The sequence below is a fragment of the Vibrio sp. Vb0937 genome, assembly GCF_033338855.1.
In genome coordinates this window covers 57,672-115,342 of record NZ_JAWOTK010000005.1, presented here as the reverse complement: position 1 = coordinate 115,342, position 57,671 = coordinate 57,672, and the positions used below count along the sequence as shown (strand labels likewise).

51 protein-coding genes (2 of these 51 cut by a window edge) are annotated in these 57,671 nt (G+C 44.5%); 31 read left to right on the top strand and 20 right to left on the bottom strand.

Features of this window, described 5'->3' with window-relative positions; translation table 11 throughout:
* Nucleotides 1–1,463: the 3' portion of a bifunctional molybdopterin-guanine dinucleotide biosynthesis adaptor protein MobB/molybdopterin molybdotransferase MoeA gene (locus tag R7P67_RS10240; RefSeq protein WP_262653755.1), read on the top strand. The gene continues 316 nt to the left of window position 1, outside the view; the window shows 1,463 of its 1,779 coding nt (coding positions 317–1,779); the start codon falls outside the window, past its left edge; its stop codon occupies nucleotides 1,461–1,463.
* Between the two features lie 74 nt (nucleotides 1,464–1,537).
* Complete coding sequence (locus tag R7P67_RS10235) at nucleotides 1,538–1,804, top strand: DUF2960 domain-containing protein (RefSeq protein ID WP_005377584.1); 267 nt, start codon at nucleotides 1,538–1,540, stop codon at nucleotides 1,802–1,804.
* A 206-nt stretch (nucleotides 1,805–2,010) separates the two neighbouring features.
* On the opposite strand, the gene nagK is transcribed toward R7P67_RS10235, so the two are convergent.
* Nucleotides 2,011–2,919: an N-acetylglucosamine kinase gene (gene nagK, locus R7P67_RS10230; protein ID WP_005377586.1), complete on the bottom strand. Its 909-nt coding sequence runs from the start codon at nucleotides 2,917–2,919 to the stop codon at nucleotides 2,011–2,013.
* A gap of 175 nt (nucleotides 2,920–3,094) precedes the next feature.
* Complete coding sequence (locus R7P67_RS10225) at nucleotides 3,095–3,844, bottom strand: tRNA-uridine aminocarboxypropyltransferase (RefSeq protein ID WP_021033873.1); 750 nt, start codon at nucleotides 3,842–3,844, stop codon at nucleotides 3,095–3,097.
* Between the two features lie 140 nt (nucleotides 3,845–3,984).
* Here R7P67_RS10225 and R7P67_RS10220 point away from each other — a divergent pair, with 140 nt between their 5' ends.
* Nucleotides 3,985–4,800 carry a sterol desaturase family protein gene (locus tag R7P67_RS10220; protein WP_318085946.1) on the top strand — a complete coding sequence of 272 codons (816 nt, stop codon included), beginning with the start codon at nucleotides 3,985–3,987 and terminating at the stop codon, nucleotides 4,798–4,800.
* 103 nt (nucleotides 4,801–4,903) lie between these two features.
* On the opposite strand, the gene R7P67_RS10215 is transcribed toward R7P67_RS10220, so the two are convergent.
* The 4 genes from R7P67_RS10215 to R7P67_RS10200 form a co-directional block, all read right to left on the bottom strand.
* The gene (locus tag R7P67_RS10215; RefSeq protein WP_054579285.1) at nucleotides 4,904–5,122 is read right to left on the bottom strand and encodes a hypothetical protein; all 219 of its coding nucleotides are present in this window, start codon (nucleotides 5,120–5,122) and stop codon (nucleotides 4,904–4,906) included.
* 48 nt (nucleotides 5,123–5,170) lie between these two features.
* A complete protein-coding gene (locus R7P67_RS10210; protein WP_318085945.1) occupies nucleotides 5,171–5,551 on the bottom strand; it encodes a hypothetical protein in 381 nt (126 codons plus the stop codon).
* A 211-nt stretch (nucleotides 5,552–5,762) separates the two neighbouring features.
* Entirely contained in the window at nucleotides 5,763–6,176 is a 414-nt protein-coding gene (locus R7P67_RS10205; protein WP_005389540.1) for an NUDIX hydrolase, read from the bottom strand.
* A 280-nt stretch (nucleotides 6,177–6,456) separates the two neighbouring features.
* Nucleotides 6,457–8,475 carry a methyl-accepting chemotaxis protein gene (locus tag R7P67_RS10200; protein WP_262653752.1) on the bottom strand — a complete coding sequence of 673 codons (2,019 nt, stop codon included), beginning with the start codon at nucleotides 8,473–8,475 and terminating at the stop codon, nucleotides 6,457–6,459.
* A 134-nt stretch (nucleotides 8,476–8,609) separates the two neighbouring features.
* Here R7P67_RS10200 and R7P67_RS10195 point away from each other — a divergent pair, with 134 nt between their 5' ends.
* On the top strand, nucleotides 8,610–9,104 hold the full coding sequence (locus R7P67_RS10195) for an NlpC/P60 family protein (protein ID WP_262653750.1): 495 nt from the start codon (nucleotides 8,610–8,612) through the stop codon (nucleotides 9,102–9,104).
* A 45-nt stretch (nucleotides 9,105–9,149) separates the two neighbouring features.
* On the opposite strand, the gene R7P67_RS10190 is transcribed toward R7P67_RS10195, so the two are convergent.
* From R7P67_RS10190 to R7P67_RS10180, 3 genes are all read right to left on the bottom strand, one after another.
* The gene (locus R7P67_RS10190; RefSeq protein WP_005377620.1) at nucleotides 9,150–9,494 is read right to left on the bottom strand and encodes a DUF3802 family protein; all 345 of its coding nucleotides are present in this window, start codon (nucleotides 9,492–9,494) and stop codon (nucleotides 9,150–9,152) included.
* A gap of 190 nt (nucleotides 9,495–9,684) precedes the next feature.
* Nucleotides 9,685–10,647, bottom strand: coding sequence for a GGDEF domain-containing protein (locus R7P67_RS10185; RefSeq protein WP_005377621.1), 963 nt, complete (start codon nucleotides 10,645–10,647; stop codon nucleotides 9,685–9,687).
* Entirely contained in the window at nucleotides 10,647–11,621 is a 975-nt protein-coding gene (locus R7P67_RS10180) for a response regulator (RefSeq protein ID WP_262653747.1), read from the bottom strand. Before R7P67_RS10180 ends, R7P67_RS10185 begins: the two co-directional genes overlap by 1 nt.
* Before the next feature lie 224 nt (nucleotides 11,622–11,845).
* Here R7P67_RS10180 and R7P67_RS10175 point away from each other — a divergent pair, with 224 nt between their 5' ends.
* Both R7P67_RS10175 and R7P67_RS10170 read left to right on the top strand, forming a co-directional pair.
* Nucleotides 11,846–12,712, top strand: coding sequence for a fructosamine kinase family protein (locus R7P67_RS10175; RefSeq protein WP_005377623.1), 867 nt, complete (start codon nucleotides 11,846–11,848; stop codon nucleotides 12,710–12,712).
* Between the two features lie 253 nt (nucleotides 12,713–12,965).
* Nucleotides 12,966–13,160, top strand: a complete 195-nt coding sequence (locus R7P67_RS10170) for a CPXCG motif-containing cysteine-rich protein (RefSeq protein ID WP_017634925.1) — start codon at nucleotides 12,966–12,968, stop codon at nucleotides 13,158–13,160.
* 75 nt (nucleotides 13,161–13,235) lie between these two features.
* Here R7P67_RS10170 and R7P67_RS10165 read toward each other — a convergent pair whose 3' ends face one another.
* Nucleotides 13,236–13,847, bottom strand: coding sequence for a riboflavin synthase (locus tag R7P67_RS10165; protein ID WP_005377625.1), 612 nt, complete (start codon nucleotides 13,845–13,847; stop codon nucleotides 13,236–13,238).
* Nucleotides 13,848–14,239: 392 nt separating this feature from the next.
* Between R7P67_RS10165 and R7P67_RS10160 the strand changes: the two genes are divergently transcribed.
* Together R7P67_RS10160 and R7P67_RS10155 are read left to right on the top strand one after the other, a co-directional pair.
* A complete protein-coding gene (locus R7P67_RS10160) occupies nucleotides 14,240–15,610 on the top strand; it encodes an MATE family efflux transporter (protein WP_005377626.1) in 1,371 nt (456 codons plus the stop codon).
* 134 nt (nucleotides 15,611–15,744) lie between these two features.
* Nucleotides 15,745–16,743, top strand: a complete 999-nt coding sequence (locus R7P67_RS10155; RefSeq protein WP_213891673.1) for a DUF3080 domain-containing protein — start codon at nucleotides 15,745–15,747, stop codon at nucleotides 16,741–16,743.
* 15 nt (nucleotides 16,744–16,758) lie between these two features.
* On the opposite strand, the gene R7P67_RS10150 is transcribed toward R7P67_RS10155, so the two are convergent.
* Nucleotides 16,759–17,604 carry a DNA ligase gene (locus tag R7P67_RS10150; protein WP_017634928.1) on the bottom strand — a complete coding sequence of 282 codons (846 nt, stop codon included), beginning with the start codon at nucleotides 17,602–17,604 and terminating at the stop codon, nucleotides 16,759–16,761.
* 420 nt (nucleotides 17,605–18,024) lie between these two features.
* On the opposite strand from R7P67_RS10150, the gene R7P67_RS10145 reads away from it, so the two are divergent.
* From R7P67_RS10145 to R7P67_RS10070, 16 genes are all read left to right on the top strand, one after another.
* Nucleotides 18,025–18,345: an STAS domain-containing protein gene (locus R7P67_RS10145; RefSeq protein ID WP_017634929.1), complete on the top strand. Its 321-nt coding sequence runs from the start codon at nucleotides 18,025–18,027 to the stop codon at nucleotides 18,343–18,345.
* 26 nt (nucleotides 18,346–18,371) lie between these two features.
* The gene (locus R7P67_RS10140; protein WP_005377631.1) at nucleotides 18,372–19,238 is read left to right on the top strand and encodes an OmpA family protein; all 867 of its coding nucleotides are present in this window, start codon (nucleotides 18,372–18,374) and stop codon (nucleotides 19,236–19,238) included.
* The gene (locus tag R7P67_RS10135) at nucleotides 19,235–21,337 is read left to right on the top strand and encodes an SLBB domain-containing protein (protein WP_064353904.1); all 2,103 of its coding nucleotides are present in this window, start codon (nucleotides 19,235–19,237) and stop codon (nucleotides 21,335–21,337) included. Before R7P67_RS10140 ends, R7P67_RS10135 begins: the two co-directional genes overlap by 4 nt.
* Entirely contained in the window at nucleotides 21,337–22,023 is a 687-nt protein-coding gene (locus tag R7P67_RS10130) for an AAA family ATPase (RefSeq protein WP_262653745.1), read from the top strand. The genes R7P67_RS10135 and R7P67_RS10130 overlap by 1 nt, the downstream gene beginning before the upstream one ends.
* 11 nt (nucleotides 22,024–22,034) lie before the next feature.
* Nucleotides 22,035–22,415: an Hpt domain-containing protein gene (locus R7P67_RS10125; RefSeq protein ID WP_005377636.1), complete on the top strand. Its 381-nt coding sequence runs from the start codon at nucleotides 22,035–22,037 to the stop codon at nucleotides 22,413–22,415.
* 308 nt (nucleotides 22,416–22,723) lie between these two features.
* Nucleotides 22,724–24,250 carry a sigma-54-dependent transcriptional regulator gene (locus tag R7P67_RS10120; RefSeq protein WP_262653743.1) on the top strand — a complete coding sequence of 509 codons (1,527 nt, stop codon included), beginning with the start codon at nucleotides 22,724–22,726 and terminating at the stop codon, nucleotides 24,248–24,250.
* A complete protein-coding gene (locus R7P67_RS10115) occupies nucleotides 24,225–25,295 on the top strand; it encodes a glycosyltransferase family 4 protein (protein WP_213891671.1) in 1,071 nt (356 codons plus the stop codon). Before R7P67_RS10120 ends, R7P67_RS10115 begins: the two co-directional genes overlap by 26 nt.
* A gap of 144 nt (nucleotides 25,296–25,439) precedes the next feature.
* The gene (locus R7P67_RS10110; protein ID WP_262653740.1) at nucleotides 25,440–26,624 is read left to right on the top strand and encodes a glycosyltransferase; all 1,185 of its coding nucleotides are present in this window, start codon (nucleotides 25,440–25,442) and stop codon (nucleotides 26,622–26,624) included.
* Between the two features lie 11 nt (nucleotides 26,625–26,635).
* Nucleotides 26,636–27,808, top strand: coding sequence for a glycosyltransferase (locus R7P67_RS10105; RefSeq protein WP_213960874.1), 1,173 nt, complete (start codon nucleotides 26,636–26,638; stop codon nucleotides 27,806–27,808).
* Nucleotides 27,801–29,231, top strand: coding sequence for a lipopolysaccharide biosynthesis protein (locus R7P67_RS10100; RefSeq protein ID WP_258641739.1), 1,431 nt, complete (start codon nucleotides 27,801–27,803; stop codon nucleotides 29,229–29,231). Before R7P67_RS10105 ends, R7P67_RS10100 begins: the two co-directional genes overlap by 8 nt.
* Complete coding sequence (locus R7P67_RS10095) at nucleotides 29,228–30,592, top strand: O-antigen ligase family protein (protein WP_162497020.1); 1,365 nt, start codon at nucleotides 29,228–29,230, stop codon at nucleotides 30,590–30,592. Before R7P67_RS10100 ends, R7P67_RS10095 begins: the two co-directional genes overlap by 4 nt.
* Before the next feature lie 115 nt (nucleotides 30,593–30,707).
* Entirely contained in the window at nucleotides 30,708–31,832 is a 1,125-nt protein-coding gene (locus tag R7P67_RS10090; protein ID WP_262653737.1) for a glycosyltransferase, read from the top strand.
* The gene (locus tag R7P67_RS10085) at nucleotides 31,829–33,262 is read left to right on the top strand and encodes a GumC family protein (RefSeq protein ID WP_005377649.1); all 1,434 of its coding nucleotides are present in this window, start codon (nucleotides 31,829–31,831) and stop codon (nucleotides 33,260–33,262) included. Before R7P67_RS10090 ends, R7P67_RS10085 begins: the two co-directional genes overlap by 4 nt.
* 222 nt (nucleotides 33,263–33,484) lie before the next feature.
* Nucleotides 33,485–34,603 carry a glycosyltransferase gene (locus tag R7P67_RS10080; protein WP_262653736.1) on the top strand — a complete coding sequence of 373 codons (1,119 nt, stop codon included), beginning with the start codon at nucleotides 33,485–33,487 and terminating at the stop codon, nucleotides 34,601–34,603.
* Complete coding sequence (locus R7P67_RS10075; protein ID WP_205390867.1) at nucleotides 34,596–35,786, top strand: glycosyltransferase family 2 protein; 1,191 nt, start codon at nucleotides 34,596–34,598, stop codon at nucleotides 35,784–35,786. The genes R7P67_RS10080 and R7P67_RS10075 overlap by 8 nt, the downstream gene beginning before the upstream one ends.
* 10 nt (nucleotides 35,787–35,796) lie before the next feature.
* Nucleotides 35,797–36,435 carry a sugar transferase gene (locus tag R7P67_RS10070; protein ID WP_005377654.1) on the top strand — a complete coding sequence of 213 codons (639 nt, stop codon included), beginning with the start codon at nucleotides 35,797–35,799 and terminating at the stop codon, nucleotides 36,433–36,435.
* Between the two features lie 19 nt (nucleotides 36,436–36,454).
* On the opposite strand, the gene R7P67_RS10065 is transcribed toward R7P67_RS10070, so the two are convergent.
* The 5 genes from R7P67_RS10065 to hrpA form a co-directional block, all read right to left on the bottom strand.
* On the bottom strand, nucleotides 36,455–36,844 hold the full coding sequence (locus tag R7P67_RS10065; protein WP_005377656.1) for an ATP-binding protein: 390 nt from the start codon (nucleotides 36,842–36,844) through the stop codon (nucleotides 36,455–36,457).
* 126 nt (nucleotides 36,845–36,970) lie between these two features.
* Nucleotides 36,971–38,551 (bottom strand): BCCT family transporter, encoded by a 1,581-nt coding sequence (locus R7P67_RS10060; protein ID WP_005377659.1) that lies wholly within the window; start codon nucleotides 38,549–38,551, stop codon nucleotides 36,971–36,973.
* A gap of 362 nt (nucleotides 38,552–38,913) precedes the next feature.
* The gene (locus tag R7P67_RS10055; protein ID WP_005377661.1) at nucleotides 38,914–39,429 is read right to left on the bottom strand and encodes an outer membrane beta-barrel protein; all 516 of its coding nucleotides are present in this window, start codon (nucleotides 39,427–39,429) and stop codon (nucleotides 38,914–38,916) included.
* Between the two features lie 199 nt (nucleotides 39,430–39,628).
* Nucleotides 39,629–40,108: an outer membrane beta-barrel protein gene (locus tag R7P67_RS10050; RefSeq protein ID WP_021033871.1), complete on the bottom strand. Its 480-nt coding sequence runs from the start codon at nucleotides 40,106–40,108 to the stop codon at nucleotides 39,629–39,631.
* A gap of 182 nt (nucleotides 40,109–40,290) precedes the next feature.
* The gene (gene hrpA / locus R7P67_RS10045; protein ID WP_182016382.1) at nucleotides 40,291–44,277 is read right to left on the bottom strand and encodes an ATP-dependent RNA helicase HrpA; all 3,987 of its coding nucleotides are present in this window, start codon (nucleotides 44,275–44,277) and stop codon (nucleotides 40,291–40,293) included.
* A gap of 185 nt (nucleotides 44,278–44,462) precedes the next feature.
* On the opposite strand from hrpA, the gene R7P67_RS10040 reads away from it, so the two are divergent.
* A complete protein-coding gene (locus tag R7P67_RS10040) occupies nucleotides 44,463–45,047 on the top strand; it encodes an FMN-dependent NADH-azoreductase (protein WP_025766683.1) in 585 nt (194 codons plus the stop codon).
* A gap of 94 nt (nucleotides 45,048–45,141) precedes the next feature.
* Here R7P67_RS10040 and R7P67_RS10035 read toward each other — a convergent pair whose 3' ends face one another.
* Complete coding sequence (locus R7P67_RS10035) at nucleotides 45,142–45,516, bottom strand: hypothetical protein (protein ID WP_213973217.1); 375 nt, start codon at nucleotides 45,514–45,516, stop codon at nucleotides 45,142–45,144.
* Nucleotides 45,517–45,593: 77 nt separating this feature from the next.
* Entirely contained in the window at nucleotides 45,594–46,898 is a 1,305-nt protein-coding gene (locus R7P67_RS10030; protein ID WP_262653732.1) for a MipA/OmpV family protein, read from the bottom strand.
* A 235-nt stretch (nucleotides 46,899–47,133) separates the two neighbouring features.
* Here R7P67_RS10030 and R7P67_RS10025 point away from each other — a divergent pair, with 235 nt between their 5' ends.
* From R7P67_RS10025 to R7P67_RS10015, 3 genes are all read left to right on the top strand, one after another.
* A complete protein-coding gene (locus R7P67_RS10025) occupies nucleotides 47,134–47,481 on the top strand; it encodes a hypothetical protein (RefSeq protein ID WP_213886725.1) in 348 nt (115 codons plus the stop codon).
* Between the two features lie 9 nt (nucleotides 47,482–47,490).
* Nucleotides 47,491–49,431: an alkaline phosphatase D family protein gene (locus R7P67_RS10020; protein ID WP_262653728.1), complete on the top strand. Its 1,941-nt coding sequence runs from the start codon at nucleotides 47,491–47,493 to the stop codon at nucleotides 49,429–49,431.
* A gap of 189 nt (nucleotides 49,432–49,620) precedes the next feature.
* Nucleotides 49,621–50,061 carry a TerB family tellurite resistance protein gene (locus R7P67_RS10015; protein WP_017820644.1) on the top strand — a complete coding sequence of 147 codons (441 nt, stop codon included), beginning with the start codon at nucleotides 49,621–49,623 and terminating at the stop codon, nucleotides 50,059–50,061.
* Nucleotides 50,062–50,303: 242 nt separating this feature from the next.
* On the opposite strand, the gene R7P67_RS10010 is transcribed toward R7P67_RS10015, so the two are convergent.
* Together R7P67_RS10010 and R7P67_RS10005 are read right to left on the bottom strand one after the other, a co-directional pair.
* Nucleotides 50,304–50,834 (bottom strand): 3'-5' exonuclease, encoded by a 531-nt coding sequence (locus tag R7P67_RS10010; protein WP_005377684.1) that lies wholly within the window; start codon nucleotides 50,832–50,834, stop codon nucleotides 50,304–50,306.
* 83 nt (nucleotides 50,835–50,917) lie between these two features.
* Nucleotides 50,918–52,459 (bottom strand): sensor domain-containing diguanylate cyclase, encoded by a 1,542-nt coding sequence (locus R7P67_RS10005; RefSeq protein ID WP_005377686.1) that lies wholly within the window; start codon nucleotides 52,457–52,459, stop codon nucleotides 50,918–50,920.
* 291 nt (nucleotides 52,460–52,750) lie between these two features.
* On the opposite strand from R7P67_RS10005, the gene R7P67_RS10000 reads away from it, so the two are divergent.
* The 3 genes in view from R7P67_RS10000 to R7P67_RS09990 are tightly spaced (at most 55 nt apart) and all read left to right on the top strand, a layout consistent with a single transcriptional unit that may run on beyond the window.
* Complete coding sequence (locus R7P67_RS10000; RefSeq protein ID WP_017634945.1) at nucleotides 52,751–53,383, top strand: DUF2760 domain-containing protein; 633 nt, start codon at nucleotides 52,751–52,753, stop codon at nucleotides 53,381–53,383.
* Nucleotides 53,383–55,347, top strand: coding sequence for an Hsp70 family protein (locus R7P67_RS09995; RefSeq protein WP_262653725.1), 1,965 nt, complete (start codon nucleotides 53,383–53,385; stop codon nucleotides 55,345–55,347). Before R7P67_RS10000 ends, R7P67_RS09995 begins: the two co-directional genes overlap by 1 nt.
* 55 nt (nucleotides 55,348–55,402) lie before the next feature.
* Nucleotides 55,403–57,671: the 5' portion of an Hsp70 family protein gene (locus R7P67_RS09990; protein WP_262653724.1), read on the top strand. Its footprint extends 542 nt past the window's final position; 2,269 of the gene's 2,811 nt are visible here — the first part of the coding sequence; its start codon is at nucleotides 55,403–55,405; its stop codon lies off the right edge, out of view.

The window sequence follows — 57,671 nt, the reverse complement described above, 5'->3', positions numbered from 1 at the left end:
TCGAAGGCTGCAAAAACATCGCGTTTCCTAAAATTGAATTGCACCGTGAAGAAGTCGGCAAGCCTTGGCTTTATCCAAACGATGAAAACATCATCGCTATCGCTTCAGACGGCGGCGAGTTGGACTCTGAACTGCCACAAATGAACATCAATGATCTTGAAGCGATTGCTCAGTTCGTTATTCAGTATGTTCAAGACGCGAAAGCGCCAAAAAACAAAGAGAAAGAAGCCGCATGTTGCGACACACTTTCTCCTGCTTTCCTTTCTGTGGTTCAAGGCCAAGAGAAAATCCTTTCTTTGGTGAACACGGTTTCGGAAATAGAAGCATGCAAGATTGAAAACGCCTATGGCCGCGTTCTTGCGGAACATATCGTTTCACCAGTAAATGTGCCGCAATACACCAACTCCGCGATGGACGGTTATGCCATCCGCAGTGATGATGTTGACCGTGATAGCTACCAAGTGATTGCTGAAGTGATGGCGGGCCATGCTTACGATCAGCCTCTGGAAGTTGGTCAAGCAGTTAAGATCATGACTGGCGCACCAACACCACGTAACGGCGATACAGTGGTCATGCGTGAGCAAGCCATTCAAGAAGGTGACAAGGTCACTTTTAACGGTGCGAATATCAAAGCAGGCCAAAACGTTCGTCAAGCAGGTGAAGATCTCGCTATCGGTAGTGACGTCTTTACCGCAGGTACTCGCCTCGCCTCTCCAGAGATGGGCATGATCGCTTCGCTTGGCTTTGGTGAAGCGAATGTATTCCGCAAATTGAAAGTTGCCGTGTTCTCCACCGGTGACGAAGTACAACCACCGGGAACAGAGCAAAAAGCGAATTCTATCTACGATTCAAACCGTTTTACCATCATGGGCATGCTTGAAAAGCTCGGCTGCGAGATCTTGGACTTCGGTATTCTGGAAGACAACGAACAGTTAATGATTGAAGCGTTGGAAAACGCATCGGCGCAAGCAGACGTGGTTATGACTTCTGGTGGCGTATCCGTTGGTGATGCGGATTACATCAAACTTGCCTTGGATAAACTTGGTCAAATCGATTTTTGGCGAATCAACATGCGTCCGGGACGTCCATTAGCGTTTGGTCAAATCAACAACAAGCCGTTCTTTGGTCTGCCGGGCAACCCCGTTGCCGTGATGGTTTCATTCATCAACTTTGTTGAGCCTGCACTGCGTAAGATGCAAGGCGAACAAGGCTGGAAGCCTCTGAAAGTGAATGCCATCGCGACTGAAAACCTTCGCTCTCGACAAGGTCGTACCGAGTTTAGCCGTGGCGTCTATGAACTGGATGCAACTGGCCGTTTAACCGTTCGTACAACAGGCAAGCAAGGCTCTGGTATTTTGCGCTCAATGAGTGAGGCAAACTGTTTGATCGAAATCTCCCCAGCTATTGATACAGTAAAAGCGGGAGAAAGCGTGACAATTATCCCACTTCAAGGCAGAATCTAGCTCAAACTAGAAATTCAAAGGTCAGCGAGTCTGGCCTTTTTGTTTAATACAGAAACCTTTTCAGAGAGACAGCTATGGCTCGCACCATTCTTTACACTTACAAAGACCAAGACAAAGAACTGACATTCTCATACCAGCAACATCGCAACATTCAAGAAGCAGTTGCCGAGGCAGAAGGTATCGATATCACTGAGTTCCTAAAGATGGAGCAACAAATCGAAGCAGTGTCTGACACTAAAGCGGTGCGAAACTACCGCGACAACTACTTCAGAAAATTAGGCTTTAGCAAAATTACCCTAGCTCAAAAAGAAAACCTAGGCGTAGGCAAAAAGAACAAATAAGCTTAGCTACAAACAGAGAACTCGCGATTCGTCGCGAGTTTTTTTATACATGCTACTTTTGTTCATGATCTATACCCGAGCATACCGAAATTACTTAGGTATATGAGTTACTTCGATATATAAGTAAAAGCCCCGTTTAACCTTGAAAGTCTAAACGGGGCTTGAGATTTCTTCTTGCTACTTTATATCGAGTAAGGTTTAAGTCATTACTTGATGTTTAAGAACGCAGCGCCGCGTACACCACCTGAATCACCGTGTTTGGCTTTGATGATCTTAGGACACTTAGCCACAGACAATAAGTGTTTAGGGATGCGTTTTGGCATTTCTTCGTAAATCAATTCGAAGTTAGATAAGCCGCCACCAAGTACAACGGTGTGTGGGTCTGTTGCAGTAAACAGGTTTGCAAAGCAGATTGCTAGCAGCTCCATAAAGCGCTCGACGTGCTCTACTGCTTTCTCTTCACCCTCTGCGTGCGCTTTAATAATGTCGATCGCTTTCTTCTCTTCGCCGTAGTAATGCGCGTAAAGAAGCTCGAAACCACGACCAGATAGGTAACTATCTAAACAGCCTTTGTTGCCACAGCCACAGCCAAGTAATGGTGCGTTTTCGCCCAGGTGGAACCATGCGTCGATAGGAAGACGTGTGTGACCCACCTCACCCGCTACGTGGTTGCGGCCAGAGAATACTTTACCTTCGTAGATAAAGCCACCGCCAAAACCAGTACCAAGGATCAAACCTAGTACAGATGGTTCATCTTGAAGATCTTCGTCCCACGCTTCAGAAAGCGCGAAACAGTTTGCATCGTTTTCAATTTTTACGCTGCGACCGATTTTAGCTTCCAGATCAGCACGAAGTGGTTTGCCTTTTGCCGCAGGAACGTTAACTGTTAGTACCGTTGCATCATCGGCGTCTTCCATACCTGGTAGGCCAAGACCAATCGTACCTTCGCAGCCAAACTCTGTATCGTATTTATTCACCAATTCCGCAATGGTATCAACCAGCAGCTCGTAGTTGTCTGTTGGTGTAGGTACACGTTCCGTCGCTACACGCTCAAGCTTCTCGTTAAATGCACCAAATTCAATTTTAGTGCCACCGACATCAAAGCCGTAATACATGTATTTCTCTCCTAAAAAATGCTTCAAACGACTCTCAAAAATGGCTAGAGTCAAAAGTATAAACTGATGGCATTATCCATATCTGTACGCCTGCAAACCGTGACCGAATGCAGATTTATCCCCTCACCGAAGCCAGTTGAACAACATACCATCAACAAAAGCTCATTCCTTAGAGTCAGCTCTCGGTTTTCATCCACTCTTTGAAACGTTTCAAGTGTGGCTGGTTAGGGTCGTTTTTGACTCGAGTCTTGCTCAGCATGTAAGTTTCTCTGAAGGCTTCAAACCACAATTGAAGGCATTCCGCAGCTTTCGGCTCACCAGCTTGTTTTAAAACTAATGTCGCGACTTCGGCGGTTGAAAGATGCTGCTCATTCTCGGAGCGGCGCATGATGTATTCAGACAGAGATTCCGGCTCAATGGAAAGCACAGGCAAAGATTTAAGAAAATCAGAACGACGGAATATCTTTCGCGCCTCACGCCAGCTACCATCAATAAAGATCAGCAACCATTTTTTGTTCTCGACATCTTCTTTTACCAATCGCCCTGGCTCTAGATCTTCAATTAAACGAGAGGGATCATCCACATAGTCTGCAGGAAATACAATCACCGGTTGGTAACTGTCATCCTGTAGTAGCGCTAGCATCTCTTCAGACGGTTCTGTTCGGTTCCATTGATACACGTAAGTCTCTTGAATCGTATCAGCGATTAGACGACCGGTATTACTTGGCTTAAACACTTCGTTTTCAGAAACAATCAACATACATGCAATATTGGCCTTGATGTTTGGCTGAAGGTCGCACAAACAGTGTTGCTCAGAAACCTGGCAATATTGGCAACGAACCACTTTACATCCACGCGCGTTGAAAGGCTTGGTTGAGATAGATTGTCGGTACTGATATAAACGGTGGAAAGCGTGAATTCTCATGGTAAGTAATGCCAAGTAAAAAGTAGAGCGCGATTCTACTGATATTATGGTTTCGCCTCAAGATAAGCCCATCAGCAGTGTGTTGAAATAATTTCACTCTTATCTCGGTCATAGATAAAGAAATAAATAAGGGAATGACAGTGACAGAAACGACATTTCAAGAACCCTCATGGCTCAGATTAGGCTTTTTCCTTGGCGTATTATTGCTTTGTGCCATTTGGGAAAACAAATTGCCTAGAAAAACACTGACCGCTTCGCGCAGGTTTCGCTGGGTCAATAACTTGTCATTGGTCGCTTTTAACAGCCTAGTTATTGCTTTAATCATGCCTATCGCCGCCTTTCAAGCTGCGGTCATAGCTCAGGAGCAACAATGGGGGCTGCTGAATATTCTGTCCCTCCCCGATTGGTTAAACACTTTTCTAACCGTCATTTTGCTTGATTTCGTCATTTACGCTCAGCATGTTGTCTTTCATCATGTAAAACCGCTGTGGAAGATTCACCGAATGCATCACGCCGATCTCGACATAGACGTCACTACAGGCGCACGCTTTCATCCCTTCGAAATAATCATTTCAATGGGAGTAAAAATTGCAGCCGTGTTTATCTTAGGTGTTTCACCTATCGGAATTGTGGTATTTGAAATTGTGCTTAATGCGAGCGCGATGTTTAATCACAGTAATGCAAAACTGGCTTTATCTATGGACCAAAAACTGCGAAACGTCATCGTTACACCAGACATGCATCGCGTGCACCATTCAGTGATAGTAAAAGAGACCCACTCAAACTTTGGTTTTTTCCTTTCAGTTTGGGACCGCTTTTTTGGGACATACCGAGCTCAGCCTAAGTTGGGTCATGAAGATGTTGTTATTGGTGTGCCGGAAATTAGAGACGAAGAAGAGCAAAGATTAGATAAGCTTTTAACGCAGCCCTTTCGCTACAATAAAGAGAAGAAGTAATGGTTGAAAAAATATTGTTGGATGAAGTATGTCAACAAAACGAATAGACCAAGCCTAAACCCCTGTTAAACACTACTTCATCCTCATGATGTGTAAGAACAGATTAGTTTTCTGCTAGCTGACGCTTTTTGTTTAACTGAGTAATACCAACAAATAAACCAACAACACCAAGCACTGCACATGCCAAAGCATTGGTGTTCATTACTTGCTGTGCCTCCATTGAGCTGTATAGAAAAGCAAGGCTGAAGAAAGTGGTGGCAAAGCTCAAACCTGTCAGTACGCTGAAACCAGCAAAACTGGCCAAGTCTTTAAAATCGTTCATAACGAGTCCCTGTTTACAATCCTTAATCGAGTGTTGTGAAAATAATAATTAACGAAATATTTGGCGTGATTGACTATGTTTTCGCGCATTCCATAACCAGATAGATACCCCAAATGAGAACCCTAAAAACAGTGTCTTCATTTGTAGGGCGACGTTGTTATCTAATATTTCTAATGTATAGTGAGCGTGGGAACTAAAGATAACATTGGTTATAAGAGTCAATAACATAACAACTAGGCCAGAGCGGCGATGCTTGACCAATAGATACGCTGCTAATAAGTCCAATAGTCCCAAAGCGCTCCAATACATATTCAACCAGCGTGGCGCAAAATCGTAAGGTAAAAAGCCACCAACAATGTTGTCATAAAGATGAACCACTCCGCCAACTGTCATAAAAAGGCATAAGAGAAACACGACGAATTTATCCATTACCGTTTCCTTATCTGAATGAATGAGCAAAGCATATAGAAGTCACTTAAACATTTGTAATCTCATCGCCATTTTTGAGATCGACAGTGCCATTATCAACACGATGAGAACAGTAACGGCTGCTCTACCTTCTTTATTTGCTTCTAGTAGAAGCATAGTGTTTGCTGTGGCGTTTCGCCCAAATCCGCCAATGCAATGACAGAATCCTCCTTTAAATCACGCCTTGGTTTATCAACTCTCGTACCTTTTCCAGCCCGCGCTGAAACACAGTATGTGCATTCGCGGGAAGGCCGCTCTCGACATCGTGCCAGAAGAACGCAAAATCATGTCCGCCATCGTCTTGCGTATGAAACAGCCATGAATTAGCGAGGCCAGCACACTCACACAAAACAAAATGCCATACTTGATTTTGAAAGCCACTGTCCCATGAGCATAAATATCGTGCGGAACGAACATGTGTGATACCAGACTCCTCAGCGAGCTCCCGCTTGGCTGCTATGATGTAACTTTCATCAAACACTTCAACAGTGCCCTTGACGAGCTGAACACCCGCCAACGGATGTTTAAAAAGTAGGATCTCTTGATTTTGATTACGTAGAACGACGGGGCAAACTTTATCGATCACAAAACCACTCCTTATGCTTCAAGCAAAAGGCTTTAGCTTTCTCTGGATATAAAGAAATCGCATGAAGCTGCATGATTCATTCCTTTGAATTCTAGCGACATTCTAGTCAACGAGTCCCTCGAACAAAGCATTAACATCACGTTGTGATAACTAAACCCTTTAGAAATGAACGAGATGAGATGTAACTCACTTTTGCAATGCAAATAGGAGCCATTAAATGGGTAGCCGTAACAAAAAAGCAGAACCGAGGTTCTGCTTTTAGTCGGTGGAAACATCTCATTTACTTGGTCTGATGAAGCTCATACTTGTGCAGCATTGCTTGCTGGTGCCCGGCAATTTCCGCCACTTGCTCAGAACTCTCAACCATAGACTCAAGCTGCAGCTTTGTGCGTTCGCCAAGATCAGAAATATGCGTGATGGATTGAGATACATCTGCCGTCGCTCGTTCTTGTTCTTCTGTAGCAACTGAGATTTGTTCAACACGTTCTTGAATGTGCTTAACCGCGAGGTTGATATCAGAAAATGTCGATTTCACTTCATTGCTGGACTGTAGCGCGTGGGTCATTTCTTCTCTTGAATCATTAACTGCTTGGCGCGAACGCTCTGCGGCAGTAATAAGCTCGCTCATCATTTCTCGGATGTTCGTAGTTTGTTGAGAGGTATCACTTGCAAGTTTGCGAACTTCATCAGCGACAACAGCAAATCCACGCCCTTGCTCACCAGCACGGGCAGCCTCTATTGCCGCGTTGAGAGCAAGCAAGTTGGTGTTGTCCGCGATCCCACTGATCATGTCCACCATTTCACGAATCTGTTTAACACGCTGGTCTAGCTCTAACATTGACTGTTCATTTACATCCAAAGAGCTTTCTAATGACTCCAAACGTTCGCGGTTTTGTTCTACGACTTGAACCCCTTTTTCAGTGTGTTGGGTTGCAAGGAGCGAGTCCTGTGAAGATGCATTTGTCACCATTGCTATTTCACGAATAGAGGCTTCAAGCTCCGTTATGGTCGTGATCATACTCGACAACGCTTCATTTTGTGTTGCCAACCCATCACTTGTTTGTTCGGCTGCACTGTGACTTACTTCTGCCGTCTGATAAAGCGTTTCACAATTGCGCGTCACCGTTTGAATTGAGTCGTGTGTGGAATCGATTACTTGATTCAACTTTCGTGCTACTTCTTTCAGCTCATAGGGGCCGACTTCTTCTGCCTTGTCACGAAAATCATGTTCGGTAAGTGCTGAAAGACGCGTTAGTACATTCCTTAACCCTCGGTTTGTCCATGACTTTAGGCTAAACCAAGTAACCAGAATAATAAAAGAAATCACACACGCCGCAAACACGAGCACAACGCTCACCGATTCAATGGTCTCGTTGACCACCCGCTCCTTTTCATCGATCAACTGACCAGCGCTTTGGGAGATTTGATCAAGTAACCGCATGGTTTCATCCGCAAGCATCGAAGCCTGTTTAAACTCTGAACGTTGCAATTCCCCTTGTTCTAGTTTGGCGAGGATCAAACGCAGCACGCCCTTTTCACTAAAGCCTTGTTTCACCATCTCATATGGTGCGGTTAAGCTTGCATATTCACTTACTTCAGGATGGAAAGATTGGAAGTCTTCATAGGCGAGTTTAATACCTGCTATGCGATTTCGCATTTCTCGGTATTCTTTTTCGGCTTTGTTTAATTCTGAGTGCATCATCATGACTAAGAACGTACTTTCCATTGAGCTTGCAGAAGCAATGAAACGGTTAGCGGCATCGCTCGACTCAGGATTATCAGCACTAAGGAACGAACTGATTCGATTCATTTCCGGACCGATAGAGCTAAGCCCATAGCGAAAACCACCAACAGCGGCATCAATATCCATTTGAATTTGTATCACCGAAGATTGCTTCAACAAAATGGACTGCGTGATGTTATGTAAACGCGCTAGTTTGGTGTCTAACTCCTCCGAAAGTTGCTGAGCTACACCAGACGCTTCCACAACCAAAGTTGTGCTTTGAGTTGCAAGAGAGTCGATTTGCTCTTTTATGAGAGGCAACTCTTTCGGCTCAGTAATCTGCATACCATGGTTGAGTAGCTTAACCATCTCCAATACATTCCTGGTTAACTTTGCGTTTGCCATCGCGATGGGTAATGCTTTTTGCGACAAGTCTTCAAATTGTTCCCCTACCTGTTCCATTCCTTTGAAACTTGAGACAGAAAGGGCTATAACAAGAGCAATGATAGTTAAAAATGTTGCACTGACAGCCTGAATCAGTGAAAGTGATGTGCGTGAGCGTTTTCGCTTTGCCATAATCAATTTTTATTCTTTCTTAAGGTTGAATCGGTTCTGCAGTGATTCCGTCACATTTGTGAGACAAAACCGTGATTTGCAGCCCATACTATGGATTGGTTATGACACTAATATTTCAGTTGTGAGTCATAGAGATGACAGGTGGTGATTTGCGTCGAGTATATTTTCCTTTGATAATCAGTGTGCTACTAAGCGCCTGCTCTTCTGGGCCTGAGCCTAGTGAGCAAGCACAGGTGACAGCACCTACAAATCAGCTATTGTCGGACAACCCTGACTTGTTCGACTTTTACACAGAGTGGCACGGCACGCCTTATCGCTTAGGCGGGACACAGAAATCTGGAATTGATTGCTCAGCATTTGTACAAAAAGCGTTTGTTGAGGCTTATCAGCTCTCGTTACCAAGGACAACTAGGCAGCAATCAAAGCAAGGTGTGGAGTTAAGTTGGACGGATGCCAAGCAAGGGGATCTAGTGTTTTTTAAAACAAGACGTACAACTTATCATGTCGGAATTTACTTGGGTAACAAGCAGTTCATGCATGCATCGACGTCTAGAGGTGTGATTATTTCAAGAATCGACAACCCATACTGGGCATCTAAGTTTTGGCAAATAAGAAGAGTTACAATGTAACTCCTCTTACTCTTTAACCGGACATTGCTGTAAGTTAAAACAATATCAGTCGTAAGTCGCAACAGCATTATCGAACAGATTTTTGACCAGAGCGATGTATTCATCAAGGAACGTGATCTGTTCATTGGTCGCTTTTTTATGCCATACCCCAGCCAATATCTCACCAAGATCTTCAACAACTGCATCAGCCTCTTTCAACAATTTGAAGCGTACGCTCGAGTGAAGTTCTGGATTTTGCTCAAAAATCGCCATGATGTTTGAAGCCACCATATCGGTGACAACATCTTCGATGCTTTCGGATCCAGTGTCGCCAATTTCGGTCGTAAAAATATCTAGATTTAGAGACAAGTGCTCGATAAGAGCGAGATATCCATCGGTTTCTAAAACCACTGTTTTTCTCCGTTTATTGCAAGCCTTCGAAGCTGAAAGCAGAATAGTTTCAATAGTAAGACATGCCGAGAAAATTTCATTAACTTATTTCATATTAACAAACATTCACGAACCAACTGGATGATTTTCAAACAATTGAGCTTTGCTTCACTGAATTCGGATACAGGGTTTCTTCAAACCTTTTTATATTTCAGCCATTTTCATGCAAACAGGTTTGGTTACGACCATTTTCTTTTGCACGATACAGCGCAGCATCGGCACTCTTTAACCATTGAGTGTGAGTTTCAAAATAAGGCTTATACTCGCAAACACCAATACTTATCGTGTAATTAATCAAAAAATCTTCCACTTTCACGATCTCTTGCTCAATTCTTTTGCGCAAACGCTCTGCGAAATAGCAAGCTTGCTCCTGGTTTGTGTGAGGAAGTAGTACGGTAAACTCTTCACCACCAAAACGACCGCAGATGTCACTGCTTCTTGCTGTTTTTCTCAACAAGGCAGAGGTTCGACGAATGACTTCGTCCCCTGTCGGGTGACCATAAGTATCATTCACCTTCTTAAAGTGGTCGATATCGAATATTACTAATGAGCATGGTCCGTCGATAACTTTTAAGTGAGCAAACTCATCTTTCAATGATTGCTCCCAATAAGCGCGATTAAATAAACCTGTTAAACCATCTTTGCGACTGATTTCCGACAAATGTTGATTTGTTTCTTTCAAATGAATGCGATTTCTCGCAGTTTCAGAAACATCATTGACTTGAATCGCTATGTGGCTGACCTCTCCTGAGAGCCCAATTAACGGCGTGATCACGATATCTTGATACATAAAATCACTGCTGTTTGAAACCGGAGAAAAATTGTTGAACTTAAAAAGATACGGTCGGTTTTCCCAGCTAGAAAAAGAACGAGTTTCCAGATCGGCGGCAGCTTTTATCTTGGTTTCTAGCCAAGTTCTTGGCAGCTCTTCAAAATGCTCAAATAAACATTCACCAAGAATTTCTTGTGATAGAATGCCACTGTATGACTGCATAAAACTGTTCCACACACACACTTTATACTCTTGATCCAAAACAATAAGCCCTGAATCCATCGTATCGAGAATTTGTGTGACCCAATGAAAGTCTGCTATGTCCAGCGTGATATCGGACATTAGATTAGCTCCATGATTTCATAGATTATTTCTACGGATGGCTTATCAATTAAAAACAGTACCTCGCACTCGAAATCGAGCGCTTCTGCCATGTAGGTGTATTCGATAGTAAAGAGCTCACCCAACTCGCCTTGCTCTTCACAATAAGGTGTTAAGGTATCCACAATGCCTGGCTGACGAAGTGAGAACTGCTTGTCGAGTTGATCGCCCAATGATGTGAGAAATGACGAAACCAGTAGGTTAGAGATATTCAAGATGATTTCATTATGAGGCGTAAACTCAAGGAGGTAACCTAATTTTTCCCCAATCTGATTGATATCCCTACCACGTAAACACACCAGTGCCTCTCCGTGAATACCACCACCGACAAACCTCTGCGCTACCGCAACGGAACTGTCACGCCCAACCACATCAACCAGTGTCATATGAAGCTCGCCGTAGGACAAAGGTCCAACATGAGGAACAGGAAGTTGGATGAACTCATGTAAATGGTCGGCCATAATCGCAGCCCCTTTACCAAGGGCAATATTCGCAATTTCACGGAATTTGGCTAGTAAGGAAAGCTCTTCGCAACCCTGGTTTTTAGAATCAACCGAATGACTAGGTTTGAACGCATAATGCAGCCCTAATTGTTCGTATAGCGGGAGCACCTGCTCTTCTGTCAGAGGCTTAGCGATAAAAGCTTGAGCACCAAGATCGAGACAGCGCTGTTTTGCCTCTTGTTGAACATCTCCAGAAATAATGACGATTTTGGTCGGGTACTGGCTAACAGGTAATGATTCGAGGACCTCAAAACCATCCATTATGGGCATCGTTAAATCGAGAAACAAAATATCGATATTTTTCTCAGCAAGAATATTAAGCGCCTCATAACCATCTTGCGCTTCAATAAGATGCAATGATGTATCTTGTACGATAGAACGCGCAATAAGCTTTCTTGCAACAGCTGAGTCATCACATATCAGTATTTTCATGCCACCAATGGAACTAACGTCAAAAAAATCATAATACCTGTTGTAAACGTTCATCTCCATATGCTAAGCCAACAAATCAGAGGCTTATAAGCGATTTGATTCACATTTATACAAATTGACTACACTAAGAGGAAGGTTTCTTTACTAAGTATGCTCAACATAGCGCCAACTCCCTGCTATTTATCCTAAACTATTGGTGGTCAAATAGATTCGCGAGGTTTTGTATGTGGCAAGCAATATCGCAACAGCTTTCTGATACTTTATTGTTCGATTACCAGATCACGGAAAAAGTAAGGCTGTCTGGTGGGGATATCAGTGAAAGCTACATGATCAATGATGGCGAGCAACGTTATTTTGTGAAAATTAACGATCGCGAGTTTTTGTCTAAATTTGAGGTAGAAGCTGAAAGCCTGCATCTTTTGCGTGAAACATCCACCCTATTTGTACCTGAGGTGGTATTGGTTGGTAAAACCAAAAATGCCTCATTCCTAATTCTTAACTACCTTCCAACGAAACCATTAGAAGATGGTCCCAACAGCTTTAAATTTGGGCAGCAATTAGCTCACCTACACCAATGGGGCGAGCAAAAAGAGTTTGGTTTTGATACCGACAACTATCTCGGTTCGACTCTACAGCCCAACAAATGGCACAAGAAATGGTGTGTATTCTTTGCTGAGCAACGCATAGGTTGGCAATTACAGCTCCTTAAAGAAAAAGGCGTCACCTTGGTTGATATCGATGACTTTATCGACGTCGTAAAACAGCGGCTAGCAAACCATGCTCCGGAACCTTCTTTGTTGCATGGCGATTTATGGAATGGAAATGCGGCACTCACTGCATTCGGTCCTATCTGTTACGATCCTGCGTGCTATTGGGGGGACAGGGAGTGTGATATTGCGATGACAGAGCTTTTTGGTGGATTTCAACCAGAATTTTATCAAGGCTACGAATCGGTTATGCCACTTTCTTCAAGCTATGAGGAACGTAAAGATATCTATAACCTTTACCATGTTCTCAACCATTGTAATTTGTTTGGCGGCCATTACTTGGAACAGGCTCAACTGGTTATTAATAAAATCATTTCTTATTAATTTGGAAGCCACTGCATATTTCAAGATGTAAAATCTCGAGGCACATCACTACAGAAAATCACCCTAAGCTCAAGGTTGAGTTTGGGGTCAAGTTTTGTACTTATTTCGACTCAATTAGCAACAACTCTGCCTAATATCAAAGGAGACTTAACTTTGGATTGTGCCTATTTTCCTTGTAGGCAAAGTAAGTAAAGGGCTGTACTTCCTTGATGAATAGTGTGTTTAAAAGCCCTGCGAGATTAGGAGTTGTTGTATGAAAAATTATACCGAAAGGTATGTAAAGTGCCCGCATTGCGGACACTCTATCGGCATTACATTAGATGCAAGTAATGGTGACCAAGAGTTTTATGATGATTGCCCAGCTTGTTGCCACGCTATCCACCTAAATATGCGAGTGGATGAGTTACAAGATAAGGTCGAACTATTTATCGATGACAATTACGAATAACAGCTCGAGCATGTGAACATCAGAAATATAAAAACGCTTAAATGAAAAAGGAGCACTAGGCTCCTTTTTCTCATTCTAAAGCTGTTTTGCTGCAAGAACGCGCTCAACAGTATCAACAATTGCTTGAGTCTGAGGATCAAACTCAATATTAACACGCTCCCCTACTTGTCTCACTCCGAAAAGCGTTCGCTGCAAGGTTTCTGGAATTAGGTGTACCGAAAAACGACACGCTTCAACTTCACCAATAGTTAGCGAGCAGCCATCTAAACCAATGTAACCTTTCGCTAATACATATTTCATTGATTCTTGCGGCAGTTGGAACCAAATCGTGCGGTTATTGGGCGTATCGATGATATCGACAATATCTGCCGTTAAACTAATATGACCAGACATGCTATGCCCGCCTATTTCGTCACCAAACTTAGCCGCGCGCTCAATGTTTACGCTATCCCCTTCCACCAGCCGACCTAAATTAGTAAGAGCCAATGTCGCTTGCATTAAATCAAAACTGATAAGGTTGCCTTCGATCTTAGTCACAGTTAGACAACATCCGTTGTGTGCAACGGATGCACCAATTTCTAACCCTTTACAAAGTTCATCGCTTAACTCGACAACGTGCGTTTGAAAGCGTTCTTTTTTATCAATTTTAACGACCTTCGCCGTACCCTGAACTATTCCTGTAAACATTTCTTTTTACCTATTGATTTAATACCAACTGTAGTCGAAGACTAAGCCCTAAACACTGCGCTACAGGTCGGAAATAAAGACCGCAGACGATAAAGCCATGGCTTAATGAACACTGGTTTGTTCTCATGCATGCTTCAACATTACCATGATTCGCTGCTGTTCTCAGTAAAAGCGTATCCTTAGCGTGGAGAGCGTCCAGTCAGTGTTATCGACTATTCGCTACCTAGCTATGGAATATAAACATACAATTGTTTATCATTTGCGCGGAGTTTCTCCGAGGCATTTTTTCACCTTATCGTGACTAAAATCAACCATCAGATCCGTTCACCACATCTTTTGCCCTCGAGTACTCTCATTCTTTCAACTTATTGTTCCGCTCTGGAGTATTTTTCGTGCATCGCTATAAAGAAGAAGCATCAAGTCTTATCAAATTGGCGACCCCGGTATTGATCGCATCTGTCGCTCAAACTGGTATGGGGTTTGTTGATACCGTAATGGCTGGCGGCGTTAGCGCCACCGACATGGCTGCGGTTTCTGTCGCTTCAAGTATTTGGCTACCATCCATTTTGTTTGGGGTGGGTTTATTAATGGCATTGGTCCCTGTTGTCGCACAGTTAAATGGCTCTGGTCGTCGAGTGAAAATCCCGTTTGAAATTCAGCAAGGCGTCGTTTTGGCATTGCTGATCAGTGTGCCGATAATTGCAGTCCTGCTTCAAACCCAGTTTATTCTCGGGCTGATGGATGTTGAAGCACTGATGGCTGAAAAAACGGTGGGATACATTCATGCCGTTATATTAGCAGTACCCGCTTTTTTACTTTTCCAAACGCTTAGAAGCTTTACGGATGGTATGTCATTGACGAAACCGGCAATGGTTATTGGCTTTATCGGTTTGCTGCTCAACATTCCTCTAAACTGGATTTTCGTGTACGGCAAGTTTGGTGCACCTGAATTAGGCGGTGTTGGCTGTGGTGTAGCAACCACGATTGTTTACTGGGTCATGTTTGCCATGCTATTGCTGTATGTGATGACATCAGAGCGATTGAAAAGCATCAACCTATTTGGAGAATGGCATCGCCCACAATGGAAAGCGCAAGTTCGTCTATTCAAGCTCGGCTTTCCTGTTGCAGCAGCGCTGTTTTTTGAAGTGACACTGTTTGCTGTTGTTGCACTGCTCGTTTCACCACTGGGTCCTATCATTGTGGCAGCGCATCAAGTCGCGATTAACTTCTCCTCGTTGGTATTTATGCTACCAATGAGTATTGGTGCAGCAGTAAGCATTCGTGTCGGCCATCGACTTGGTGAAGAAAACGTCGATGGCGCGCGCGTAGCGTCACGAGTCGGCATTATGGTTGGTCTAGCTTTGTCCGTTCTCACAGCGATTTTAACCGTCTTGTCTCGTGAGTGGATCGCCGAGCTTTACACTAGCAACCCAGAGGTAATCACTCTAGCGATGCACCTGCTCGTGTTTGCCGCTGTTTATCAATGTACGGATGCGGTTCAAGTAATCGCAGCTGGTGCATTACGCGGCTATAAAGACATGCGAGCCATCTTCAACCGTACTTTTATTGCTTATTGGATTCTTGGGCTGCCAATTGGTTACGTCCTTGGCCGTACAGACTGGATTGTCGAGCCAATGGGAGCACAAGGCTTCTGGCTTGGTTTTATCATCGGCCTATCTTCTGCGGCCTTTATGTTAGGCGTCAGAATGCGTTGGATGCATCGCCAAGAGCCAGAAGTGCAATTGAACTTTTCAGTTCAATAAAAAGTAAAAAAAGCCAGCATCCGCTGGCTTTTTTGATCGAATAATCACACGGTTGAGTATACTTATAACAAGATTACGAAGCGGTTGATTTTGCTCTCTAGACAACGGATACGAAATTATAAAAAAGGATATTTGTGCGGTCTATTTTATTGTTCTTAATCTTGCTTCTTAATGGTTGTGATAACTGGTTCAATCCAGAGAACGCCGTGTTTGATAAGTATCATCAACGTGTAGCCAATGTATTGGACGTTCCTGCTATTCCAATAGAATTACAGTCTACAGTAACGATTCCTGCGAAACGCGTTTTGTTCGAACCATTGCCAAGGCTATCTATTGGCCTGCTAGAGAGCTATCAATTACGACAGTGCGGACTCTTTAATTTACTTGCCGAGAAAAACTCACAACTTGGAAAGGTGCAGGATGCCTTTCATGATTTTGATTATCAAACTGCCCTTTTAAGAGTCATGAATCGATGTTTATCCGAATTTCCACTTAGCGATGAAGAACGCGCGACATTGACAGAGCTTTACTCAACCAAGTGGCAACATTTAGACATTCATCTCGACAACTTACTACTCGTAAGTGATGCCATGCAAAAGCAACTAACTGCCTCTGATTGGCTATCTCAAGACACGACGAATGATATTGCACGCATTAACGATGTCTATCGTATTTTCAGCGAAATGTATGATTTACCCCACCGCGCGGTCTCACGTCTACCCGATGTGGAAGTTACGCAATATCAAGAAGAGTTAGAGAAATCTCGTTTACTCGGACGACTTTACTATTCAATGGTAAACACATCCCTTTGGTTAAAAGCGACAACTCAACTACTTGAGCAGAACCAGAGCAATGTATTGTGCGGGCCGAACAGAGACACCACCCAGTTCCGCTACTTAAGAAATGTCTTTCAATCCATTTACGTTGAAGAAGTGCAACCTTATTTGGCTTATTTAGACAGTACCTATCAACAACTTAATGATGGTGCCACTTTGGTGGAGAACCGTATGCAACTCCATGGTCACCAGTATGGCATCATTGAGGCACATAGGACATTTAGGCAAGAAACCCTAAACCACGTTCAGTTTTGGCAGGGTCTCTTCAAACGATGTGGCGTAACCGTTGGCAACTAGTAAGTGCAGAGCGTTCTATTCCTTCAACCTTTCACGCAAGAATCGAGCAAAACGTGGTTTACCAGTATGTGTAAAACCGTTATATCTAAATGTAATGGTTGAACCAATTTTCGGAGGCTGGCGACGCACTTCATCGGTAAATCCGCTACCGATGTAAAACTCAATGCCATTTGGTAAGCGAACTAACATTGCTCCCATCATACCTAATAAGCGCCCTGTTCCTGGCTTATAACCCACAACTAACGCTTCATCATCTGCGTATCGTTTTAGTTTAAGCAAATCACTACCGCGTCCAGCCTGATAGCGGCTTGATACCTTCCGCAACATCACCCCTTCACCGTCGGATATTGAAATTTTATCCAACTGTGTAAACAGATGAGCTTCATTTTGAATCGCTCGGTGCTCGACATATTTGATATGAGGCTGGTCGACTTCAAGCACTAAGTCTTTGATGTTGTAATAACGCTTCCGATAATCACCAGCGGAATATGGCATATCAAAGATCATAAAGTCGATATGTCGCCAAGCAGACTCTACAGGAGTTTTATCTAATACCGTTTGCTGAACAAGATGGAAGTTACCTCTCCCAGCCCAAAGTTCACCGTCCAATGGATAGTCAGGTAAAGGTCCTGTAAACCAATCTGGGGCGTAGATTCGATTACCATTTCTCGTCACGAGATGTTGCCCAGTCCAATAAGCGCGAACACCATCAAGTTTTTCGCTATACCAATATTCAGACACATCAATGCCATCCTGATAGCTTTGTGCAAGAGAAACTGGTGGTGCGAGAGAAGTATCCGCTTGAGGCTGTGAAGACGCTGCCATAACAGCCAGCGCAATTAATGTCATTTTTAGTGGCATAAGAAGACCTTGTACAAAAAATCGTCTTTATTGAAACGTAAGTCCTCTCGATGACCTATTTATTACTAGTTGTTCTTCGACTCATAACAATCAACATTAGTAATAATTTGCAAAGATAATCATAAACTTTATGACAGGTTTTGCATTTAGTCGTTACACGTTATTCACGTAAGGCGGATGGTTCGTCAATCGAGGTGGAATCTAATTATGATGCCCCCCGCTCTAACGACTTCTTTCGGCTCAACACCTCTTATAAGCAAACCATTTCTGTGTGCGTTTTTGATTCTCAATTTGAGAATCAGTCCTTTCTCAAATTGAACAATATCATTAACAATATTTAACTATTTGATTTTTAATTAATTTCAAATTGGCACGTTACCTGCTCTATATCCAATTAGAAAAACAAACGGAGACAGAGTCATGGAATTACGCAAACTAGAAATCAATCAAGACAAGTTAGCCATTGAGTTTTTTGGTGACTTAGACGCAAGTGGCTGTCGACAAGCACAACATCACATTGATGAAGTAATTCACAACAATCATCACAAAGAAGTCGAAATTAACCTACAGCACGTCCAATTTCTTGATTCTTCAGGGATTGGTGCCATTGTTTACTTATATAAGCGTCTAGTTGAACGTGAAAGAAGCATGAGTATTGAAAACGTATCAGGCCAACCTTTAGAAATCATGAGCTTGCTTCGTATCAACCATGCCATTCCCGTTAACTCAAAAGGACACTAAAAATACCGGTTTAAACGGAGGTTGGCATGGTAAATCTTATACGACGATATGCAGTAAGCGGTCTTGTTGTCGGCATGTTTGGTTGTTCGTCGTTTGACTACCCAGAACACGGGAAAGGTGGCTTGGCGGAAAGCTATCAAGATATCTCGATCGAGAATTACCAGTTTTCCCCAGTAATGCCTGACGAGCCTTTAGGTCCAGAACATGGGTTAAGGTTTGATTGGCAATTGACCAAGTTACATCTAGACGCACTAATCCAAGAGGGCGCGCGCTGGTGTTTTCCTGCGGCAGTTGTTCAGGCCCTTGAAAAACAAAATAGAATTGCGCGCGAGTTAGAAGGTGGGCTTTTACTCGACGCTGCCAACGACCTTGTGATTCAGCGTCGACGCTTAAACCAGCTCGAACAACAACTCGACTACGTACTGAGCCAAACCACTTGCACACCGCCCGATGATATTGAAGCGCTGCGTAGCGACCTAAACATAGTCTCGGATATCTATGCACTTCTTAATATCGACAACCAGTTTGCTGTCGATTCAGCAGAAATCAACCCGAAGTACATGGGACATTTGGCAGAAGCAGCCTACATTTTACGTGACCACCCCAACCTATCTCTTGTAGTAACGGGGCATGCGGATGCAACTGGAACACCCGATTACAACCAGAAACTTGCTCAAGCGCGTGCGGAACAAGTAAAGCGTTACCTAACCGTATTTGGTATCACTTCAGAGAGAGTCACTACCAAATCTGTCGGAGACAACCTGCCACTCTATGAAGGTGAAACATCCGCCGTGCGTTTAACTAATCGTCGAGTAAGCATCGAGGTTATTAGCCCTAATTCAGATAGCGATACCTCAATAAACCGCAACCCAACGGCAGGAGGCGCGCTATGAACACGATGAAACCATTTATCCTCTTAATGTTGTTGTGTCTGGTCGCGTGGGTACCTTCTTCCATAGCGGATGAGAGCAATACTGTTAAGGTCGGTGATTTAATACAGATTAACTTACCTGGAGAGGCGTCGTTAAACCAAGGGTTTCAGGTTGATCGTCGTGGACGAATTAATTTACCAGAAGTCGGCCCTGTGTTAGTGGCCGGCTACAATGAACAACAACTCCAAGACGTGATTATCGACAGGCTAAAGACCGTGTATCGTGACGTTAACAACGCTCGAGTTTTTATTAAACAGCAACAGTTGTTAGTGTCCGTTCAAGGCTACGTGGTCAAACCCGGTGAATATACCTTACCTTCTGGGTCCAACATTCAAATGTTTGTGTACGAAGCTGGCGGCCTGCGCGCTGGGGCTCAGCTTGATAAAATGATCGTGAAACGTGGAAATAAAAACATTGAATTTGACTACAAACGCTTCCTTGATACGGGTGACAATAGCCAACTGCCAAAACTAGAATCACTGGATGTCTTATTTGTCCCCGCTTCCCCACTCGTAGGGAATATTGAGCAAGAGTTTGATGCAGCAAAACTCGCGAATTCAGGTGACAGCGCAGATTCCGCTCGTGCAATCAAAGTCTTTGGTGAAGTCAACGCACCTGGCTCGTTCTCATACAAGCCAAACACCACGCTAGTTGATGTCGTAATGCGAGCTGGCGGCGTGACACGATATGCCAGTGTTGAGCAAATTCGCGTGATAACAAACAATAACCCAACCATGTTTAACCTGAAAAAGTACCTTGATACTGGAGACCAAAGCCTACTGCCGGAGATCCTGCCAGGTGCCACCATCTTTGTCCCAAAACAGGAAGAAGAAATCAAAGCAGGTGCAAATGTGGTTTACGTGATGGGTGAAGTCGCCCATCCTGGGGCATACGAAGGCAAGCAAGGCGCTAGCTTCATGGATATCCTCGCCAACGCTGGCGGGCCCACTCGCTACGCAGAATCTCGCCAAATTCGCGTTATAAAAGCCGATGGCAAAGTCATCAAATTCGATCTTACCGCGCATACAGAAGGACTATCTTCAGCCAGACCACCAAATGTTGGACCAGGAGACGCGATTTTCGTGCCGGAGAAAACCGATTTCAATGAGAAGTCTTGGTTAAAAGTAGCACCTAGTCGAGCGGTCGCAGTGATGGGAGAAGTTGTTCGCCCTGGACGCATCGAGTGGTCAGACGAAATGGATTTGATTGATCTGCTTGCACACGTTGGTGGCCCAACTCGACGAGCTGATACCACCAAAATTGAAGTCGCCAATAACGGTCAAATGACACAATTTGACTTAGACCAATACATTCTGGATGGCTCACCAACATCAAGCCTACCTCGAGTTTCCGCTGGTACAGTCGTAAGGGTACATGCATTGCCTGACGACCCATCCGATAATAAATCGCAATGGGTAAGCCAAAGCTCTGACGCATCGATATACGTTTTCGGGCAAATCAATGCACCTGGGCGCTATCGTTTCACCGAAGATATGCATTTTCTGGATATTTTGTCTGCCGCCGATGGACCGACAATGGATGCAGATATTCACAACATCCGTGTCACACACCGAGGCCTAGGTTATGCCAAAGTGAGTAAATTGAATTTATCGATGTACTTTGAAACAGGCGATGAGTCAATTCTGCCCCACGTTCGTCCTGGTGATACCATTTACATTCCAGAAAAAAACAAAAACTGGTTAGATCGTTCAAAAGAGTCCACGGTACGCGTATTAGGTGAAGTAAGAGACCCAGGGCGATACGTATTCAATGACAACATGACTGTGCTTGATCTGTTAGCGGAAGCAGGAGGACCAACTGACAATGCCTACCTTGAAAAGATCAGTGTGGTCAATATGTCTTGCTGCCAAGGCCAAGCCCGAACATTTGATTTGGTGAACTTTAGTAAAACAGCCAACATTTATGAGCTGCCAGTCATTCGCGCAGGCGACACGATTTACATTCCCCATAAAGACGAGAGCTTTGTTGAAAAAGCGAGGGCCGGATTAAGAGATATTTTACAAATCACCACAACCATCGTGTTAATAGGAGCGTTGTAATGACTATTCCTGCAACTCACGCTGAGATTGAGCAAATTTATCTTCAGAGTGAACAGAAGGGCCACAAAACGATTTGTGTTGTGGGTTGTAAATCTGAAGATGGTGTCACTTCCTTGGCTTCATCTCTTGCAGAGCGCTTGGTTTTAGCAGGCCACAATACTTTGTATGTAGACCTTAACTTATTCAAACCCGCTTATCACACTGTTCACGAATTTGATGATGACGAGAAGGTTGGCCATTTGATCACACGAGAGAATACACATCAAACTTTAGTCGGCCTCCCTGCTCCGTCTCTCGCCAGCACTCAGTTAGCGTACCGAGACCCAACAACGCTGAAACGAAACATTGCACAATGGTTAACGCAGTACGAGCGCGTCGTGATAGATACATCACCACTTCTTAGTGTCAACCGAAGCAATATTGCGCCTCAAGTGATTGCTGGCGTATGTGATGCTACTTTGTTAGTAGCGCATTATGGCTCTACGACTGCAACCCAGCTCGAGCAAGCCAAAAAGCTACTTGATGCTAGCGATGCGAACTTGATTGGTTCTGTATTGAACATGAAGCACACACCAAGCCTGAAAGATGAGTTAATCCGCCAAGTTTCCAAGCTGCGTTTCTTACCAAAAAAGTGGAAAGAAAAACTGTCTCAGCAAATTAAAAAAAGCGAACTGTTTATGTTATAGGGAGCGCTATTATGACGATAAATAACACATTGACTATCGAGCAAGAATTAGTGGATGAGCATATTCTTCAGCAAATGATCAAAGATACGTGCGCCGAAATCATCCCTACCTTGATTGATCACTATGTCGAAGAGTCACGCGATCGCATGGAGAAAATAGAGCAAGCATTAAGCACAAAAGACCTTCAAACATTGGAGTTCGAGGTTCACACACTGGGCAGTTCTGCTCTCGCTCTAGGCAATCGAACGCTTTCAAGACAAGCAAGAATGATTGAGAAGTACTGTGTCGAAGGAAAAATACCAAAAGCATTGGAGCTTTGTGAAACACTTCCTCAACTCGCCAATGAATCGTTTGATGCGTTAGAAAAGCGAAAAGCTCAAGGGTTTGAGTAGTATCAGTGTCTTACTCCCTAGCGAAGCATCGCGTTTGATAAAGCGCGATGCCGACATCATCTCAGAAATTTAGGCTCCAAATTCAGTCATCCTCGCCAAGCCACACACCTTAAAATTATTTGGGCATAACTTAATCAATTAAAAAGTATGGATTTTTCGCAAATTTCCTACCTTGTGCTAATACTTAAATAACGCTTTTCTCAAATTGAGAATTTTCAGCACTAGAGAGCTATAAACCACTCATAATGCCAAATAGTAGTGCTGACAAAAATCATAAAAAATGAAACAAACTACGTTGGGATGGGACTATGAGACCAAGGGTATTACTGGTAGAGGACTCTACTTCACTAGCCATACTTTATAAGCAGTATGTGAAAGACGAACCTTATGACATTTTTCATGTCGAGACAGGTCGCGAAGCGATTCAATTTATTGAAAGAAGCAAACCTCAGCTCATCATTCTCGATTTGAAACTGCCCGACATGTCTGGCGAAGACGTGCTGGATTGGATCAACCAGAATGACATTCCTACGTCCGTTATTATTGCTACGGCACACGGCAGCGTCGACTTAGCCGTTAATCTAATTCAAAAAGGTGCGGAAGATTTCTTAGAAAAGCCCATAAACGCTGATCGCCTAAAAACGTCAGTTGCATTGCACCTTAAACGCGCCAAATTGGAAGATTTGGTGGAAAATATTCAGTCCAAGTTTGATCGCCACAACTATCACGGATTCATCGGTTCAAGCCTCCCGATGCAGGCGGTATACAAGACCATTGATGCTGTTGCGCCAACTTCTGCCAGTGTGTTTATTGTGGGAGAAAGCGGCACAGGTAAAGAAGTTTGTGCTGAAGCTGTCCACCGCCAGAGTGACCGTAAAGACAAGCCTTTTATTGCAATTAACTGTGGGGCTATTCCACGAGATTTGATGGAAAGTGAGATTTTTGGTCACGTTAAAGGGGCCTTTACTGGAGCAACAACAGATCGAAAAGGTGCGGCGACGCTGGCACATGGTGGCACGCTTTTTCTTGATGAGCTGTGTGAAATGGAACTTGAGATGCAAAAGAAGTTGCTCCGCTTTCTACAAACGGGCACTTACACCCCTCTTGGTGGCACTCGAGAAATGAAAGTGGATGTGAGAATCATTTGTGCCACTAACCGAGATCCATTAACAGAAGTAGAAGAAGGTCGTTTTCGTGAAGACTTATACTACCGTGTGCACGTTATACCTATCGATATGCCCCCATTACGTGAACGAGGAAGTGACATCGTCACGCTTGCCAAGCACTTCTTGACCACTTACGCCAAACAGGACAAAAAGAAATTCTCAACAATCGACAGTGAAGCTCAACATATCATCAAGCATTACGAATGGCCGGGTAATGTAAGGCAACTACAAAACATCATACGTAACATTGTGGTGCTTAATAACGACGAAAAAGTCACGGTGAGCCACCTACCCGCTCAACTCACTAAAAAGTCAAAAGTTACGAAAACAACGACACCTGCGCATGTTGCTCAAGAGTCAGCAAACATTGCACCAATCACACCACCACCTGGTTATACTGAGGAACCTTCACCTTCTGCGGTCGAACCGTCGATTACCGCAGCGGAGCTGCCTGGTACACCGTCCTCTGCTGCTACCTCACCGTACTTTAACTCTGATGGAACCATTCGCCCTATGTGGCAAGTAGAGCGTGAAGCAATTCAAAACGCAATTGCGTACTGTGATGGCAACGTCCTCAACGCCGCTGTCATGCTGGAGTTAAGCCCATCTACGGTTTACCGAAAAAAACAAGCGTGGGAAGCGGATGAAATTAATCTCGAACAATCTTGATAAACCTGCCATTGGTGAAATTTGGATCTTGCTTGATAGCCGTCTATTCGGTGGCATTGAAAGTCACGTTATCGAGCTAGCTCGGGGATTAATAGCCTTTGGACACAAAGCTCGAGTTGTGCTAACCACTGAGTATTCACCAGCTGCTCAGATTGTACAGAAGGCAAAAGAAGCCGCGATCCCTGTGAGTTACTTAAACTATTTGTCTGGCGAGCCCAATAAAGCTTTAAAAATTAAACACCTAACAAGCGCCGTCGCCAATCACCAACCCTCAGTGGTTCACTCCCATGGTTATAAAGCGTCGATTTTGTCGCGCTGCGCCAAACTGCTCACCCGTACGTTTCCTCGTTTGATTTCAACTTATCATGCTGGTGAATCGTCCTCAGGGAAGCTATGGCTATACGATTGGCTTGATAGAAGCTCAGGCAGCCTATCTGACTATTGCTTTGCTGTCAGTCCAAGTATTCAGCGCAAAGTTTTTTGTTCTTCAGAACTGCTGAATAACTTTGTTTCGATTCCCAACAGTCAACTCAACTATCAGGAGATCGCTTTTGTCGGCCGATTGAGTCAGGAAAAAGGCGCCGATCAATTTATTGAGGTAGCGAGGCTCTGTCCAACATTACAGTTTAGTGTGTACGGTGATGGCCCAGAAAAAGAATCGCTTAATCAAACTGCCCCTCCAAATGTGACTTTCTTCGGCCATCAAACCGATATGGAAGGTGTTTGGGAAAATATCAGCGTACTTATCATCTCTTCTCGTTATGAGGGTCTTCCAATGGCGGCGCTTGAAGCCATGTCGAGAGGCATTGCCGTGATGAGCTTACGTGTAGGTCGTCTTCCAGATATTATCCAAACGGGTAAAAATGGTTTTATCGTCGAAGACATTCCCTCTCTTGCTAAATGTCTTCATGACTGGATGTCGATTGGTGAAGCGCAACAATCACTCATTCGCCAGAATGCTCGACAAACCATCATTGATGATTTCTCAGCGCAAAGTGTGATTCCCGTATTGCTACAAAAATATCAAATTGAAACGGATCACTAATCCATATTGGTTCTCAATATGAGAATGATGAGTTCCAAACATAAATATCATATAAGATTCAATCACATAAACTAATGGCATATTTTGGCATCTCTATTGCAGCTCAGCAGTTAACGCAGATTAATGATGAGACAGAGGTGACTTATGACTACGCCAAAACGCATTCTATATGTTCATTATGGTGATAATTGGATTCGCGGCAGTGAAGTGGTGCTTCTGGATCTCATTTCAGGAATCGACCGCGATAAGTTTGAGCCATTCGTATGGTCCAACTGCCAACCATTAATCGATAAGTGCCAATCGCTCGGAATTGAAGCGCAACATTCAGCCTTCAATTTGGTGGGTGGTTGGAGCGCTCCGCGCTGGGATATTAGCGGTTGGAATAGCCTTATCAAACAAGGCTCAGATTTGATCGAAAAGCACAACATCGACTTGGTACACGTCAATAGCGGCGGCCCTTGTCAATGGATGTGTTTGGCTGCTCGCATGAATCATATACCACTTGTCACGCAACTTCATTGCCATTATACATTGCGCGATCGCTTCTCTCTCGGACTTCACCTCTCTCCAAAATTGATTTGCGTTAGCAAAGATGTTGGACGCGAAATTCTTCAGGACGGCTACCCACAAAACCAACTTCATGTCGTACACAACGGCGTGTCACTTCAAGGCGTGGATACACCCATAGACATTAAAGATCGCCTCGGAATCCCATCACAGGCCTTTACCTTTCTGTCGGTGGGTTCGCTGATTAAGCGCAAAGGGTTTGACCGCCTTATTCGGGCAATGCGCATGCACAACTACCACCACCACAACCCTCACCTTGTTATTGTTGGTGACGGCGAAGAAAGAGAAGCACTGCAACAGCTTGCCGCAGATCTTGGTATCCAAGAACGAGTGCACTTTGTCGGAGAGCAACACAATGCCGGAGCGTGGATGTGTGGTAATGCAGACGCTTTTATTAGCGGCGCCTATGAAGAGGCCTTTGGTCTCGTGCTCGGGGAAGCGGCTTTAGCTCAACTGCCTATCGTGGCTCCTAAAACGGGAGGCATTCCTGAGTTGTTCGAGCATAATCACTCTGCATTGCTGTACCAGAACAGTGGAATGGCGAGCCTGTTAAACGCGATTCAACAAGTCATGCAAGACGCGGCATTAAGAAACAAGCTGGCGGAAAACGCTTACCTACATGCTAGCCAGCACTTAACGACGACTGCATCTATCAACGCTATTGAACGTATTTACGAAGGTGAACTTAATAACAACGCCATTACACCAATGCCAATGACTCACTGCATGAAGCCTCTTTCACGCTGGTTGAGCATCAATTGAGGAGCCCGGTCATGAAACGTGTATTGATGTTCGACGCCATCCCAATGCAAGGTGGATCCAAAATCGCGAATGCAGAGCTCCTTAAGCAGTGCGATAAGCTGAGCGTGATTGGTTACCTACTCACTACAAATCCAGAGCATTGGGCGTCACTGCTTAGTGATACACCGCGTGTGCAAGTTATAAAAATAAAACCGTCACCATTTAACTCGACTCATGGCCTGACCTACTGGTTGATGAACGCTTACTACTTTCTCCAACTTCTCTACGCGTGCATGAAGCTTCCAAAGATAGATAGCTTTTTGGGCCTATCTTGCCCAAGTAATGATATGCCTTTGTACTTACTACGATTAATTAGCAAAAAGCCTGTGGTACAGATGGTTCATGGCCCTATTGGACGATCGAGATCTGCTGGCTACTGCTTAGTAAAAGCATCGGCAATTTACTACTTGGCAAACACCCGCGAATCAATGGTAGAAGCATTACAGGCCTACCTCAAAACAGAGAAGCCAGCCACCGAACGCTATTGGTGTGGTTTGAATACATCTACGTTTGTTAATGGATTATCGAAAGATCGCTGGCCAAAACAAGCGAATCCGATTTCAAGCCGCGTTTTCTGGGCAGCTAGCTTACTAAAATGGAAGAACATCGATCTTTTGCTTGATGCTTTAACACTTGATGAGTCGAAAAAGATCAAATCCACCGTGTGTTACATCAAACCTAACGTGGCAGGTGTGGAATATTCAACACCGGACTTCAACACACAAGGTGTTGAATGGCATGAATGCCCAAACAACTTAGATGAATTGCGTTCACAGTGTGGTGTGTTTGTTTCCACCAGTCTCAACGAACCTTTTGGGTTATCTATTTTGGAGGCTCTCGCTGCAGGTATGTGTGTCGTCATTCCACATGATGATAGTTATTGGGACCGCGTGTTAACTCACGGCCGAAATTGTATTAAATACACGCCTAACAATGTGGCTTCGTTACACAACGCAATTCGCCTTTTGAATGAATCGCCGTGGATGAAAGTAACGATGGGTATCGAAGCACTAAATGTTTCTCAACTATACACAGCCGAACGTTGTTATTTGCCAATCGCCCAGCACCTTGCTAGCGAAATTGCTACCAACAATGATTGCGCACTCAAGACACCGCGAGACATCAAAGGATATGACCATGTCTAAAGCAATGACCAACATGACGCTATTTGCTATCGCCTTAGTGATCAATAAAAGCATCAGCCTAATCATGCTACCTGTATTGCCCCACTTTCTCTCACCAGAGCAAATGGGCAAGCTTGAGCTTCTAACAACCTTTGGTGTTGTTACGACCTTGTTCGTCAGTTTCGCTTTGCATGAAGCGCTTTATCGATTCGTCGGCGTTGAAAAGGATCAAAATACGCGCACAACCCTACTAAACCAGCTGTACTCACTTGCTTTACTCATCGCTGGCGTCGTCGCTCTTAGCTTGCTCACTATCATTTTAATCGCCCCCATTCCCGCGCCTTTTACGCGAGTCGAATTTGCTATTGTTATGTTTGCCATCGTTCTAGAAGGCAGTATTGCAATCGGCACTGCCTGGTTAAGAACACAAGACGACAAAGCAAGAACTCTGCTTAACGTCATGGTCACTACCACCATTTTTCAGGTCATTTTTATCGTCGCGGCGCTGTCTGTTCATCCCCATGTTATTTCTGTTTTGTGGGGTGGCTTGTTGGCTGCTATTACTCAATTTGTTTGGCTGCACATCGTTAACCGTTACAATGTCACCCTTCCTAAACTGACATTGGCAAAACAATACCTAAACTACTGCCTACCAATGATGATGGCCGGTTTAGTAGCATTTTGTCTCAATGGCGCTGAACGCTGGTTCATTGGTGCCAACACTTCTCTTGCGACGTTAGGGATTTACGCGATAGCGGTAAAATTTGCAGTGGGCATGTGTATTTTAGTGCAGCCATTTGGCATGTGGTGGATGCCACGTCGATTTAACTACTTAGAAGGACGCAAGAACACTGAAGCAGTGCGCATCACACACTTAGGTATGATTTACATTACAGGTTTGAGTGTGGTGGTCGGCACATTAGCAATGGTGATGATCACCTACTTACTGCCAGAAACCTATCATGAGGCGGTACTATTCAGCTTATTCTTGCTACCTATCGCCATGTTAAAAGAATGGAGTGAGTTGATTAACATCTCCATTTTGTACAAGCGTCGTACTCGCTGGCTACTGGGTATAAATGTCGTCTCTGCGTGCGTTGCGATTGCTTTGCTGTTTGGCTTATCTTCTCTGGGTATTTATGGGGTATTCATTGCGCTTTATTACGCACAACTGTGTAAGCTGGGCCTGACTTATGTAGTAGGCCAACAATGTATGACGTTGCCTTTCCACCTAAGTCTGATGGTTTTATTACAGATTATATCCGGTGTGGCACTGTTCCTGCTTCACTCTTCACAATCAATAGGCATCGCCATCGCAATTTGCATTTTGACATGCAGTTTGCTGGCAGGGATAGCCACTCGCTACATGAGTAAAGAGACGCTCAATGCTCTCACTCGATACATAGTGAAACGGCGTGGACAGGTGAAGAGATACTCGTTATGAATGAAACCAAGGTGAGAACAAAACAGTCCATCGCAGCACTGACGATCACTGTCGGTATCGGCCTGCTTTGGGTTGTTATGCCTCATCCCATTTTGATTGTTGCGTTGTGTTTCGCACCACTCGCGTTACTGTTTGTTCTCAATCAAACGTTTTGGCTTGTCACACTGTTCGTTATTTTTTCATTCTTTCGTATTCACGAAGCCTTTCCTGTTATCTATAACTTCAAGATCCCATTACTGTTATCATTGGGGGCACTCGCCGCACTCGCTTTTCACCTTCTTATAAGCCGCCAGATTACAGCTTTTTGGCACCCTTCATTAAAGTGGCTGTGTATATTTTGGGGTCTGGTGATCATCGGAATCATATTCGCTTCCAGTCGTGATATCGCAATAACGGTGTTCAAAAACACCTATTGGAAAATCATCATTATGACGTTGGCCATCACCTGGCTTATTACTAAACCTTCACAGCTCGCACAGATGTCAAAAGCAATTATTTTCGCCGGATTATTGATTGGTCTAGTGGCATTACAAAACGCAGCGAATGGCATTGATTTAGTCGAAGGAACGCGCGTGTCAATAGGACGATCCATAGGTTCAGTACTTGGCGATCCTAACGATTTGGCACTAGTGCTGATGTTTCCCCTTGCCTTTACCGTTAGTCAATTGATGGAGAAGCATTCCCCCAAGCATCTCAGACTCTTTGCCCTTATCACCTGTTTGGTTTTGTTCTTTGCGATCATTGAGACGCAGAGCCGCGGGGGGTTACTAGGTTCACTGTCTGTATTTGCCTACTTTGCTTTTAAACACATCAAAAGCAAAACATTAGTCTTGGTATTAGGCGCTATCGCAGCGATCGTACTCTACGCATTCGCTGGTATTTCAGGACGAGAATCGGGGGGAGCAGCTGAGGATGGTATAGATGCCTCTGCGATGGGGCGACTTTATGCGTGGGAAGCGGCATTTAAAATGGCGCTGCATCACCCGTTGACTGGCGTAGGTCTAGATAACTTTTACTTTAATTACTATTTCTACAGCCCACACTGGGATGGTATCAACCACGCCGTCCATAGTACTTGGTTTGGCGTGTTAGCAGAAACGGGTTTTGTCGGGCTCGCGGTGTTCATTACTTTAATTGTGTCATTGATCCGCACCTCTTTGCATTCCATCTCATTGTTGACACCAAAATCAGATTACACCCTCTCTGTAGGAGCAAACGCCGTGTTAAGTGGGCTTATCGGTACCATCGTATCAGGCACTTTTCTGACTCAAGGTTTCACCTGGCCAATTTACATTCTAGCGGCATTAACAGTTGTCGTTAGCCGAATTGTTCAAAGTGACTGTCAAAATGAGAAATCCTAGTTTCAAACATAAACAAAACCCATAACTCACTGTTTTAAAATGGCTAATTCCTTGGCACGCATTGTGATTACTCACTTAATTAGTAATCAAATAACCAAGACTCAAGGAGAGCCACATGACGGACATCGTAGTATTTGGAGAAGATTTTGGTGGGCTACCCTCTTCCACTCAGCATATTGTCAAGCAACTAGCAGCGAACCATCGAATCCTTTGGGTGAACTCCATTGGCCTTCGTCAACCTAAGCTGGATTCTAAAGACATACAGCGTGCGTTAAACAAACTCACTCGTGTATTTCATAACGTAGGCTCACACAAGCCAACATTGGACTCTGAAACAAACCCAAACATTCACATCATCAACTTGCTCACCATTCCTGCCCCTAGTTCTGCATTAGCAAGAAAAGTGGCCGCTAAGATGATGAAACACCAACTCAACAAACAATTACAAGCTCTTGGTTTTGATAAGCCTGTATTTTGGACGTCGCTCCCGACTGCTGCCGATCTTTGTGCAGAAATGAACCCACGTGGACTGATTTACTATTGTGGCGATGACTTTAGCGCTTTAGCTGGTGTTGACCACGACACGGTGGCCAAGCACGAACGTACTCTTGTTAATGCGGCCAGCGTTATCTTTACGGCAAGCGAAACACTCTCCACCAAATTTCCATCTGGTAAAACCGTCACTTTGCCTCACGGTGTCGACGTTAGTCTGTTTTCTGAGCCAGCACCTAAGGCTGAAGATTTTCCTAATAATGGTCGCAAAGTGCTGGGCTTTTATGGCAGTTTGTCTGAATGGTTAGACTACGACTTAATTGCCCAAGTCGCAGACCAAGCGCCTGACTGGGATCTCGTGTTCATCGGCCCTAACGAGTTCAGTGATAATCCACTTCCACAAAGATGCAACGTATACTACCTGGGCCCGAGAGCGCATCACACTCTGCCAAGCTACTCCCAACACTGGGATGCCAGTTGGTTGCCCTTTGTTGATAACGCTCAAATCAAGGCATGTAATCCGCTTAAACTTCTTGAGTACTTGGCAACAGGAACCCCTGTTATCAGCACACCGTTTCCTGCATTAATGCCCTACAAACATATGCTTCATGTGGTTCAAAATGTCGAAGACGTGCGTGCCAGTCTCGATCACCTCCTACCGCCACCAACAGATTCAAAGTCATTTGTTCAACAGCAAAGCTGGGAAGCAAGAGCCAACCAAGTTGATAAATTAGTGAGGGCGCTATGAACGATTTAAGAGAAAACCTCAGCGTACTGTTACATGGAGCTTGGAGACGTCGCTACATGATCGTTATTCCTATGCTTGTCTTGCCTGTGCTGGGTTTCATCGTAAGTAAACTGGTTCCGACGACTTATGTTGCTCATACCAGCATGCTTATTCAAGAGACAGCGAAAATGAACCCGTTCCTTCAAGACCTTGCCGTCTCAACAATGCTTAAAGACCGATTGAGCGCACTCAGTACTCTGCTAAAAAGCCGACACGTTTTGTATTCTGTCGCAAAAGAACAATCGCTGATCAATGACGAGATGAGTGCAAAAGAGCAAGAGTTCATCATAAAAGATCTTGCGTCGCGCCTGTCTGTTCAGCCACTCGGTAAAGACTTCATTCAAATTCAATTGCAAAGTGGTAAATCAGAAGGAATGGAGTCGATGCTGCTCTCTGTCAGAGAGCATTTTGTCGAACAGCTTTTGGCTCCTGAGCGTTCTTCGATTAAAGATTCGAGTCATTTTTTGACTATCCATATCAACAAACGCAGGGAAGAACTAGACAAGGCTGAACAAGCTTTTGCAGAGTATAAAAATACTTACTCAGACGCGACACCCGAAATGCAAGCTCAAAGCCTTACTCGCCTTGCTAGCCTCAAACAAACGCTAGCCGAAAAGGAGGCGGAGCTTGCTGGTGTTTCACGAAGTCTAGGCAGTTTGGATCAACAACTATCCAAAACGAACCCGGTTATCGGTAAACTGGAAGAGCAAATCATCGACATTCGTAGTGAACTTACCCTGCTTCGCGCTAAATACACAGAGGCGCATAGTTTAGTGCAAGGTAAGTTGCGAGAATTAAACCGGTTGGAGCAGGAACGCTCGGTACTCTTGAACTCTAAACAACCAGAACTAAACAGTGCTCAACTATGGGATATCGCGAGCAATACCACAGTAAACAGTCTTGGCGAAGCACAGCCTCTACTTGTCTCCCAACTACATCAATTACAAATGATGCGCGGACGTTTTGAAGCACTTACGGAAGAAACCAACAGCTTGCGAGACATGATCCAAGAATTAGAGCGAAATGCGCACCAATTTGGGAGCACAGCGACAGAAATCAACCGCTTAGCTCGTGACGTCGCAGTGAAGAGAGAAATGTATGATGAACTCGTCGAACGCTATGAGATGGCCCAACTAACGGGTTCTTTGGGAGAGTTTGAAGAGAATAAGCGCGTAAAAATCATTGATGAACCGTTCACGCCAACGATTCCAACTAACTTACCTAGTTTTGTATTTGTCATTTTAGGATTTATTGGTGGCGCTGGTTTAGGCATTGGATTAGCGACGATACTAGAGTTAGCCGATAACTCTATCCGCTCTAAAAGAGCATTAGAAAAACACCTTGGTGTTCCTGTCATCACCACTTTACCTAACGTAGTGTACGGAAACTAACCGCCATAAGAACTCATTTACAAGCACTCGGTCGGCGAGTGCTTTTCTTTTACTACTGCCTTATACAGCCTCATAGCATGTCCACTAATATGAATCTCAAATTGAGAATAAACATAAAGCCTCACAAACATCAATATTAACCCATTGTTTTTAAATGATTAATTTTTTTGGCACGCAGTCTGCAATTCCTAAATAAACAAAGAACTCAACGAGGGTTTGAAAATGGAATTCAGACAAAAACACAATAACACTAAGCACAGCAAAAAAGTGATATTACACGTCGTGCAACACTTAGCTCCTGGTGGTTTAGAAACGCTCGTACTAGAAATGCTTCGTTTTGCGCAGCCAAACCATTCCGTTTTTGTCGTGAGCTTAGAAGGAAGCAAAGAACATGCACTACAAGGCTGGCAAAAACTATTGCCCTACCAAGGCCAACTGCACTTTCTTAATAAGAAACCTGGATTCAGCGGAAAAACCATCAGTACGCTGACTACCATGCTCAAAGGACTTAAGCCTGACGTGGTCCACACCCATCATATCGGCCCACTTCTGTATGGTGGTATTGCTGCACGTTTAGCGCACGTACCTGTAGTGATTCATACCGAGCACGACGCATGGCACCTTAATAACAAAAAATCAGCTCGACTGCAGTCCCTTTTGCTAACGATGATTCGCCCGCAAGTAGTTGCCGATGCTAACTTTGTCGCCCATCAAATACAGACTAAGTTAAAGTATCGCAAAGTTTGTACTATCCATAACGGGATTGACTGTCAGAAGTTTAAAAGCGGTGACCAAACGGCAACAAGACACTTGTTTGAACTTCCAACCGACAAAATCGTGATTGGCGTTGCCGGGCGTCTAGAAGCAGTTAAAGGCCATAAAGTGCTTATCGAAGCATTCTCTCATCTTACGCCAAACACACACCTAGCCATTGCTGGAGATGGTTCTCAGCGAGCTCAATTGGAAGCACAAGTTAGAACGTTAAAACTTGAAGATCGAGTAACCTTTTTAGGCTTGGTCGACGATATGCCCAGCTTTTACCAAAGCCTAGACTTGTTTTGCTTACCATCACTTCAAGAGGGCTTTCCTCTCTCAACCCTCGAGGCTCAAGCATGTGACATTCCTTGCGTCGCAACGGATGTTGGCGGCGTGAAAGAGACGCTCTGTCCGAACAACAGCACACTGGTTGAAGCAAATCGCGTGTTTTCGTTGGCAGAAGCGTTATCACAACAACTGGAATCATCACACCGTTCTCCTCGAACTTTTATTCTCAAACACTTTGATATCAGAGACATGGTGAGTCGCTACTCACGTTTGGCCAAGGAGGCTAGCTATGAATGATTTACTTTGGATTATAGGGTTTGGTTTATCCGCATTTTTGATTGTCTATCATCACGTTGGGTACCCACTGCTCCTTAAATGGCTTCCTTTAAAACGGCAAGCCGAAACCAAAGCACCATTTGTAGAGCGAGCTTACAAAGCCTCCAAAACAGATAACCAGCTACCCTCTATTACTGTCATCGTGCCCGCCTACAATGAAGAACAATGGATAGCAGAGAAGATCCGTAACCTTGCGAGCCTAGATTACCCGAGGGATAAATTAAGAGTAGTGATCGCATGTGATGGCTGCACAGATAACACAGCCGAGATTGCTCAAGCGACAATTCAAGAAGCAATCTGCTCTGATACTCTGTTCATTATTAATGATCACCAAGTCAATCGCGGTAAAGTTGCCCTACTCAACGAAGAAATGCGTCATGTTAGCTCGGACATTACCGCACTGAGTGACACGTCGGCATTGATTTCTTGCGATTCTCTGTTGCTAGCTAGTCAGCATTATCAAAATGAGAACGTTGGAGTGGTTAACGCAACATATCAAATAATGAGCACTGATAACCAAGGTGAAGCGGCGTATTGGCAATACCAGTCTCGAGTAAAGCACCAAGAATCCTTGTTAGGTTCAACGATTGGTTCCCACGGTGCGTTTTACACTTTCAGAACTCACTTATTTGAACCACTGGAAGTTAGCACCATTAATGACGACTTTATTCTCCCTATGAGAATCGTTTTGCGAGGCTATAGCGCTATTTACGAGCCAAACATGCTGGCGCTTGAGCTCGAACAAAGCTCAGATGACGCAGATTTCAAACGACGCCTAAGAATTTCAGCAGGTAACATGCAGCAGCTCATGCAATTAAAGAAATTACTGCTACCTCGCTATCGTGGCACTGCCTTTGCATTTCTATCGGGAAAGGTTCTGCGCTTAGCAACACCCTATTTGATGATTGTTTGCTTTATTTGCTCACTACTACTGGCACACAATCCGCTGTTTCAAGTAATGCTGTTCGCACAAGTTGGTATTTACAGCATCGCGCTTATTACTTACTTAATGCCAGCACTTAACACTATTAAACCTTTTAAGCTGATTAGCTACATCGTCATTGGTCATCTCGCCAACTTTATCGGCGGTATGAAGTATTTGCTCGGAATGGAAAATGGACGTTGGAAACGCGTCAACCAATAAGGAAAGCATCATGAAAAACTCACGCTACGATTCAAATGTATGCCACGCAAAAAGAACGTTTGATGTACTGGTTGCAATGCTTATTTTGGTCGTCACTGCACCACTATTCCCATTTATCGCGCTAGCGATCAAAACCACATCGAAAGGCCCTGTGATTTATCGCCAATTGCGAGTAGGACGCTGCACACCAGAAAAAATGGATCTTTTTCAAATCATGAAGTTTCGCACCATGTATATTGATGCAGAGCAACGCTCTGGCGCAGTATGGGCAACTGAAAATGATCCCCGCATCACGCCAGTAGGACGCTTTTTACGCAAAACGCGTTTAGATGAACTACCTCAACTGTTTAATGTGTTGAGAGGTGAAATGTCGATGATTGGGCCGCGCCCAGAACGCCCAGCTTTCTACCAGAAATTAGAAGATGAAATCCCCTATTTTGTAGAGCGCACATATGGCGTGTTACCGGGTATCACAGGCTTAGCTCAGGTTAACCAAGGCTATGATGCATGCATTGAGGATGTAAGACGCAAAGTTGGGTTTGACCACAGTTACGCACTAAGCTTAGGTTCGTTTTACTCTTGGATTTCAATGGACCTTTCAATCATGAGCAAAACATTCGTTGTGATGATTGACGGACGAGGTCAATAACTTCCGGTTCTGGTAACGGTCACTCTTGCCACTGGCGTCGCATCTTTTCTATCGTCGCTGGTGGCACGTCATGAATGCTTTGATACGCTCCGTGGCACACTTTAATTTCCACCTCGATGCGCTTCTTCATGCAGTAGTCCATGTAACGCTTCATCTCCCAATGTCGAACAAACGTATTGCTCACAATCACGACTCTCCCTTTGTTCAACCACTTTCTAGTTTGCTGAAAACACCACTCATGCGCTTGAGGTAATTGAACCGGTTCAAAGTGATAATCACCTTCATCATTTTCAAAATACATGTCAGCTTCAAAATGCTTAGCACCAAGCTCTATCGCTAGTTGTTTTGCTAAGGTTGTTTTACCTGAACCCGGAAGTCCACGAATAAGAATGAGTTTAGCCAGTGACATAATGCAGTTTAATGAGGTGGGAATAAGCCTAAACTGTAACGAAATTATTGGAAAAGAAAAGTAGAAATAAAAAATGCCGAGCACATTAGGCTCGGCATTTAAACTCAATCATGGATCGTGTTGTATTTATTTGTAAGCTGGCAGTTCTGTTCTTAACCCTTTCACCAAACTTACGCACATCAACAGCAGAACAAAAGTAAACGGTAATCCTGTTGCAACAACGCCTGATTGCAATGCTTGCAGGGCTTCTTTACCACCAACCCAAAGCATTACGGCTGCAATTGCACCTTCAATACACGCCCAGAAAATGCGTTGCGGTACTGGTGCATCAATCTTACCACCGGCGGTAATACTATCGATAACCAGCGAGCCAGAGTCTGACGATGTAATAAAGAATACCAGAATCAGCACGATAGAAAGCATTGAAATCACTGAGCTATACGGAAGCGCATCGTAAACATGGAACAGAGTCAATGAAATATCAGTTAGGCCATTTGCACCTAGCTCACCAACTTTATTCACCACTTGGTCAAGTGCGATACCACCAAACACAGACATCCAAATCAAAGTAACAACTGTAGGAATAACGATGACTGCGAATAAGAATTCTCGAACCGTACGACCTTTAGACACACGCGCGATAAACATACCAACAAACGGTGACCAAGATACCCACCAAGCCCAGTAGAATACCGTCCAGCCGTGCATCCAAGTTTCATCTTCACGACCGTGAGGGTTACTCAATGGAATAATATTTTCAATGTAAGCCATTGTTGTGTCGCGTAGCGAGCTCCACGCCGTATCAAACGTGATGAAGGTAATGAAAATAAGCAGCGCAAACGCAACCACCATATTGACGTTACTCAGTAGCTTAACACCACCATCAATACCACGAATCACTGATAACACCGCGATAAAGGTAACGAAGGTGATCACAATCATTTGTGTACCAATGCCGCCTTCTAGACCAAAGACATGGTTAATACCACTGGTCGCCTGCTGAGCACCTAGACCTAGCGACGTTGCAAGACCAAATAGCGTCGACAAAACGGCAAGGATATCAATAACGTGACCTAACCAACCCCATGCACGGTCACCAAAAATTGGATAGAACGCCGCGCGCAATGAAAGTGGTAAACCTTTGTTAAAGGCAAAAAACGCTAATGCTAGTGCAACGAGTGCGTAAATACTCCAACCATGTACACCCCAGTGGAACATAGTGGCACCCATCGCGAGGGATTTTGCTTCTTCGGTGTATGGTACTGCGTTAAGTGGCATTCCCCACCAATCAGTGAAATACGCGGTCGGCTCAGCCACACTCCAGAACAGAAGACCAATACCCATACCCGCGGCGAAAAGCATCGACAACCAAGAAACGGTTGAGTGATCCGGCGTTGCTTCTTTGCCTCCTAAGCGGATTTTACCTAGCGGAGAAAAAAGAAGAGCAACGGCGAACAATAAGAAGAAGTTTGTCGACCACATAAAGAACGCATCAAACTGTTCGATAATTCCGTTTTTTAGACCGTTTAATACGTCACGAGCAGTGGTTGGCTCAACAAGAAGAAGTGAAATCAGACAGAAAACAACGAGCCCCGCACTAATGCCAAAAACCGGGTTATGTATATCGAATCCCCACTTTTGAACGTTATCCTGTCCAACCTGATAATCGGTTGTATCAATACTATATTTTTTAAATGCATTATCCATAAATACAAATTTAACGTGAATTTGAAACGCCCCTCAGGTGAGAAGAACTCCAATACCGCCCTCCATTAATTTGAACTCTAAAGTTTTAAAGCGGGACGAATTTTAGCAGCAATCACATATTTTTGCAAAAAGTCGTGATTTATTGCATTTTAAGCTCAATTCGAGACAGATGAAGGGGAGATAATATCAACACAAAAATTATGAGGTCTAACGATTGATTTTGTCGTAGGTTGTAGACTAGAAAAGACACAAGAAAGACTTAAGTTCATAGCCAGTCACTGCGCAAATAGAGAAGACCTGCGCTGATTTGGTTTCACAATTAACGACGAAACCAAATCAGCAAACCTTTCATCCAGCGAGCGTTATAAGAAATGGAAGGTGATGTTCCCTGTTACGCTGCTAACGGTATCGCTATCGCCTTCAATATCCACGCCAAACGCTTGATAACTTGCGCCCACAGACACATTGTCAAGCAAGAAGTATTCGGCACCAACACCATACATGTAAGAGACGCCATCATCTTTGTCTAAGTTTCTCAGTCCGCCGTCATAATCAACGTTGAATGCATTGATGCCGCCTTTTGCGTAAACGTGTAACGGGCCGAAGTCGATACTAGGTTTCGCCGCTAAATAGAATGAATCAAAATCAGCACTACCCCTGCTGCCACTCAAAGATAAATCCACTTTGCCGTGATTAAAGTAGCCTGCTTCAATGCCAATGAACGGCAAAATACCAGTACCGACATGAATACCATAAGTTGTATCATTTTCGCTGTCGATATCGGACTGACCAATTTGGCCACCAGCGTAAATCCAAGAGTCAGCCATTGCTGACGTTGAGCACAACGTTAGAGCGAATAACGAGAGTGTTTTTTTCATACTATCCCTTCCTGATCGATTCCTAAGCGAAACATTACGCAAATATGCGCATTTAATCGCCACTATATATTGGAAAGCATAGGCATTTTAAGACTCTAAAAGTGAATAATTTATGTTCAACTTTTGTTTTGTGACTTCCAGACAAAAAAACACCGACATAAAGCCGGTGTGTTTCATATGGTGTTAGAAAGCTTGACGCTTATAGGAAATGTAGTGTTGCGTTAACAGAGAACGTGCTGATATCGTCTTTACCAGCAGTGTAGTTCATGTAGCTAGCACCAACAGACATTGGGCCAAAAATGAAGTACTCAGCACCCACACCGTACATTAGGTCCAAATCGTCATCGTCTTTGCCGCCTTTCACTTTTTTGTCCCACTGATGGAAACCACCTTTTGCGTACACGTGTAGCGGACCGAAGTCGATGCTTGGCTTAAGTGCTGCGTAGTAAGAAGTTAGCTTAGTGTCCTGACCATTTACGTTGAACTCACCGTGCTGTGTTACACCAGCTTCAACACCAATGATAGGTAGAATGCCTGTACCAACGTGAACAGAGTATGATGTGTCCGTCTCACCTTTGTAGTCAGACTGACCTACTGTTGCACCACCGTAAATCCAAGAATCCGCCATTGCCGCAGAAGATGCGCCAAGTAGCGCCACTGCTAATAGAGTTTTTTTCATCATCTACCTTTACTCTTTATTATTCCCACGTCTGCATAACTCAGTCGTTGGTACTACAAATAAAGGGAGGCGAACTATTGCCTCCCAGAACTAAAAAATAATGCTTATTGAGTTACTAGCAATTAGTGTACCAGCAACTTCTTAAGCGATAATTACAAATCTGACACTATTTTACTGGTTGATTAGCAAGCATCAATCGCGTTTTTGACTCGTTTATCAGAAACAGGATAAGGAGTGCCTAATTGTTGAGCAAAGTAACTCACGCGAAGTTCTTCAATCATCCAACGCACTTCTTTTACATTTTCAGGAATAGCCACACCTTTCGGGATCTTGTTCAGCAACTCTTTATAGTCTTGAGTCACAGATTCAATCTTCAGCATATGTAAACGATCTTTGTTTGGATCGATAGGCAACTTCTCCATACGGCGCTCTATCGCACGCATGTAGCGAAGAATATCCGGCAAGCGTTTCCAGCCACATTCCGTTGCAAAGCCTTTGAAGATCAAGCCTTCAATTTGTGCTTTGATATCGGACAGAGCAAACGCCATTGTGAAGTCGATCTTGCCTTTTAGCTTCTTATTGATGCTAAACGCCGTGGTCAGAATAGTCTCAACCTGTTGAGCGATCTCTACAACGGTGTCACCCAATTCAGCACGAACGTGTTCTTTCAACGCTTCGAACTTCTCTGGCTCCCAAACTAAACCACCCTGCTCTTCAATAAGCTTATCGACACCGCAGGCAATGCAGTCATCTATCAGATCAAGCACTTTGCCGTAAGGGTTAAAATACAACCCCAACTTCGATTTGTTCGGTAAGTTAGCGTGCAAATATTTAATTGGAGACGGCACATTCAACAAAATCAAACGACGCTGACCAGCACGCATTGCCGTTATCTGCTCGTACTCCGTTTCGTAGAGTTTGATTTCAACGCTGTCTTTGCTATCAACAAGCGCCGGATACGCTTTTACATCGTAGCCGCCACGTTTTTGTTGATACACTTTCGGCAATTCGCCAAAACTCCACGTATGCAGACCTTGCTGTTCGATATCGTCATCCGCAACTTTGGAAAGCGTTTCTTGAACTTTGTCTTTCAAACTTTCTTTCAGTTCATGAAGGTCTTTATGTTCCTTCAGTTTACGATTTCGATGATCAACCGCGCGGAACGTGACTTTCAAGTGCTCAGGTACTTGTTCCAAGTTCCAGTCTTCCCGCAGTACCTCTACGCCCGTCATGCGTCGCAACTCTTTCTCTAATGAATCTAGCAGCGGCGCTTCCATTGGCGTAACGCGTGCTAAGAATGCATCGGCATAGTTTGGCGCAGGCACAAAGTTCTTACGAATTGTCTTTGGCAACGATTTAATCAAGCTGACCACAAGCTCATGGCGTAAACCTGGGATCTGCCAATCAAAACCCGCTGGTTCAACTTGGTTTAAAATCGGCAACGGCAAATGCACTGTGACACCGTCACTATCATCGCCTGGTTCAAATTGGTAACTCAATTTGAGCTTCAAACCATTTTGATGCCAGAAGTTCGGGTAATCCAAATCGGTCACATGGCTAGCATCACCCTTGAACAGCATCTCTTTTTCAAAGTTCAGCAGTTCCGGATTTTCTTTAGATGCCTTTTTCCACCACGTATCGAAATGCTTACCAGACACCACTTCGGTGCCAACGCGTTGATCATAGAAATCAAACAGCTCATCATCATCCACCAAGATGTCACGACGACGAGATTTGTGTTCAAGCTCTTCCACTTCTTGCAGAAGCTTACGGTTTTGCTTAAAGAACGCGTGTTTGGTTTCCCATTCACCCTCAACCAATGCACTACGAATGAAGATTTCGCGACTTACGGTTGAATCGATACTGCCGTAGTTGACCAAGCGTTTCGGTACGATTGGTACGCCGTAAAGCATGACTTTCTCGTGCGCCATCACCGCAGCGCGTTTCTTCGACCAATGCGGTTCGCTGTAACTGCGCTTAATAAGGTGTTTAGCTAACGGCTCAATCCATTCTGGTTGAATCTTTGCGATGATACGACCCCAAAGCTTTGAGGTTTCCACCAGCTCGGCTGACATAATCCATTTAGGTTGTTTCTTGAATAACCCCGATGCTGGGAAGATATGAAAGCGAGCGTTACGCGCGCCTTGATATTCATTCTTTTCTTGGTCTTTCATGCCGATGTGCGACAGCAAACCAACCAAAATGGCACTGTGTACGCCATGGTAAGAAGCGGGCTCATCGTTAAGCTTGAACTCCATCTCACGCATCGACTGATGAATTTGGAAGTACACGTCTTGCCACTCGCGAACGCGCAAGTAGTTCAAATAGTCTTGCTTACACTGTTTGCGGAACTGATTGCTAGACAAGGCTTTTTGCTGCTTTTGGATGTATTCCCACAAATTAACAAATGTCAGGAAGTCCGACTCTTCATGGAAGAAGCGACGATGTTTATCGTCTGACGATTGTTGTTTATCTGAAGGACGTTCGCGTGGATCTTGAATCGACAAGGCCGCTGCAATGATCATCACTTCTTTAAGCGCACCATATTTTGGCGCTTCCAATACCATACGCGCCAAGCGCGGATCGATTGGCAAACGCGCTAATTGGCGACCAATGGAAGTCAGGCGCTTTTTCGGGTCTTTTACCTCAGAGTTAATCGCACCAAGCTCTTCCAGCAAACGCACGCCGTCTTGGATGTTACGTTTATCCGGTGCTTCCACAAACGGAAACGCTTGAATATCACCCAAACCAAGTGCCGTCATTTGCAAGATAACCGACGCTAGATTGGTACGCAGGATTTCAGGATCAGTAAACTCTGGGCGTGACTCAAAATCTTCCTCTGAGTACAGACGAATACAGATACCCTCTTCCACACGACCACAACGACCTTTACGCTGGTTCGCACTCGCCTGAGAAACTGGCTCGATTGGAAGACGCTGAACCTTAGTACGGTAACTGTATCGACTGATACGCGCCGTGCCCGGGTCGATAACATATTTAATACCCGGAACGGTTAGCGAGGTTTCTGCTACGTTGGTTGCCAGTACAATTCGGCGACCAGTGTGAGGTTGGAAAATCTTATTCTGCTCACCTGCCGACAAACGCGCGTAAAGCGGCACAATTTCCGTGCTCTTCAGATTACGTTTGGACAATGCATCTGCGGTATCACGGATTTCACGTTCACCGTTCATGAAAATCAGGATGTCACCTAAACCTTCATCGCACAGTTCATCTACCGCTTCGAAGATGCCTTCAAGCTGGTCACGATCATTGTCGTCATCACCGCTTAGTGGGCGGTAACGTGTTTCTACTGGGTAAGTACGACCCGATACTTCAATGATTGGTGCATTGTTGAAGTGTTTTGAGAAGCGTTCTGGGTCGATGGTTGCCGACGTGATGATTACTTTCAAATCAGGACGACGTGGTAGCAACTCTTTCAAGTAACCCAAGATGAAATCGATGTTGAGGCTGCGCTCGTGCGCTTCATCGATAATGATGGTGTCGTATTGATTCAAGAAACGGTCATGCTGAATTTCAGCCAACAAGATACCGTCCGTCATCAATTTGATTTGGGTATTTTCAGAGATCTGATCGTTGAATCGAACCTTGTAACCAACAAACTCACCAAGCTTGGTTTCCATCTCTTCGGCAATACGGTTAGCAACCGAACGCGCTGCAAGACGACGAGGCTGAGTATGGCCAATCAGACCAAATTTACCGCGACCAAGCTCAGCACAGATTTTTGGTAGCTGAGTGGTTTTACCTGAACCGGTTTCACCCGCGACGATAACCACTTGGTTTTCTTCGATCGCTTTCGCAATATCGTCGCGTTTTTGGCTTACAGGCAGGATTTCTGGGTATTCAATCGTTGGTTTGTAGTTGCTGCGCTGCTCTGCAACCATCATGGATTTTGCGATGTCTAATGCGATTTCGTCGAACACAGCATTACGCGCTGCGTCCTTCTTAATTTTGCTTGCACCAGAAATACGTTTACTCAAGCGGAAACGGTCACGCATCATGCACTGATTCAGCGCTTTACGCAGAGATGCCGCGCTATTCACTTGAGCCTGAGGTGTTTGAGCTTGTTTCGCTGTCGCTTTTTGTGCACCATTTGACGGTGTCGCTTGCTCTTCAGCTAGATTCTTTTTTGGGGGCTGTGACGAAGTCAAAGCGTTTCCTATTCTTTTCATTACAAAAACTGCGCGGATTGTATCACACAAGATCTGTAACAAGATAACCGAAAGCTCATTCAATTTTTTCGAACATGTTCAGCGAATCGCTAGGCTTTTGAACTCACTTACGTTGCTTATAATGGCTCCCATAGTCGAAAGCACTTATTTAAGGAATAACCATTATGTCTCGTGTACTAGCTCTAAAATCAAGCATCCTTGGCGATTACTCTCAATCAAACAAATTGGTTGAAGACTTCATCAAAAATGTAGACCAAGACAAGCTTACTGTTCGTGATTTGGCTGCAAACCCGCTACCTGTTTTGGACTTCGCCGTTGCGACTGCACTGCGCGCTACGGAAGATCTTTCACAAGAACAGCAAGCGGTGGTCGACTTGTCTGACACCCTTATTGAAGAAGTAAAGGCCGCAGACACTTTGGTTATTGCCGCTCCAATGTACAACTTTACCATCCCGACTCAGCTTAAAAACTGGATTGATTTGATTGCTCGTGCAGGCGTGACATTCAAATACACAGAAAACGGCGTTCAAGGTTTGATTGAAGGTAAAAAGGCGATTGTAATAACGACTCGTGGTGGTATTCATAAAGATTCACCAACTGACAACGTTACGCCATACCTACGCACTGTGCTGGGTTTTGTAGGAATCACTGATGTGGAATTTGTTTACGCAGAAGCGCTAAACATGGGTGAAGATGCGGCTGCAAAAGGCATTTCAGAAGCGCAAAGCCAACTTGCAACAATGGCGTAAGTTAGAATAAACCAGAATACAAAAGGGATTGGTTCGCGCCAATCCCGTTTTGGATCCTGATGCCTTGATCGTATTTATAGGGTCTCTAACATCGTCAAAAACGATTCACTTTCTCCAAGTTGCGTATTGCATCGAGGTAGACTTTTTCTAAAGACCGCTCAGCTTCGCTTATCATATTCTCGATCATCGCATTAAACGCGACATCGCTACGGACTTCTATATTGTCTCCCGCCTTAACGTCAAGAGAGTTGACGTACAACACCAACCATTCATCGCCCTCCAAGTGCCCTTCTCCGTGAATGGCAAAAAAGCGTTTGGCAAATTCAGCGTTGGTACAATTTATCGCTTCAATTTGAAGATTGAATGAGGAGTCGATACTCATGGTGCTCATGCCATCCGATTCATCAGATGCATCACAAACAGCCTTAACTCTGGCACGATATACGAAATTTCTCGTTGAAAGTAGCATAGTATTATTCATCATTACTCATAATGGGCGATAAATAAGTCAGTTGCAAATCCGACCTATATGCATCTCGCGATGCGCTAAAACTCGAACTGGAAATAAATAGTATTGTAGTTGCTCCCACCTTTAATTCGCCCAAACTGGGAAGCGCTCTCAAAAATCGCCGAGCGGTGATGCAATGAATAGCCCACCCACATATTGTTCCAGCTCTTTTGGTTGAAGAGATCGCCTACATTGACATCAAACGAGAAATCTAGGTAGTTGAGCAACTTGCTTGGTGTATAACCCTTGTCTTCCATTTCTGTGCCTTCAATATAGGTAATGCTATCAATGTATGACATACCTTCCGCTACACCAAATCGCCAAGTCGTAGGCCAATTAACCGTATAATAAGCCTTAATCGCCATGACGTATTCTGTGCTCGCAGACTGAACACTGGACGACCAGTGATGAACCAACCCTGGCGTTAAATAAATATCAAGAGGAAAACCAAACAGCTCATCCGTTAATGGATGCCCATAAAACAATGAAGTAAGTTGATTGTCGTATGGGTCTCTTTCTCTCTCAAAGCTAAATATTTCACCGATGTTCGAAGGCGTCGCCCAACCATGCGCAATACGTAGATATGCTTTATTGCTCAGTGTTGGTTTCGGAGCTTTGCTTTTATCGTTGAAAAAGCCAAAACCAACAAACACTTCTCCCTGATACCGATCTTCTACAAGCTGACTGTTGTAGGCGTTATCATCTAAGCGAGTAACACTCGTCTCACCCAATAAATACAAATTTGAAGTTACATGGTAACGCGATTTAATACCAAGATTGGTGTCAAGTCCAGATCCAATTCTCTCGCCAGTAATATCCTTAAAGGAATAATATTCACTGTTGAAATCAGCGTCTTTGTATCGAATCGTAATCGATGGCTCTAATTCCCAATCCCCAAATACATAATTGGCAGCAAGGCGGTAATTAGAGTGAAACTGGAGTTCGTCGTCCGTCATCAACTCTACTTCTGCGCGCCAATTGTCGTTAATGCTATAACGCACTTGCCCACCGAAATCGACTCTGTCCCCTTCATTAGCATTTTGTAGCGACATGGGAATATCGACAAATCTCAATCGCATGAGTGCGCTCGCACGCCAGTCGGAATCACTCTCGTTATACAAAAAAGCGCCACCTTCAATGCCATTGATATACACATGTTCGTTTTCAAAGAACATCATTGGTACAAATGTACTCACCGTAGAGTCATTATCGGCGGTATAAAACGGAATCGATGCTGTGCGATACATCGCAGCAATCCCCCACGTTTGTTCTTCTGCACCATGCGCAGAAGAAACTGCCGCAGCTAAAGGTAAAGCGAGTGTTGTTAGAATTAATCTCTTCATGAGTTCGAAAAATGTTGGTTGAGAAGCAGGCAAACATCAATGATTTGCCATTAAAAGCTTATGTTCTGCTGATGATAGCCGTTACAATGGCAAATGTTGTCATCCTCGTGACAGTTTGAGTCCCAAGATCATATTAATATTGCACGACTAGGTGAGCTTGTTTGCGAATATTTTACCATCACAACAAGCGCTTAAACTCTAGCTTAGTTCTAAATCAAACATAATGAAGTAAAAAGTGAAAGCATCAGAACTCATCTCTACCTTGAATCATTTACCTGCGGACACAGACCCAGACATTGTGATGGGAGAAGCATGGCTGCCAGAGAGGTTGATAGGGACTCAACTCGATGGTGACATGTTGTTTTTGCACTTTGATAATGCACCAGAAGATGGTCAAGGTGACGAAGAAGGGCGTGGCTTCGTCGAACACGAAATCGACCTAATTAGAACTCGGCTTCAGCAAATTTTGGATGAAGACAGTGATAACGCGTCAAAAGCCGATGCGATGCTTGGTTTGTTCCTTATGGGACATGAACTTAGTAGCTCGCAAGTTATCGAAATATTAGAAGAAGCTGACACATAAGGAGCCGTTTTGCCAGCATTGATGAACACGACTGAAATTTCTTCACTTCCTCTTGTCGTTGCAGGTCCGATCCTACGTAAAGTGACCGCAACTGAAATCAATATTTGGCTAGTCACCACCCAACGCTTGGAGGGTATGGTGCAAATTACGGATGAAAATGCCTCCATCCTTTATCAAGCCCCTTTAAGTGAACAAAAAGAACAGCTTCAAATCGGCCTCAATGCGTGGTGTTGCTTACTTAAATTAGAAGGCGAGTTTCCAACCCATCAAGCGTTACGCTATCAAATAAAAACGCAATATGGATTAGTGACGGAACTGCTCCCTCACCTGACTTATGAGCGAGATAATACGCCAAACTTGGGTATTGAGTTCCTCGTTAGTGAAAAAGCGGATTATCTCCTACATGGCTCTTGCCGTAATCCCCATCACTTCAGTGATGATACATTGGTCGCTGCGGATCATAAAATCGCGTCTCAATCCATTGAAGAAAGACCGGATATGCTCATCATGAGTGGTGATCAAATCTATGCAGACCATGTTGCAGGCCCCACTCTCGATGCCATTGAGCAAGTCATAGCTTTATTGGGTTTGCCAGGCGAAGAATTCGATCAAGCTCCGATAAAAAATACCAATGAGCTCTACCAACACCCTGCTTGCTATTATGGTCGAGATAAATTGTTGCCTCATTATGTGAGTGATGACAGTTTACTAAGTAAGTTTTTTCCACACCGAGGGACACCAATATTCAGCGCCAAAGAGTGTGAGAATCACCTAATAAGCTTTGCTGAGTGCTTTGCAATGTACTTATTGGTTTGGTCTCCGACCTTGTGGAAGCTTGTTCGAACGGATCGTTTGTTAGAAAACGAATTTAATGTCGGCGGAGAAGTTCTTGAACCCAAATGGCAGCAGCAATGGCGCGAAGAAAAAAAACAAATTGATAAATTCGTCGCAGGTCTGGACAAGGTTCAACGCTTACTCGCTCACATTCCAACCTATATGATTTTTGATGATCACGATGTCACCGACGATTGGAATCTCACCATAGGCTGGGAACAAGCCGCATACAGCAACACGTTTGCAAAACGCATTATCGGTAATAGCTTGATTGCTTACTGGCTTTGCCAAGGTTGGGGAAATGCGCCAGAAAAATTCAATGATGAATTTATGAGCCTCGCTCAACGCTTTATCGATGAGCGAACCTCGCAAACCCAAGATGCATTTATTCAATATTTGTATCGCTTTGAGAATTGGCACTACACCATTCCTACGACACCAAAAGTTGTCGTGCTAGATACACGAACCAGACGCTGGCGTTCTGAGTCTAAAATGAACAAACCTTCTGGCTTAATGGACTGGGAAGCGATGATTGAGTTCCATCAGGAGCTCGTGCATCAAGACAAGGTTGTTATTGTTTCTGCCGCGCCAATGTTTGGTGTGAAATTTATCGAAGCACTACAACGTGTGGTGACCATGCTTGGTAAACCATTGATGGTTGATGCTGAAAACTGGATGGCTCACCCCGGAAGTGCGAATACTCTTATTAGTATTTTCACACACACAAAGACACCAACTAACTTTGTTATTCTCTCTGGCGACGTACACTACTCTTTTGCATACGATATTAAGCTCCGCTATCGAAAAAACAGTCCGAATATCTATCAAATCACCTGTAGTGGAATTAAAAATCAGTTCCCTACACAACTGCTCAATATTTGTGATGGCCTAGATAGACTGCTATACAGCCCTCGCTCACCTTTAAACTGGTTCACAAAACGTAAACGACTCAAGATTTACAAACGCGCACCAAGTACGCACAACTTTTATCGCTTGGTTAACCATAGTGCCATTGGTGAGCTACGCCTTGATGATGAAGGCAAACCAAGTCAAATTAGTATTCTGACGAGTGATGGTGACGAAGTTCATTTTCCACCGACACGTGCTGAAAGCTGAGTATCAATCCCAAAATGACTTGCCCTTTGTAAGAGGCAAGTCACCTTGAACTAACTCAGGAGTTTAGGTTTTTTGGGGAGAAAGTGGCCGTTCTTAAATGTCAACGGCGTGCTAAATTTGGTATCGCACCTTGAGATCTTCCGTATTTATTACCATGTTAACCAAATAAACAATAGCTCGGTGTTCATTATGTTTAATTCTCTCACATCATTATTTAAACAACTCATTGATGGCTCTGATTTAAGCCAAACCAACACACTTTCCCCTAACATGGCTATCGCGTGTTTGCTTTGTGAAGTTTCTGGCGCAGACCATAGTGTCGATGATAGAGAACAAGAAACAAAGCGCTCTTTATTGATGAAACTGCTTTCGTTAAATGAAGAAGAATCAAATACTTTGTTAGAGCAAGCGCAACAGAAAATAAAAGATTCCGCTTCGCTGTACGACTTTACCTCTCAACTAAGAGAACTGACTCAAGAAACTCGTTACAACTTAATCAAAAGCATGTGGGAAGTCGCTTACGCAGACGGCGAAATTGACCCGCTAGAAGACGCGGTGATCCGTAAAACAGCAGAGCTACTCTATGTTGATCACAGCGAGTTCATTCGAGCGAAGTTACAGTCTCAGTAAAGTAACGAGATGAGTATATAAGTCGCTGGCTAACTCTAAGCTACCCCTAGAATGACAACAGATATCGCTTCTGTAGCCATAAAAAAACGCGCTCTCTGCGCGTTTTTCAATAAGCCAACGACATTGTTATTTAAAGTACTGGTCAAGGTATGTGTTTAGCTCTTTCCACACTAAACAGATTGCATGACAAAACAACAATGGTTGGATGATAATTTAATTACAAGCTAGCTAGGTTCGAATAACTAAAACATGGTCAAAGCAAGCTTAGCTAAGTTGTATGCATCTACATAGCCAGAGTGTTGACGCCCTTCCCAGTCTATTCCTTTTGCTTCTTGAGCGGCTCGATGGCCTATACGTTTATCTTTAAGACGATTTTGAATACGGTAGAGTGTCGCTAAGTTGATGAACTCTGTGAACGGTGCTTCAATACCTTTTTGCTTACACTCTTCTAGAAGAATGAGGTCATCTCGCCCCCAAGATGCAAAGATTTTGTTGCGACCACCGAAGTTCTTAACCATGGATTTAAGCACTTCTTCTAGTGGGCGTCCTTGTTTTTCAATCTTACGTGGTGTGATGCCCGTTAACTCAGCGCAGAACAGAGACACTTCATCGTGTTCTGGTTTCACGTAGTATTGAGCACGCTTGACTATCTCACCTTTAGACAAATCTATTTCAGCTAACCCCACTTCGATAATTTCACCCGTGCTGCCGACGCCATTTTCGTTCCAGCAACACATTTCTAAATCGAAGCATACAATACGGTTATGGTTCATAGTTTGCCTTGGTTCCTAACATAAAAATTTAAAGCGTGCGATTCTATCGTAACACGGCGTAAAACTCGAATTTGTGCGCCCATTTAATCGCCGATCGACACATTATTACGGCCGTTTTTTTTACTCAAATAGAGTTGACTGTCCATTTTGTGATACAAGCTCTCAGGATCTTCTTCTTTATGGATAACCGCACCGATACTCAACGTACAGATGATTGACGCATCACCATAATCAAAAGCCGTACTTGCCACAACACTCCGTAACTTTTCTAGGTAAGCTTCTAGCACCGCTCTATCAATGACTTTAGAAATAATACAAAACTCGTCACCACCAGCGCGGTAAAACTTATCTCCCGGTTTTAAATTAGCACTGACCAGCTTAGTGACATGTTGCAACGCTTCATCTCCACCTAAATGGCCGTGTTTGTCATTAATCACTTTGAAGTGGTCGATATCAAAACCAACCAAGGCGAAGTTAACACCTTTGTTTATCTGATTAAGCAAGTGATCGTTGAATGCTCGGCGATTCAGTAGTTGAGTTAGAGGGTCTCGCTCTGCCATTCTTTTTAATTCAACGGTTTTGAGCTCCAACATGACCGCTAAGCGCTCTTTTTCTCGAGACTGTAAATTCACAATCCAACTGATCAAAAAGGCGATTACCAATCCGGCTAGCGTCGTGCCCGCTAAAATAGAACGCTCCCAAGCTGAGACTGCGTCAGAAAGTTTAAAGTCAATACGCCATTCACGGTTAGGCAGTTGAATGGTTCGGCTTATAACGGTTCCTCGAATGTTATCCCAGCTAGCACTTTGAAAGAGAACAGGGTCATCTGCTGCGTCGAATCCCAAGTCTTCTACGCGCACCGACATATCGAGCTCCGTCGCGGTTTTCGTAATCAAATCCTCAAAGTAAACCGTACTTCGGATAACACCGGTCACTACTCCTAATAAATATTTGTTCTCGAAGTCGAACACTGGATGGAACACCAGCAACCCAGTCTTAGGTATGGACTTGTCATAACCATCTTGCAGTAAGCGAACTTTATCCGAGACATTCGCTCGCCCATTTTCGGAAATATCATCCAAGATTAAATCGAAGCGTTTGCGCGAAAAATAGAAACCCAATAGAGAAAGGTTTTCCGGTGTTCTTGGGTAAATATCCGACGCGATAAAAATTGGCTCATTGTGTTCAAAAATGTACCCGTAGGTTTTGGGACCATCTTTAGGAACGGTAAACGGTTGGAAGTTTGGAAATTTTTGACGGGTCTTTAAAATATGTTCATCAAGATCTTCGAATTCGACCTTTTGCATCCATTGAAGTCCAATGAGACTTCGCGAGCTATTAATCACTTGTTCCGCATACATGGGAAACGATGGCCAATAGCTTCGCTCAATCGAATGGAAAAAGTTTGCGCCCGCACCAATGAACTTTAGATCATTCTCGACGTTTGCTTTAAGTGATTCTGCTTGTCGGTCGGCTAAAGTATCAAACGTAGTCTGTGTATACCGTTGCTGCATTGTATAAGCAGCACCAACTACACCAGCAGTGACACATAAAGTCGCCAAAAAAGCTAAAATAGAGTCTGAATGTCGTTTTATAAAGCTCTTATGAGCGGTGCTTTGTGTCATATCGTAATTTTTGATACTTCCGTAAGTTAAACTTCGGGATCTATTGAAATACTGCGTTAGCAATGCACAAACATCAAGCAACAACCTATATTGGGGAGTCTGATCGTCGATTTTTCACGCTGTTCGTACGGTATAGTCACGAATTATTACAGCCTTAAGCCTTGAATATGCTACCATCCGTCATCATTTTAATGTCTAAACTTGGTGCAAGATCGCAAAGACGATCGTTTTAGTGAACAAATATGAGCCAATACTGAGCACCAATAAATCAATAGAAAGAGAAAAAACGTCATGAACATTGATTTGAACCTAATTCCTCAAACGTTCGATATGCTTCACGCTGGCCTAACCGCATCGAGCGTTTTGCTTCTTCTAGTTGCAGTGTCGCGCAAATCAAAAGTGGTCGAGAAAGTGGTAGAAAAACCGGTCGAGAAAATCGTCGAGGTTGAGAAACCAGTTGAGAAGATCGTTGAAGTAGAAAAAGTAGTGGAAGTAGAGAAAGTCGTAGAGCGTGTTGTAGAAGTTGAATCAAAACTTGCAACAGCATCAACGGACTCTGCAATGCAGCTGCTTTCTATCATGCAACAAGAAGCTCGTCTGATTGACTTCCTAAAAGAAGACCTAACGTCATTCTCTGATGAAGAAGTAGGCGCAGCCGCTCGCGTAATCCACACTGGCGGTCAGAAAGTACTCAACGACTACGTGACGCTAGCGCACGTTCGTAACGAAGACGAAGAAACTCGCATTACGGTTGAAGAAGGCTTCAACCCACAAGAAATCCGCCTAACTGGCAACGTAACAGGCAGCGCGCCATTCAACGGCACGCTAGTTCACAAAGGTTGGAAAGCAACATCAATGACGTTGCCTAAACTGGCTGAGAACTACGATGCATCTGTGATCGCTCCAGCTGAGGTTGAGCTGTAATGGAACACATGAACCAAGAAAACCATTCTCAAGAAGCGTCTGTTGAAACTCAACAGACGCCTAAATTCAGTGTTGGTATCGACTTAGGTACAACACACTGTGTCATGTCTTTTGTTGATACACACAACGAAGACGCTCGCGTTGAAGTGATGCCTATCCCGCAGTTGACTGCGCCGGGTACGGTAGAGACTCGTAGCCAATTAGGCTCTTTCCTTTACCAACCACACGAACACGAAATGAACCCGCAATCACGCGTTCTTCCGTGGTCGAGCGAGCCAAAAGCTCTGGTTGGTGCGATTGCACGTAACCTAGGTTCGAAAACGCCAATTCGTCTTGTTGCAAGTGCGAAATCTTGGCTTTGCCACGCTGGTGTAAACCGTCGTGATGCTTTCCTGCCAGCAGGTAGCCCAGAAGAAGTGGAAAAAGTATCCCCTCTTCGCGCGACAGAGCTTTACCTAGAGCACCTAAAAGATGCTTGGAATCACACGAACCCAAATCACAACCTTGCCGATCAAGACGTAACTATTACAGTTCCTGCTTCTTTTGATCCTGCTGCTCGCGATCTAACTGCAGAAGCAGCACGCAATGTTGGCTTTGTGCACCTAACGCTTCTAGAAGAGCCACAAGCTGCACTTTACAACTGGATCGATAACAGCAACGACAAATGGCGCGACGAAGTTGAAGTTGGCGACATCGTGCTTGTAGTCGATATCGGTGGTGGTACAACCGACCTTTCTTTGGTTGAAGTAACTGAAGACGACGGCAACCTAACTCTGAACCGTATCGCGGTAGGTGAACACATCCTACTTGGCGGTGACAACATGGATCTAGCACTTGCGTACCGCTTGAAGATGAAGCTAGCGCAAGAAGGCAAAGAGCTACAGCCATGGCAAGTTCAGGCAATGACACACGCATGTCGTGACGCGAAAGAAGCGCTATTGAACGACATCGAACTTCAGTCAGTGCCAATTGTAGTACCAAGCCGTGGTTCTAAACTGCTTGGCGCAACGCTGAAAACAGAACTGACTCAAGAAGAAGTACAACAAACACTGGTTGACGGCTTCTTCCCTCAAGTTGCGATTACTGATCACCCTGTTCAACGTAACCGTGGTGCACTAACGCAAATGGGTCTGCCTTACGCACAAGATGCGGGCATTACTCGTCACATTGCAGCGTTCTTGTCTAAGCAAGCCAATGCTCTTTCTACTTCAGGAAATGGCGCAGAAGCAGCAGCTCAAGATTTCAACCCATTCGCTAACATGCCTGGTATGCCAGGTTCGGATGCAGCGCAGTCAGCTGACTTCATCAAGCCAACCGCAATCCTATTCAACGGTGGTGTTCTGAAATCGAAACTTCTAGCAACTCGTCTAGAAGACACGATCAACGAATGGCTAATTGAAGCAGATGCAGAAATGGCAAAACGCCTAACAGGTGTGGATCTAGACCTTGCAGTTGCTAGCGGTGCGGCTTACTACGGCTCTGTGCGTCGTGGTCAGGGCGTTCGTATCCGTGGTGGTATTGCTTCGGCGTACTACGTGGGTATCGAAAGTGCGATGCCAGCTATTCCGGGCATGGCGCCGCCAATGGAAGCACTTTGTGTTGCACCATTTGGTATGGAAGAAGGCTCAAGCGTTGACGTACCAAGCCAAGAGTTTGGTTTGATCATCGGCCAGCCAGTTAACTTCCAATTCTTCGGCTCAACGGTTCGTCGTGATGACCTAGCAGGTACTCACCTAGACTACTGGGCACCAGAAGAGCTTGAAGAGCTTCCAGAAATCCAAGTAACGCTGCCTGTATCTGAAGGTCGTCGTGAAGGTGAAGTGGTTCCAGTAACCCTAGCCTCTCGCGTCACAGAGCTTGGTACGCTTTACTTAGAAGCCATTGCCGCTGATAACGGTCAAAAATGGCATGTTGAGTTCGATGTGCGCGAAGACGCGAAAAGCGACTCAGACGAAGAAGAATAAATAGAAATCAAACGGCATCCAATCGGGTGCCGTTTTTAAATACACGAAGGTTTGTATGGCATCTCCTCGTTTTCTTGTTGGTATTGACCTTGGCACCACAAACACTGTTGTGGCGTACTGTGAAATCACCGACAACCTTGAACAATCCGAAGTATCCCTATTCGACATCGACCAATTGATTGGCCCGGGTGAAGTGGTTCGTAAGCCATTGCTGCCCTCTTTCCGCTATCACCCTGCGGTTGGTCAAATCTCCCCTTCTGACCTAACACTCCCTTGGGAAAACGAGCCTGTCTCTGGCGACATTAGTAATGTGATCGTGGGTGAATGGGCTCGTGAATTAGGCGCGAAGGTGGAAGGACGTCAGGTATCCAGTGCTAAAAGCTGGCTATCGCACCAAGCAGTGGATCGTAGTTCAGACATTCTTCCTTGGGCGGGCGCGCAAGACGTAGATAAAGTCTCACCCGTTATTGCCAGCGCAAGCTACCTCAACCACATTCGTCAAGCATGGAACTACCGTCACCCTAGCAATAAGCTAGAAGACCAAGATGTGGTTGTGACCGTTCCAGCTTCGTTCGATGAAACCGCTCGTAAACTCACGCTTGAAGCCGCTGAGTTGGCAGGTTTGAAAAAAATCGTCCTGCTCGAAGAACCACAAGCCGTATGTTACGACTGGTACGCACGCCACCAGCAAACCGCAGCTGATGAGCTCAAAGAGTTACCGCTGATTCTGGTGTGTGATGTGGGCGGTGGTACTACCGACTTGAGCTTGATTGAAGCCAGTTTCTCTTCTCAAGATGAACTAGCCCTTGATCGTATTGGTGTTGGCGAACACTTGATGCTGGGTGGTGATAACCTCGACTTAGCATTAGCACACCTTGCAGAGAGCCGCTTCAACCAAAGTAAGAAGCTCACTGCTGCAAGCCTGACTAAGCTGATTCAGCAAACTCGCAAGGCGAAAGAAAACCTACTTTCAGCGAGTGCACCTGAAGAAGTGAAAATCACCATGCTGGGCAGCGGCTCTAAACTTCTTGGCGGAACAAAGAGTATTGGGCTGAGCAAACAAGAAGTGCACCAAATCGCTTTGGATGGCTTCTTCCCGCTTTCTGATTTCAGTGAAGTACCAGACAAACGCCGCAGCGCCGTTGTCGAGTTTGGTCTTCCATACGTTGCTGACCCAGCAGTGAGCAAACACGTTGCCGAGTTCTTAACTCAGCACCAACAAGTTGCTCGTGCCGCTCTTGGCATTGAAGACGACAAACAAAATGCCATTCCAGTCGGTTTGCTACTCAACGGTGGTGTGTTCAACAGTGAACTTGTGACTGAGCGTGTCACTACCCTACTGTCCGATTGGCGAGGCGCTCCGGTTACGGTATTGGATAACCCACATCCAGATTGGTCTGTTGCACTAGGTGCTGTTGCGTTTGGTAAAGCACGTCGTGGTGCACAACTAAAAATTGGTGGTGGTGCAGCGCGTTCTTACTTCTTGCATCTTCAAGAAAAGAACAAGATGGGCAAAGCGCTCTGTTTGCTCGCAAAAGGTACAGAAGAAGGACACGAGATCCGCTTAAGTGGTCGTCGTTTCTCGCTCACCCTAGGTGAACCCGTTCGCTTTAACCTACTGACTTCTACCCACGACATCTTAACCAATAACACTGCCATTCAAAACGGTGTGATGGTGGACGTTGATCCTGACTTATTTGCTCCTCTTCCGCCTTATATCACCACCCTTGAAGGTGAAGGCGCTGAACTGCAAGCCAACCAGAAAGAGCGTGTAGAAGTGCAACTGGCGTGTCAGTTGACTGAAGTCGGCACGCTTAAGATGGAATGTGTCAGCGCAGAAGACGACAACAAACGTTGGGAGCTGGAATTCGAAGTTCGTAACAAGCAAACCGACGACAGTGAACAAGTTAAACTTCACCCTAAGTTGAATGAATGTAAGGAGCTGATCGCTCGCCTTTACAGCGGCAATAAGAAAAGCGCGGAAAGCAAAGAGATCAAAACCTTAGCCAAGGATCTTGAGAAGAAACTTGGCAAACGTGACGAATGGGATTTCACGACCCTACGTCAACTGTTCGATACCTTTGCACAAGGTCGTAAGCGTCGTCGCCGCTCTGAACAACACGAGAAAAACTGGCTTCGTTTGGCTGGTTTTGCACTGCGTCCGGGCTTTGGCGATCCAACCGACTCATGGCGTATTGAGCAAGTTTGGGGTCTCTACCAACAAAACATTCAGTTTAAGAACCATCAAGGTTGGACTGACTGGTGGGTGTTCTGGCGTCGTATCGCAGGTGGCTTGAGCCAAGAGCAACAAGAGACCATCTTGG

Coding starts and splice junctions, on each gene's coding strand:
- R7P67_RS10235 (WP_005377584.1), top strand. CDS start 1,538: ATGGCTCGCACCATTCTTTACACTTACAAAGACCAAGACAAAGAACTG.
- nagK (WP_005377586.1), bottom strand. CDS start 2,919: ATGTATTACGGCTTTGATGTCGGTGGCACTAAAATTGAATTTGGTGCA.
- R7P67_RS10225 (WP_021033873.1), bottom strand. CDS start 3,844: ATGAGAATTCACGCTTTCCACCGTTTATATCAGTACCGACAATCTATC.
- R7P67_RS10215 (WP_054579285.1), bottom strand. CDS start 5,122: ATGAACGATTTTAAAGACTTGGCCAGTTTTGCTGGTTTCAGCGTACTG.
- R7P67_RS10210 (WP_318085945.1), bottom strand. CDS start 5,551: ATGGATAAATTCGTCGTGTTTCTCTTATGCCTTTTTATGACAGTTGGC.
- R7P67_RS10200 (WP_262653752.1), bottom strand. CDS start 8,475: ATGGCAAAGCGAAAACGCTCACGCACATCACTTTCACTGATTCAGGCT.
- R7P67_RS10195 (WP_262653750.1), top strand. CDS start 8,610: ATGACAGGTGGTGATTTGCGTCGAGTATATTTTCCTTTGATAATCAGT.
- R7P67_RS10185 (WP_005377621.1), bottom strand. CDS start 10,647: ATGTCCGATATCACGCTGGACATAGCAGACTTTCATTGGGTCACACAA.
- R7P67_RS10180 (WP_262653747.1), bottom strand. CDS start 11,621: ATGAAAATACTGATATGTGATGACTCAGCTGTTGCAAGAAAGCTTATT.
- R7P67_RS10175 (WP_005377623.1), top strand. CDS start 11,846: ATGTGGCAAGCAATATCGCAACAGCTTTCTGATACTTTATTGTTCGAT.
- R7P67_RS10170 (WP_017634925.1), top strand. CDS start 12,966: ATGAAAAATTATACCGAAAGGTATGTAAAGTGCCCGCATTGCGGACAC.
- R7P67_RS10165 (WP_005377625.1), bottom strand. CDS start 13,847: ATGTTTACAGGAATAGTTCAGGGTACGGCGAAGGTCGTTAAAATTGAT.
- R7P67_RS10150 (WP_017634928.1), bottom strand. CDS start 17,604: ATGCCACTAAAAATGACATTAATTGCGCTGGCTGTTATGGCAGCGTCT.
- R7P67_RS10145 (WP_017634929.1), top strand. CDS start 18,025: ATGGAATTACGCAAACTAGAAATCAATCAAGACAAGTTAGCCATTGAG.
- R7P67_RS10140 (WP_005377631.1), top strand. CDS start 18,372: ATGGTAAATCTTATACGACGATATGCAGTAAGCGGTCTTGTTGTCGGC.
- R7P67_RS10135 (WP_064353904.1), top strand. CDS start 19,235: ATGAACACGATGAAACCATTTATCCTCTTAATGTTGTTGTGTCTGGTC.
- R7P67_RS10130 (WP_262653745.1), top strand. CDS start 21,337: ATGACTATTCCTGCAACTCACGCTGAGATTGAGCAAATTTATCTTCAG.
- R7P67_RS10125 (WP_005377636.1), top strand. CDS start 22,035: ATGACGATAAATAACACATTGACTATCGAGCAAGAATTAGTGGATGAG.
- R7P67_RS10120 (WP_262653743.1), top strand. CDS start 22,724: ATGAGACCAAGGGTATTACTGGTAGAGGACTCTACTTCACTAGCCATA.
- R7P67_RS10115 (WP_213891671.1), top strand. CDS start 24,225: ATGAAATTAATCTCGAACAATCTTGATAAACCTGCCATTGGTGAAATT.
- R7P67_RS10110 (WP_262653740.1), top strand. CDS start 25,440: ATGACTACGCCAAAACGCATTCTATATGTTCATTATGGTGATAATTGG.
- R7P67_RS10105 (WP_213960874.1), top strand. CDS start 26,636: ATGAAACGTGTATTGATGTTCGACGCCATCCCAATGCAAGGTGGATCC.
- R7P67_RS10100 (WP_258641739.1), top strand. CDS start 27,801: ATGTCTAAAGCAATGACCAACATGACGCTATTTGCTATCGCCTTAGTG.
- R7P67_RS10095 (WP_162497020.1), top strand. CDS start 29,228: ATGAATGAAACCAAGGTGAGAACAAAACAGTCCATCGCAGCACTGACG.
- R7P67_RS10090 (WP_262653737.1), top strand. CDS start 30,708: ATGACGGACATCGTAGTATTTGGAGAAGATTTTGGTGGGCTACCCTCT.
- R7P67_RS10085 (WP_005377649.1), top strand. CDS start 31,829: ATGAACGATTTAAGAGAAAACCTCAGCGTACTGTTACATGGAGCTTGG.
- R7P67_RS10080 (WP_262653736.1), top strand. CDS start 33,485: ATGGAATTCAGACAAAAACACAATAACACTAAGCACAGCAAAAAAGTG.
- R7P67_RS10075 (WP_205390867.1), top strand. CDS start 34,596: ATGAATGATTTACTTTGGATTATAGGGTTTGGTTTATCCGCATTTTTG.
- R7P67_RS10070 (WP_005377654.1), top strand. CDS start 35,797: ATGAAAAACTCACGCTACGATTCAAATGTATGCCACGCAAAAAGAACG.
- R7P67_RS10065 (WP_005377656.1), bottom strand. CDS start 36,844: ATGTCACTGGCTAAACTCATTCTTATTCGTGGACTTCCGGGTTCAGGT.
- R7P67_RS10060 (WP_005377659.1), bottom strand. CDS start 38,551: ATGGATAATGCATTTAAAAAATATAGTATTGATACAACCGATTATCAG.
- R7P67_RS10055 (WP_005377661.1), bottom strand. CDS start 39,429: ATGAAAAAAACACTCTCGTTATTCGCTCTAACGTTGTGCTCAACGTCA.
- R7P67_RS10050 (WP_021033871.1), bottom strand. CDS start 40,108: ATGAAAAAAACTCTATTAGCAGTGGCGCTACTTGGCGCATCTTCTGCG.
- R7P67_RS10040 (WP_025766683.1), top strand. CDS start 44,463: ATGTCTCGTGTACTAGCTCTAAAATCAAGCATCCTTGGCGATTACTCT.
- R7P67_RS10035 (WP_213973217.1), bottom strand. CDS start 45,516: ATGCTACTTTCAACGAGAAATTTCGTATATCGTGCCAGAGTTAAGGCT.
- R7P67_RS10030 (WP_262653732.1), bottom strand. CDS start 46,898: ATGAAGAGATTAATTCTAACAACACTCGCTTTACCTTTAGCTGCGGCA.
- R7P67_RS10015 (WP_017820644.1), top strand. CDS start 49,621: ATGTTTAATTCTCTCACATCATTATTTAAACAACTCATTGATGGCTCT.
- R7P67_RS10010 (WP_005377684.1), bottom strand. CDS start 50,834: ATGAACCATAACCGTATTGTATGCTTCGATTTAGAAATGTGTTGCTGG.
- R7P67_RS10005 (WP_005377686.1), bottom strand. CDS start 52,459: ATGACACAAAGCACCGCTCATAAGAGCTTTATAAAACGACATTCAGAC.
- R7P67_RS10000 (WP_017634945.1), top strand. CDS start 52,751: ATGAACATTGATTTGAACCTAATTCCTCAAACGTTCGATATGCTTCAC.
- R7P67_RS09995 (WP_262653725.1), top strand. CDS start 53,383: ATGGAACACATGAACCAAGAAAACCATTCTCAAGAAGCGTCTGTTGAA.